Source organism: Isoptericola dokdonensis DS-3 (assembly GCF_001636295.1).
GTDB lineage: Bacteria > Actinomycetota > Actinomycetes > Actinomycetales > Cellulomonadaceae > Isoptericola > Isoptericola dokdonensis.
Map to the genome: position 1 here is coordinate 3,715,778 of NZ_CP014209.1, position 57,671 is coordinate 3,773,448.

48 protein-coding genes (2 of these 48 running past the window's edge) are annotated in these 57,671 nt (G+C 72.6%); 40 read left to right on the forward strand and 8 right to left on the reverse strand.

From position 1 onward, the window contains the following. The 25 genes from argS to I598_RS17020 form a co-directional block, all read left to right on the forward strand. Window positions 1-583 carry the end of an arginine--tRNA ligase gene (argS, locus tag I598_RS16900; protein WP_068204437.1) on the forward strand. Its footprint begins 1,085 nt before the window's first position, so 583 of the gene's 1,668 nt are visible here — the last part of the coding sequence; the start codon falls outside the window, past its left edge; the stop codon is at window positions 581-583. Window positions 584-618: 35 nt separating this feature from the next. Next, the gene (gene lysA / locus I598_RS16905; RefSeq protein ID WP_418268515.1) at window positions 619-2,001 is read left to right on the forward strand and encodes a diaminopimelate decarboxylase; all 1,383 of its coding nucleotides are present in this window, start codon (window positions 619-621) and stop codon (window positions 1,999-2,001) included. A 124-nt stretch (window positions 2,002-2,125) separates the two neighbouring features. Continuing rightward, window positions 2,126-3,496 carry a homoserine dehydrogenase gene (locus I598_RS16910; protein WP_068205403.1) on the forward strand — a complete coding sequence of 457 codons (1,371 nt, stop codon included), beginning with the start codon at window positions 2,126-2,128 and terminating at the stop codon, window positions 3,494-3,496. Window positions 3,497-3,498: 2 nt separating this feature from the next. Beyond that, on the forward strand, window positions 3,499-4,605 hold the full coding sequence (thrC, locus tag I598_RS16915) for a threonine synthase (protein ID WP_068204438.1): 1,107 nt from the start codon (window positions 3,499-3,501) through the stop codon (window positions 4,603-4,605). A gap of 1 nt (window position 4,606) precedes the next feature. Further along, window positions 4,607-5,536: a homoserine kinase gene (thrB, locus tag I598_RS16920; RefSeq protein WP_068204441.1), complete on the forward strand. Its 930-nt coding sequence runs from the start codon at window positions 4,607-4,609 to the stop codon at window positions 5,534-5,536. A gap of 290 nt (window positions 5,537-5,826) precedes the next feature. Then, entirely contained in the window at window positions 5,827-7,710 is a 1,884-nt protein-coding gene (gene rho / locus I598_RS16925) for a transcription termination factor Rho (protein ID WP_232314378.1), read from the forward strand. Between the two features lie 131 nt (window positions 7,711-7,841). Beyond that, entirely contained in the window at window positions 7,842-8,054 is a 213-nt protein-coding gene (gene rpmE / locus I598_RS16930; RefSeq protein WP_068204446.1) for a 50S ribosomal protein L31, read from the forward strand. Between the two features lie 175 nt (window positions 8,055-8,229). Then, the gene (gene prfA / locus I598_RS16935) at window positions 8,230-9,321 is read left to right on the forward strand and encodes a peptide chain release factor 1 (protein ID WP_068204449.1); all 1,092 of its coding nucleotides are present in this window, start codon (window positions 8,230-8,232) and stop codon (window positions 9,319-9,321) included. Then, window positions 9,314-10,228 (forward strand): peptide chain release factor N(5)-glutamine methyltransferase, encoded by a 915-nt coding sequence (prmC, locus tag I598_RS16940; protein WP_068204452.1) that lies wholly within the window; start codon window positions 9,314-9,316, stop codon window positions 10,226-10,228. Before prfA ends, prmC begins: the two co-directional genes overlap by 8 nt. Beyond that, entirely contained in the window at window positions 10,225-10,884 is a 660-nt protein-coding gene (locus I598_RS16945) for an L-threonylcarbamoyladenylate synthase (protein WP_232314209.1), read from the forward strand. Before prmC ends, I598_RS16945 begins: the two co-directional genes overlap by 4 nt. Beyond that, window positions 10,881-12,122, forward strand: coding sequence for a glycosyltransferase family 4 protein (locus I598_RS16950; protein WP_083973454.1), 1,242 nt, complete (start codon window positions 10,881-10,883; stop codon window positions 12,120-12,122). The genes I598_RS16945 and I598_RS16950 overlap by 4 nt, the downstream gene beginning before the upstream one ends. Continuing rightward, window positions 12,076-12,552 carry a hypothetical protein gene (locus I598_RS16955; RefSeq protein WP_068204454.1) on the forward strand — a complete coding sequence of 159 codons (477 nt, stop codon included), beginning with the start codon at window positions 12,076-12,078 and terminating at the stop codon, window positions 12,550-12,552. Before I598_RS16950 ends, I598_RS16955 begins: the two co-directional genes overlap by 47 nt. 281 nt (window positions 12,553-12,833) lie before the next feature. Next, a complete protein-coding gene (atpB, locus tag I598_RS16960) occupies window positions 12,834-13,628 on the forward strand; it encodes a F0F1 ATP synthase subunit A (RefSeq protein WP_068204456.1) in 795 nt (264 codons plus the stop codon). 99 nt (window positions 13,629-13,727) lie between these two features. After that, entirely contained in the window at window positions 13,728-13,964 is a 237-nt protein-coding gene (locus tag I598_RS16965; protein WP_068204457.1) for an ATP synthase F0 subunit C, read from the forward strand. After that, on the forward strand, window positions 13,964-14,545 hold the full coding sequence (locus tag I598_RS16970) for a F0F1 ATP synthase subunit B (RefSeq protein WP_068204459.1): 582 nt from the start codon (window positions 13,964-13,966) through the stop codon (window positions 14,543-14,545). The genes I598_RS16965 and I598_RS16970 overlap by 1 nt, the downstream gene beginning before the upstream one ends. Further along, complete coding sequence (locus I598_RS16975) at window positions 14,545-15,357, forward strand: F0F1 ATP synthase subunit delta (RefSeq protein ID WP_068204462.1); 813 nt, start codon at window positions 14,545-14,547, stop codon at window positions 15,355-15,357. The genes I598_RS16970 and I598_RS16975 overlap by 1 nt, the downstream gene beginning before the upstream one ends. Before the next feature lie 78 nt (window positions 15,358-15,435). Beyond that, window positions 15,436-17,064, forward strand: coding sequence for a F0F1 ATP synthase subunit alpha (gene atpA / locus I598_RS16980; protein WP_068204465.1), 1,629 nt, complete (start codon window positions 15,436-15,438; stop codon window positions 17,062-17,064). A 4-nt stretch (window positions 17,065-17,068) separates the two neighbouring features. After that, window positions 17,069-17,968 carry a F0F1 ATP synthase subunit gamma gene (locus I598_RS16985; protein WP_068204467.1) on the forward strand — a complete coding sequence of 300 codons (900 nt, stop codon included), beginning with the start codon at window positions 17,069-17,071 and terminating at the stop codon, window positions 17,966-17,968. 61 nt (window positions 17,969-18,029) lie between these two features. Next, complete coding sequence (gene atpD, locus I598_RS16990; protein WP_068204470.1) at window positions 18,030-19,511, forward strand: F0F1 ATP synthase subunit beta; 1,482 nt, start codon at window positions 18,030-18,032, stop codon at window positions 19,509-19,511. 92 nt (window positions 19,512-19,603) lie between these two features. Next, window positions 19,604-19,885, forward strand: coding sequence for a F0F1 ATP synthase subunit epsilon (locus I598_RS16995; protein WP_068204473.1), 282 nt, complete (start codon window positions 19,604-19,606; stop codon window positions 19,883-19,885). Window positions 19,886-19,895: 10 nt separating this feature from the next. After that, entirely contained in the window at window positions 19,896-20,315 is a 420-nt protein-coding gene (locus tag I598_RS17000) for a DUF2550 domain-containing protein (RefSeq protein ID WP_068204476.1), read from the forward strand. 44 nt (window positions 20,316-20,359) lie between these two features. Further along, window positions 20,360-21,055, forward strand: coding sequence for an endonuclease NucS (gene nucS, locus I598_RS17005; protein ID WP_068204478.1), 696 nt, complete (start codon window positions 20,360-20,362; stop codon window positions 21,053-21,055). A gap of 64 nt (window positions 21,056-21,119) precedes the next feature. Next, window positions 21,120-22,394, forward strand: a complete 1,275-nt coding sequence (locus I598_RS17010) for an N-acetylglucosamine-6-phosphate deacetylase (protein WP_068204481.1) — start codon at window positions 21,120-21,122, stop codon at window positions 22,392-22,394. A 117-nt stretch (window positions 22,395-22,511) separates the two neighbouring features. Next, entirely contained in the window at window positions 22,512-25,028 is a 2,517-nt protein-coding gene (locus I598_RS17015; RefSeq protein WP_068204484.1) for a glycoside hydrolase family 3 C-terminal domain-containing protein, read from the forward strand. After that, window positions 25,025-25,672, forward strand: a complete 648-nt coding sequence (locus I598_RS17020) for a YesL family protein (protein ID WP_068204489.1) — start codon at window positions 25,025-25,027, stop codon at window positions 25,670-25,672. The genes I598_RS17015 and I598_RS17020 overlap by 4 nt, the downstream gene beginning before the upstream one ends. A 19-nt stretch (window positions 25,673-25,691) precedes the next feature. Here the strand turns inward: I598_RS17020 and I598_RS17025 are convergent, their stop codons facing one another. Next, entirely contained in the window at window positions 25,692-26,684 is a 993-nt protein-coding gene (locus I598_RS17025; RefSeq protein ID WP_068205405.1) for a LacI family DNA-binding transcriptional regulator, read from the reverse strand. Window positions 26,685-26,957: 273 nt separating this feature from the next. Between I598_RS17025 and I598_RS17030 the strand changes: the two genes are divergently transcribed. The 5 genes from I598_RS17030 to I598_RS17050 all read left to right on the forward strand — a co-directional run bounded on the left by I598_RS17030 (window position 26,958) and on the right by I598_RS17050 (window position 35,533). Next, window positions 26,958-27,878 (forward strand): carbohydrate ABC transporter permease, encoded by a 921-nt coding sequence (locus tag I598_RS17030; protein WP_068204492.1) that lies wholly within the window; start codon window positions 26,958-26,960, stop codon window positions 27,876-27,878. Between the two features lie 2 nt (window positions 27,879-27,880). Then, entirely contained in the window at window positions 27,881-28,822 is a 942-nt protein-coding gene (locus tag I598_RS17035; RefSeq protein WP_198155716.1) for a carbohydrate ABC transporter permease, read from the forward strand. A 92-nt stretch (window positions 28,823-28,914) separates the two neighbouring features. After that, on the forward strand, window positions 28,915-30,249 hold the full coding sequence (locus tag I598_RS17040) for an ABC transporter substrate-binding protein (protein WP_068204497.1): 1,335 nt from the start codon (window positions 28,915-28,917) through the stop codon (window positions 30,247-30,249). Between the two features lie 116 nt (window positions 30,250-30,365). Further along, window positions 30,366-32,144 carry a glycoside hydrolase family 35 protein gene (locus I598_RS17045; protein ID WP_068204500.1) on the forward strand — a complete coding sequence of 593 codons (1,779 nt, stop codon included), beginning with the start codon at window positions 30,366-30,368 and terminating at the stop codon, window positions 32,142-32,144. 104 nt (window positions 32,145-32,248) lie between these two features. After that, window positions 32,249-35,533: an RICIN domain-containing protein gene (locus I598_RS17050; RefSeq protein ID WP_198155717.1), complete on the forward strand. Its 3,285-nt coding sequence runs from the start codon at window positions 32,249-32,251 to the stop codon at window positions 35,531-35,533. An 85-nt stretch (window positions 35,534-35,618) separates the two neighbouring features. Here the strand turns inward: I598_RS17050 and I598_RS17055 are convergent, their stop codons facing one another. The 5 genes from I598_RS17055 to I598_RS18315 all read right to left on the reverse strand — a co-directional run bounded on the left by I598_RS17055 (window position 35,619) and on the right by I598_RS18315 (window position 43,539). Beyond that, window positions 35,619-37,376, reverse strand: a complete 1,758-nt coding sequence (locus I598_RS17055; RefSeq protein WP_068204505.1) for a type 2 periplasmic-binding domain-containing protein — start codon at window positions 37,374-37,376, stop codon at window positions 35,619-35,621. Between the two features lie 29 nt (window positions 37,377-37,405). Continuing rightward, the gene (locus I598_RS17060; protein ID WP_083973456.1) at window positions 37,406-38,413 is read right to left on the reverse strand and encodes a carbohydrate ABC transporter permease; all 1,008 of its coding nucleotides are present in this window, start codon (window positions 38,411-38,413) and stop codon (window positions 37,406-37,408) included. Window positions 38,414-38,432: 19 nt separating this feature from the next. Continuing rightward, entirely contained in the window at window positions 38,433-39,470 is a 1,038-nt protein-coding gene (locus I598_RS17065) for an ABC transporter permease (RefSeq protein WP_232314210.1), read from the reverse strand. Between the two features lie 204 nt (window positions 39,471-39,674). After that, complete coding sequence (locus I598_RS17070) at window positions 39,675-40,673, reverse strand: LacI family DNA-binding transcriptional regulator (protein WP_068205407.1); 999 nt, start codon at window positions 40,671-40,673, stop codon at window positions 39,675-39,677. 10 nt (window positions 40,674-40,683) lie between these two features. Next, on the reverse strand, window positions 40,684-43,539 hold the full coding sequence (locus tag I598_RS18315) for a glycosyl hydrolase family 95 catalytic domain-containing protein (protein ID WP_068204513.1): 2,856 nt from the start codon (window positions 43,537-43,539) through the stop codon (window positions 40,684-40,686). A 68-nt stretch (window positions 43,540-43,607) separates the two neighbouring features. Between I598_RS18315 and I598_RS17080 the strand changes: the two genes are divergently transcribed. From I598_RS17080 to nrdF, 8 genes are all read left to right on the forward strand, one after another. Then, complete coding sequence (locus tag I598_RS17080) at window positions 43,608-45,689, forward strand: beta-galactosidase (protein WP_083973651.1); 2,082 nt, start codon at window positions 43,608-43,610, stop codon at window positions 45,687-45,689. 222 nt (window positions 45,690-45,911) lie between these two features. Next, on the forward strand, window positions 45,912-48,185 hold the full coding sequence (yicI, locus tag I598_RS17085; protein ID WP_068204516.1) for an alpha-xylosidase: 2,274 nt from the start codon (window positions 45,912-45,914) through the stop codon (window positions 48,183-48,185). A 198-nt stretch (window positions 48,186-48,383) separates the two neighbouring features. Further along, on the forward strand, window positions 48,384-49,859 hold the full coding sequence (locus tag I598_RS17090; protein WP_068204518.1) for a GH1 family beta-glucosidase: 1,476 nt from the start codon (window positions 48,384-48,386) through the stop codon (window positions 49,857-49,859). A 591-nt stretch (window positions 49,860-50,450) separates the two neighbouring features. Continuing rightward, on the forward strand, window positions 50,451-50,693 hold the full coding sequence (nrdH, locus tag I598_RS17095; protein ID WP_068204522.1) for a glutaredoxin-like protein NrdH: 243 nt from the start codon (window positions 50,451-50,453) through the stop codon (window positions 50,691-50,693). Between the two features lie 75 nt (window positions 50,694-50,768). Continuing rightward, the gene (nrdI, locus tag I598_RS17100) at window positions 50,769-51,200 is read left to right on the forward strand and encodes a class Ib ribonucleoside-diphosphate reductase assembly flavoprotein NrdI (RefSeq protein ID WP_068204525.1); all 432 of its coding nucleotides are present in this window, start codon (window positions 50,769-50,771) and stop codon (window positions 51,198-51,200) included. Between the two features lie 71 nt (window positions 51,201-51,271). After that, a complete protein-coding gene (gene nrdE / locus I598_RS17105) occupies window positions 51,272-53,353 on the forward strand; it encodes a class 1b ribonucleoside-diphosphate reductase subunit alpha (RefSeq protein WP_232314386.1) in 2,082 nt (693 codons plus the stop codon). A gap of 42 nt (window positions 53,354-53,395) precedes the next feature. Then, window positions 53,396-54,136 (forward strand): NUMOD3 domain-containing DNA-binding protein, encoded by a 741-nt coding sequence (locus I598_RS17110; protein WP_232314211.1) that lies wholly within the window; start codon window positions 53,396-53,398, stop codon window positions 54,134-54,136. Between the two features lie 28 nt (window positions 54,137-54,164). Continuing rightward, window positions 54,165-55,145 (forward strand): class 1b ribonucleoside-diphosphate reductase subunit beta, encoded by a 981-nt coding sequence (nrdF, locus tag I598_RS17115; RefSeq protein ID WP_068204536.1) that lies wholly within the window; start codon window positions 54,165-54,167, stop codon window positions 55,143-55,145. Between the two features lie 64 nt (window positions 55,146-55,209). Here nrdF and I598_RS17120 read toward each other — a convergent pair whose 3' ends face one another. Both I598_RS17120 and I598_RS17125 read right to left on the reverse strand, forming a co-directional pair. Next, the gene (locus tag I598_RS17120) at window positions 55,210-55,710 is read right to left on the reverse strand and encodes a phosphoribosyltransferase (protein WP_068204539.1); all 501 of its coding nucleotides are present in this window, start codon (window positions 55,708-55,710) and stop codon (window positions 55,210-55,212) included. Between the two features lie 155 nt (window positions 55,711-55,865). Then, complete coding sequence (locus tag I598_RS17125) at window positions 55,866-56,843, reverse strand: FKBP-type peptidyl-prolyl cis-trans isomerase (protein ID WP_068204540.1); 978 nt, start codon at window positions 56,841-56,843, stop codon at window positions 55,866-55,868. A 124-nt stretch (window positions 56,844-56,967) separates the two neighbouring features. Here I598_RS17125 and I598_RS17130 point away from each other — a divergent pair, with 124 nt between their 5' ends. Together I598_RS17130 and I598_RS17135 are read left to right on the forward strand one after the other, a co-directional pair. Further along, the gene (locus tag I598_RS17130) at window positions 56,968-57,264 is read left to right on the forward strand and encodes a hypothetical protein (RefSeq protein ID WP_068204543.1); all 297 of its coding nucleotides are present in this window, start codon (window positions 56,968-56,970) and stop codon (window positions 57,262-57,264) included. Between the two features lie 72 nt (window positions 57,265-57,336). After that, a protein-coding gene (locus I598_RS17135; RefSeq protein ID WP_068204546.1) for an alpha/beta hydrolase crosses the window boundary here: on the forward strand, window positions 57,337-57,671 show its beginning. It continues 445 nt past the right edge of the window; 335 of the gene's 780 nt are visible here — the first part of the coding sequence; the start codon lies at window positions 57,337-57,339; the stop codon falls past the right edge of the window.

Below are 57,671 nucleotides of genomic sequence, written 5' to 3' on the forward strand. Positions count from 1 at the left end.
CATCGGCCAGCTCGTCAACATCGGCGGCGAGCGCATGGGCAAGCGGCGCGGGAACGCGCTGTACCTCGACGACCTGCTCGAGTGGATCGGCTCGGACGCGCTGCGCTACTCCCTGGCGCGGTTCCCGGCGGACACCCCGCTGTCGCTGTCCGGCGAGGAGCTGCTCAAGCAGAGCAACGACAACCCCGTCTTCTACGTGCAGTACGCCCACTCGCGCACCTGTGCGGTGGACCGCAACGCCGCCGACCGCGCGGTCGCGCGCGCGCTGCCGGACGGCTCGGACGCGTTCGACCCGTCCCTGCTCACGCACGAGACGGAGGCCGCGCTGATCGGTCGCCTCACGGAGTTCCCGCGGATCGTCGCGCAGGCCGCCGAGCTGCGGGAGCCGCACCGCGTGGCGCGCTACCTCGAGTCCCTCGCCGCGGACTACCACAAGTGGTACTCCGAGTGCCGCGTGACCCCGTTCCCCGACGAGGACGTCACCGACACCCACCGCACGCGGCTGTGGCTCAACGACGCCGTGCGCCAGGTCCTGGCCAACGGCCTGGACCTGCTGGGCGTCACCGCCCCGGAGCGGATGTGAGCGCCGGTGCCGAGGGCGTGACGACGGACGCCGCCGTGCTGCCCACCGGCGGCCCGGGCGCGGCCGGCGCGCCGTGGTCGTCGGGCGTGCGTCGGCGGCCCGACGGCGAGGTCGAGGTGGCGGGCGTCGGCGTGACCGCGCTCGCGGCCGAGCACGGCACCCCGGCGTACGTGCTGGACGAGGCGGACTTCCGAGCCCGGGCGCGCGCCTACCGGACGGCGTTCGAGGCGGCCTTCGCGGAGGTCGGCACGGGTGTCGACGTCTACTACGCGGGCAAGGCGCTGCTCACCGTCGCGGTGGCGCGCTGGGCGCGCTCCGAGGGCCTGTGCGTGGACACCGCCTCGGGCGGCGAGCTCGCCGTGGCGCTGCGCGCGGGCGTGCCGGGCGCGGCGATCGGCCTGCACGGGAACAACAAGTCGGACGCCGAGATCACCGCCGCGCTGGACGCGGGGGTCGGCCGGATCATCGTCGACTCGCTGGTCGAGGTGGAGCGGGTCGCGGACCTCGCGGCGGAGCGCGGCGTCGTCGCGCCGGTCATGGTGCGCGTCACCACGGGCGTGCACGCGGGCGGTCACGAGTACATCTCGACGGCGCACGAGGACCAGAAGTTCGGCCTGTCGGTCGCGGCGGGCCCGGACGGCACGTCCCCGGCGACGGCCGCGCTGGAGGCCGTGGTCGCGCGTCCGTCGCTGCGGCTGCTCGGCATCCACTCGCACATCGGCTCGCAGATCCTCGAGCCGTCGGGCTTCGAGGCCGCGGCGCGCGTCGTCCTGCGGCTGCGGGCCGACCTGGCGGCGCGCACCGGCGTGCTCGTCGACGAGGTGGACCTCGGCGGCGGCTACGGCATCGCCTATCTGCCGGGGGAGCAGGCCCTGGAGCCCGCCCCCGTGGCACGCGAGATCGCCGCGTCGGTCGCGTCCGTGTGCGCCGAGCTCGGCACCCCGCTGCCCCGCATCTCCGTCGAGCCGGGCCGGGCGGTCGTCGGGCCCGCCGGCCTCACGCTCTACACGGTGGGCACGGTCAAGCCCGTCACGGTGTCCGACGACGACGGCACGTTCACCCGCCTGTACGTGTCCGTCGACGGCGGCATGAGCGACAACATCCGGCCGGCCTTGTACGGCGCGGACTACCACGCCGAGGTCGTCGGCCGCGCGTCCGCCGCCGAGCCCGTGCTCGCCCGCGTCGTCGGCAAGCACTGCGAGAGCGGCGACATCGTCGTGCACCGCGTCATGCTGCCGGGCGACGTCCGCGCGGGCGACCTGCTCGCCGTGGCCGCGACCGGCGCCTACGGCCGCTCGATGGCGTCGAACTACAACGGACTGACGCGCCCGCCCGTCGTTGCCGCGGTGGACGGGACGTCGCGTGTCCTCGTGCGGCGCGAGACCCTCGACGACCTGCTCGGCCTCGACCTCGGCTGACGCCGGGCCTGCCGCCGTCGGACCGGCGGCGGCGACGGGCCCGTCACCATGCGGGACGGCCGGGCCCGCGGCCCGCCCGCGCGGCTATCCTGACGTCCGTCCCCCGACCCGGAAGGTGAACCTCGTGTCCGCTCCTGCCGCCAGCGCACCCGTCCCGTCGGACGCCGTGCGTCCGCTGCGCGTCGCGCTCCTGGGCTGCGGGGTCGTCGGTACCGAGGTGGCGCGCGTCCTGCTCGACCACCCGGACGACCTCGCCGCCCGCACCGGTGCCCCGCTCGAGCTCGTCGGTGTCGCCGTGCGCGACGTGACGCGCCCCCGTGCCGGCGTGCCCGCCGAGCTCCTCACGGACGACGCGGAGTCCCTCGTGGACCGCGCCGACCTCGTCGTCGAGCTGATGGGCGGCATCGAGCCGGCCCGCAGCCTCATCCTGCGCGCCATCGCGAACGGCGCGGGCGTGGTGACGGCGAACAAGGCGCTCCTGGCCGAGCAGGGGCCGCTGCTGTTCGAGGCCGCCGACGCCGCCGGGGTCGACATCGCCTTCGAGGCCGCCGTCGCCGGCGCGATCCCCATCGTGCGGCCCGTGCGCGAGTCCCTCGCGGGGGACCACGTGACCCGGGTCCTGGGCATCGTCAACGGCACCACCAACTACGTCCTCGACGAGATGGCCACCAAGGGCCTCGACCTGGACGACGTCGTGCGGCAGGCGCAGGAGCTCGGGTACGCCGAGGCGGACCCCACCGCCGACGTCGACGGGTTCGACGCGGCGGCGAAGGCCGCGATCCTCGCGTCGCTCGCGTTCCACACCCGCGTCTCCCTCGACCAGGTGGCCCGGGAGGGCATCCGGTCGGTGACCGCCGACGACGTCGAGTGGGCGCGGCGGACGGGTCACGTCGTCAAGCTGCTCGCCATCGCCGAGCGCACCGCCGAGGGCGTGTCGGTGCGGGTGCACCCGGCGCTGGTCCCGGCGGAGCACCCGCTGGCGGCGGTGCGGGGCGCCTTCAACGCGGTGTTCGTCGAGGCCGCCGCGGCCGGCCCCCTCATGTTCTACGGGCAGGGTGCGGGCGGGCGTCCGACGGCGTCCGCGGTGCTCGGTGACCTGGTCTCGGTGGCCCGTGACCGCCTCACGGGCGGCAAGGGCTCCTACGAGTCGGCGTACGCGTCGCTCCCGGTGCTGCCCGCGGACGCCGCCGTGACGCGCTACCAGGTGCGGCTGCGGGTCGACGACCACACGGGCGTGCTCGCCCAGGTCGCCGGGGTGCTGGCCGACCACGGCGTCTCCATCGACACCGTGCGCCAGACCGTCGCGCACCCGCCCGCCCACGTGGCGGAGGCCGTCCACGGCGCCGGTCCGGAGACGACGGCGGAGCCCGTCGCCGACCTCGTCCTCACCACCCACGCGGCGCGCGAGGCGTCGCTGGCGGCCACCGTCGCCGCGCTGGCCGGGCTCGAGCCCGTCCAGCGGATCACGTCAGTCCTGCGAGTCGAGGGAGTCTGAGCATGCCGGCCCACCAGTGGCGGGGTGTCATCACCGAGTACGCCGACCGTCTTCCCGCGCACCTCACCGAGAAGATCGTGACCCTCGCCGAGGGCGGCACGCCGCTCGTGGCGGCCCCGGTGCTCTCGGAGCGCACGGGCGCGGAGGTCTTCGTCAAGGTCGAGGGCATGAACCCGACCGGCTCGTTCAAGGACCGCGGCATGACGACCGCGATGTCCGCGGCCGCCGCGCGCGGCGCGAAGGTCGTCGTGTGCGCCTCCACGGGCAACACGTCGGCGTCGGCGGCGGCGTACGCGACGCGCGCCGGCATGGTGTGCGCGGTGCTCGTCCCGGACGGCAAGATCGCCATGGGCAAGCTCAGCCAGGCCGTGGCGCACGGCGCCCGGCTCCTGCAGGTCGACGGCAACTTCGACGACTGCCTGGTCGTGGCCCGCAAGCTCGCCGAGGCGTACCCGGTCGAGCTGGTCAACTCCGTGAACCCCGACCGGATCGAGGGTCAGAAGACGGCGGCGTTCGAGGTCGTGGACGCCCTCGGCGACGCCCCCGACATCCACGCGCTGCCGGTCGGCAACGCCGGGAACATCACGGCCTACTGGAAGGGCTACCGGGAGTACGCGGGCATCGCCACCAGCGAGTCCGGCCCGGGGGCCGCGCCGGTCGCCGTCGCGACCCGCACCCCCGCGATGTGGGGCTTCCAGGCCGCGGGTGCCGCGCCGATCGTCAAGGGCCACCCGGTGGACCCCGAGACCATCGCCACCGCGATCCGCATCGGCAACCCGGCGTCGTGGGCGCAGGCCGAGGCCGCGCGCGACGAGTCCGGCGGCGTCATCGAGGCCGTGACGGACGACGAGATCCTCGCCGCGCACCGCGTGCTGTCCGCCGAGGTCGGCGTGTTCGTCGAGCCCGCGTCGGCCGCCGGCGTCGCCGGCCTGCTGTCCCGCGCCGAGCGCGGCCTGGTCCCCGCCGGGGCGCGCGTGGTCGTGACCGTCACCGGCCACGGCCTCAAGGACCCGCAGTGGGCGCTGCGCACGCCGGACGGCGGCGACGTCGTCCCGACGCGCGTGTCGGCGGACGTCGTGTCCGTCGCGGACGCCCTCGGGCTGGAGTGACATGAGGCTCGGCGCCGACCGCGTCCACGTCCGCGTCCCCGCCACCAGCGCCAACCTGGGGCCGGGCTTCGACGCGCTGGGCCTGGCGCTCGGCATCCACGACGAGGTGGAGGTGCGGCTCGTCGCCAGCGACGAGATCACGGTCGAGGTCGTCGGCGAGGGGGCGGGGGAGGTGCCCGGCGGCGCCGACCACCTGGTGGTGCGGGCGCTGCAGCACACGCTCGAGCTGGCGGGGGCGCCGCTGACGGGCCTGCACATGCGGTGCGTGAACCGCATCCCGCACGGTCGCGGGCTGGGGTCGTCGGCCGCGGCGGTCGTGTCGGGGATCGTGGCGGCCCGCGGCCTGCTCGCCGACCCGGGCGCGCTGGACCTCGCCACGATGCTGCGCGTCGCGACGGAGTTCGAGGGGCACCCCGACAACGCCGCGCCGGCGCTGCGCGGCGGCGCGACGGTCGCCTGGATCGGTGCCCAGGGCCCGCGGGCCGTCGACCTGGAGATCGACCCGCGCATCTCGGCGACGGTGCTCGTGCCGGACGTGCGGCTCGCGACCAGCCGGGCGCGCGGCGTCCTGCCGGCGCAGGTCCCGCACGGCGACGCGGCGTTCACCGCGGGTCGGGCCGCCCTGCTCGTGGAGTCGCTCGCGCGGCGCCCCGAGCTCCTGCTGGACGCGACCGAGGACCGCCTGCACCAGGACTACCGGGCGGGCGTCATGGCGGGGACCTCCGAGCTGGTGCGCACGCTGCGGGGCCACGGGCTCGCCGCGACGGTCTCCGGTGCCGGTCCGACGGTGCTGGTCCTGACCACGCCCGCACAGGCGGAGGCGCTGGACGCGGTGCTCGCGGACACCGTGGACGCGGTCGCCGGGTGGCGCGCCGTCCGCCCCGGGATCGACAGGACCGGGGCGACGTCCAGCAGTGATAGCATGGCCTGAGCCTTCGGGACCGACCATGACGGCACACTCCCCGCTCGTGCAGCGCCTTCGCGCGCGGCAGACGGACCGAGGGGTCCGGCCCGCGGCGGCAGCTCCAGCGCCTCCCACGTGCCTGCCGAAGGCTGCCAGCAACCCCGTCAGCCGACGTCGTCGTACCACTGATGTGAGGTTCGCGTCCGGGTCGCACCTGCACCCGGCCGCCATCACTCGGTCCTGACGGGAGCATCCCCAGGACCGCAGACGAGGGGGAAGGGTCCTTCGTGACGAACAGCACCGACAACCTCAGCTCGATGAAGCTCGCCGAGCTGCAGGCCATGGCGTCCGAGATGGGCGTCAAGGGAACCAGCCGCATGCGCAAGGGCGACCTCGCCGACGCGATCCGCTCGCGTCGCGGGGGTTCGTCCTCCGCGCCGGCCGAGGGCTCCGCCCCGCGCCGCCGTGCGACGAGCGAGCCCGCCGTGGCGCCGGTCGCCGCGGCCACCGCCGAGGCACCGACCCTGCGGACCGACGCCGCCACCGAGGCGCCACAGCGCCGGCAGCGGCGCGCCGTCCGGCCGACCGGCGACGCGCCGGCGGCCGCGACCGAGGGGCGCGCCTCCGGCGAGCAGCAGCAGAAGCGGCAGGCCCCGCCGCGCGAGGAGCGCGAGGCGCGGCTCGCCGAGCTGGCCGAGGCGGTGGCCGCACCGCGCGAGCGGGGCCCGCGCCAGGACCAGGGCGCCGGCCGCCACCCGCAGGACGGGGACGAGCGCTCCGGCGACCGCGAGAACGGCCGGCAGTCCGGCAACCAGCAGGGCGGGCAGGGCAACCAGTCCGGCCAGGGCAACCAGGGCGGCAACCAGCAGGGCGGCCAGGGCCTGCGGGACGACGACCGTGGCTCGCGCCGCCGTCGCGGCCGTGACCGTGGTCGGGACCGCAAGCGCAACCGCGGCGGCCGCCCCGGCGCCCCGGACGTCGGCGTGGAGGAGGTCGAGGTCCGTGAGGACGACGTCCTCATCCCCGTCGCCGGCATCCTCGACATCCACGACAACTACGCGTTCGTGCGCACCAGCGGCTACCTGCCGGGCGCCAACGACGTCTACGTGACGATGAACCAGGTCAAGAAGGCCGGCATGCGTCGTGGTGACGCGGTCGTCGGCGCGATCCGCCAGCCGCGCGAGGGCGAGGAGCCGCTCACCGGGGGCTCGCAGAAGAACCCGCGCGGCAAGTTCGCCGCGCTGGTCCGCCTGGACACCGTCAACGGCATGGTGCCCGACGAGGCGCGGCAGCGTCCCGAGTTCAACAAGCTCACGCCGCTGTACCCGCAGGACCGGCTGCGCCTGGAGAACCCCGAGGCGACCCGCCTGACGCCGCGCGTCATCGACATCGTCGCGCCGATCGGCAAGGGCCAGCGCGGCCTCATCGTCGCGCCGCCCAAGGCCGGCAAGACGATCATCATGCAGCAGATCGCCAACGCGATCACGTCGAACAACCCCGAGGTCCACCTCATGGTGGTCCTGGTCGACGAGCGGCCCGAAGAGGTCACGGACATGGAGCGGACGGTCAAGGGCGAGGTCATCGCCTCGACGTTCGACCGCCCCGCGTCGGACCACACGGTCGTCGCCGAGCTCGCGATCGAGCGCGCCAAGCGTCTCGTCGAGCTGGGCCAGGACGTCGTGGTGCTGCTCGACTCGATCACCCGCCTCTCGCGTGCCTACAACCTGGCCGCGCCGGCGTCGGGCCGCATCCTGTCCGGTGGTGTGGACGCGGCGGCGCTCTACCCGCCGAAGCGCTTCTTCGGTGCCGCCCGCAACATCGAGAACGGCGGCTCGCTGACCATCCTCGGCTCCGCGCTCGTCGAGACGGGCTCGAAGATGGACGAGGTGATCTTCGAGGAGTTCAAGGGCACCGGCAACATGGAGCTGCGGCTGTCCCGCAACCTCGCCGACAAGCGGATCTTCCCGGCGGTGGACGTCAACGCGTCCGGCACCCGCCGCGAGGAGATCCTCATGTCGAAGGACGAGCTGGGCATCGTCTACAAGCTCCGCCGCGTCATGGGCGCCCTCGACCAGCAGCAGGCGATCGAGCTGCTGCTCGGCAAGCTGAAGGACACCCGCACGAACGTCGAGTTCCTCCTCCAGGTGCAGAAGACGACGCCGGCCGGTCTGACCACCGACCGCCCCGGCGAGACGATCTGACGCACGTCACAACGGCCGGTCGCGGGAATCGTTCCGCGCGACCGGGCGTTCTGGCACAATGGTTCGTCGGCTTCCGGTTCACGGCTCGCGGTCCTGTGAGGCGACCCGGAGGCATCACCCCAAGGAGCATCATGAAGTCCGGTATCCACCCCGAGTACGTCGTCACCGAGGTGACCTGCACCTGCGGCAACACCTTCGTGACCCGCAGCACCGAGAAGTCGGGCAAGATCAGCGCCGACGTCTGCAGCGCCTGCCACCCGTTCTACACGGGCAAGCAGAAGATCCTCGACACCGGTGGTCGCGTGGCCCGCTTCCAGGCGCGCTACGGCAAGAAGTCCAGCTAGCACCCCCGGCAGCGCCGGTGGTCCGCCCGACAACCTCTCCAGGGGCAGTCGGACGCCGGACCGCCGGCGCTGTCGTGTCTGCACCCGACGGTCGCGCGGTGCGCGGCCAGGACGTCGCCGACGGCGGCACCGGCCGGTCACCTCGACCGGCCGGCGAGCGAGGGAGCGAGAAGACGTGACCGAGGACTTCGCAGTGGCCCGGCCGCTGCTCGCCGAGCATGCCGAGATCGAGCGGGCGCTGGCCGACCCGTCCGTGCACGCCGACGCCGGCCGTGCCCGCACGCTGGGTCGCCGGTACGCGGAGCTGAACCGCGTCGTCGGCGCCTACCGGTCCTGGGAGTCCGCCCGTGACGACGCGGGTGCCGCCGCGGAGCTGGCGGGCGAGGACGCGTCGTTCGCGGCCGAGCTGCCCGCCCTGCAGCAGGAGGCGGCGGCCGCCGCCGAGCACCTGCGCCGGGTGCTCGTGCCGCAGGACCCCGACGACGGGCGCGACGTCATCCTGGAGATCAAGGCCGGCGAGGGCGGCGACGAGTCCGCCCTGTTCGCGGGCGACCTGCTGCGCATGTACCTGCGCTACGCGGAGCGGCGCGGCTGGGCCACGCAGGTCCTGGAGTCCAACGCGACGGAGCTGGGGGGCTACAAGGACGTCCAGGTGGCGGTGAAGACGCGCGGCAGCCTCACCGACCCCGCCGACGGGGTGTGGGCCCGCCTGAAGTACGAGGGCGGCGTGCACCGCGTGCAGCGTGTCCCGGTCACCGAGTCGCAGGGCCGCATCCACACGTCGGCCGCGGGCGTGCTGGTGCTGCCCGAGGTCGACGACCCGGGCGAGGTCGAGATCGACCAGAACGACCTGCGCATCGACGTCTACCGGTCCTCGGGGCCGGGCGGCCAGTCGGTGAACACCACCGACTCCGCGGTGCGCATCACCCACGTGCCCACCGGCCTCGTCGTGTCGATGCAGAACGAGAAGTCGCAGCTCCAGAACAAGGAGCAGGCGATGCGGGTGCTGCGCGCGCGCCTGCTGGCGGCGCAGCAGGAGGCCGCGGCGGCCGCCGCCGCGGACGTGCGCCGGTCCCAGGTGCGCACGGTCGACCGCAGTGAGCGGATCCGGACGTACAACTTCCCGGAGAACCGCATCGCCGACCACCGCACCGGGTACAAGGCGTACAACCTCGACCAGGTGCTCGCCGGGGACCTCGACCCGGTGGTGCAGTCGGCGATCGACGCCGACGAGGCGGCACGGCTCGCCGCCGCGGGCGATGCCTGACGGCGGCGCCCGCCCCGCGGCGCTGCTGCGGGACGCCACCGGCGTGCTGGGCGCGGCGGGCGTCCCGTCGCCCCGCCCGGACGCCGAGCTGCTGCTCGCGCACGTGCTCGGCGTGCCGCGCGCCGACGTGCGCCACCGCGCGATCCTCGACGCCCCGGTCGTCGACGCCGACGACGCGGCGGCGTTCGGGCGGCTCGTCGCCCGGCGCGCGGCGCGTGAGCCGCTCCAGCACCTCACCGGGCTGGCGCCGTTCCGGCACCTCGAGCTCGCCGTCGGGCCCGGGGTGTTCGTCCCGCGTCCCGAGACCGAGCAGGTCGCCCAGGTCGCGATCGACGAGGCGTCGGCCGTCGTGGCGGCGCACGGCGCGGCGCTCGTCGCCGACCTGTGCACCGGCAGCGCGGCGATCGCGCTGGCCGTCGCCACGGAGGTCCCGGGGGCGCGCGTGCACGCCGTCGAGCTGGACGCCGCGGCGCACGGCTGGGCGGCGCGCAACGTCGGCGCGCACGGCGACGTCGTCGCGCTCGTGCGTGGGGACGCCCGCACCGCGCTGGGCGCGCTCGACGGCACCGTCGACGTCGTCGTGTCCAACCCGCCGTACGTCCCGTCGGACGCCGTCCCGCAGGATCCGGAGGTGGCGCGGCACGACCCGGCCGTGGCCCTGTACGGGCTCGGCCCGGACGGTCTCGAGGTGCCGCGAGGGATCGCCGCCGCGGCGGCACGCCTCCTGCGTCCCGGCGGGCTGTTCGTCATGGAGCACGCGGAGGTGCAGGCAGAAGGCGCGCGCCGCACGGCCGCCGCGGCGGGCCTCGTGGACCCCGTGACGCTGCGCGACCTCACCGGTCGGGACCGGATGGTGGTCGCGCGGGCACCGATCATGCGGGTGGACGTGAAAGACTGCGGCGTGTGAGCAGCGTGCACGACGCCACCGACCCGAACACCTGGGGACCCGCTCTCGACGAGGCGGTCAACACGATCTCCCGTGGCGGGCTGGTCGTCCTTCCCACCGACACCGTCTACGGCATCGGCGCCGACGCCTTCGACGCGGACGCCGTCGCCGCGCTCCTGGCCGCCAAGGGCCGGGGCCGGCAGATGCCGCCGCCGGTCCTGGTGCCCGACGTGCGCACCCTGGACGGGCTGGCCACGGAGGTCTCCGACGAGGCGCGCGCCCTGGTGGAGGCGTTCTGGCCGGGAGGCTTCACCATCATCCTGCGCTCCCAGCCGTCCCTGCACTGGGACCTGGGGGAGACCCACGGCACGGTCGCGCTGCGCATGCCCGACCACCCCGCCGCGCTGGCGCTGCTGCGCCGCACCGGCCCGATGGCGGTCTCCAGCGCGAACCGCACCGGCAGCCCGGCGGCCGTCGAGGTGGCGGACGCCGTCGAGCAGCTGGGCGACCCGGTCGCGTGCTACCTCGACGGCGGCACGGCGCCCGGGGGAGTGGCCTCCACCATCGTCGACGCCACGGGTGAGCAGCTGCGCGTCGTCCGCACGGGCGCGATCTCCCTCGAGGCGCTGCGCGAGGTCGCCCCCGTGCTCGGCGCCGACGAGGAGCCCGCCGGGTGAGGGCCTACCTGCTCCTCATGCTCGTCGCCGCCGCGGTGACGTACCTGGCCACCCCCGGCGCCCGGTGGGTGGCCCGCCGCACGAACGCGATCTCCGCCGTCCGGGCCCGGGACGTGCACGTCCTGCCGACGCCCCGCCTGGGCGGCCTCGCGATGCTGCTGGGCCTCGTCGTGGCCGCGCTGCTCGCCTCGCAGATGCCGTTCCTGGGCCCCGTCTTCGACGAGCCGCAGGTGCTGGGCATCGTCGGCGGCGCCGTCATCGTCTGCCTGCTCGGCTGGGCCGACGACGTCTGGGACCTGGACTGGATGACGAAGCTGGCGGGCCAGATCCTGGCGGGTGGCTTCATGGCGCTGAACCAGGTGCAGCTGACGTCGCTGCCGACGCCGGGAGGCCTGACGATCCCGTCGGCGCGCCTGTCGCTGTTCGTCACGGTGCTCGTCGTCGTGGTGGCGATGAACGCGGTGAACTTCGTCGACGGGCTCGACGGCCTCGCCGCGGGGATCGTCGCGATCGGCGGCGTCGCGTTCTTCCTCTACACCTACTCGCTGACGCAGCAGGCCAGCCCGACGGACTTCGCGAGCCTCGCGACCATGATCATGGCGATCCTGGTGGGTGTCTGCCTCGGGTTCCTGCCGCACAACTTCCATCCGTCGCACATCTTCATGGGCGACTCCGGGTCCATGGTGCTCGGCCTGGTCTTCGCGGGCGCGGTGATCTCCGTGACCGGGCAGATCGACGCGACGGTGACCGACGCGGTCAGCGGCGCGCAGCGCCTGCCGCTGTTCATCCCGCTGCTGCTGCCGCTGGCCGTCGTGCTGCTGCCGCTGCTCGACATGACCCTGGCGGTCGTCCGCCGGCTCGCGGCGGGCAAGTCGCCGATGGCCCCGGACCGCATGCACCTGCACCACCGCATGCTCGCGCTCGGCCACTCGCACCGCCGCGCGGTGCTCATCCTCTACGTCTGGACGGCCGTCTTCGCGTTCGGCACCGCCGCGCTGGTCCGCTGGCGCTGGCAGGTCGTCCTGACCTGGCTGGTGGTCGCGATCGTCGTCGCGCTGGTCCTGACGCTGGGGCCACTGCGCACGCGCGGCCGCTTCCTCGACGACGACGTCGCCTCGGGCACGTTCCCGACGGCGACCGTCGACGTCCTGACCCGCCCGACCCCTTCTGACCCTGACAAGGAGCCGGACCATGACCGATCCGCACCCCGTCCCGGCGCAGCCGGACGAACCCGCTGAGCCCACCGGTCGCACCCACGAGGAGGTGCACGCGCACGAGCGCGCCATGCTGCGCCGCGCCATGCGGTCGACCCTGCTGCTCGTGGGAGCCCTGGTGGTCGTCGGCGGGGCGGTGGGCCTCCTGGTGGCCGGTACGGCGGGCCTGTGGGGAGCTCTCGTCGGGGCCGCCCTGGCGGCGTTCTTCTGCGCGACGACCATCTGGTCGATGCAGCGCACGGTCGGGAAGTCGCCGACGGCGATGGCCGGCGTGGTGATGGGGGCCTGGATGGCCAAGATCGTCGTGCTGCTGATCGTCCTCGTCGTGCTGCGCGGGATGGACTTCTACGACCCGTACGTGCTGTTCGTCGTCCTCGCGATCGGCGCGATCGGCTCGGCGCTGCTCGACTACCAGGCGGTCCGGGACAGCCGGATGCCGTACGTCCAGCCCTGATCGGACGTGCCCGGGGCGCACCCGACGTGCGCCGCGGGGCCGGGTCCGGCCCGTCCGGACCTCACAGCACGGCGGCACCCGCTGTGCGAGGAAAGTGCTGTAGTTCACAAGGGGCCAGATTCCGGCCCGCGCGGGCTGGTACGGGCTCGGAGCATCGCTCCGCATCCGGTAGGCTGTCCGCGAATCCATGACGGCCAGGTCCGACGGCGTACCCACACACGTGCGGTGCGCCCGACGGCCCAAGACCACCGGGAGTCCTCCTGTTCACGTCAGCGACCCCCATGCTGCTCGCCGCCTCCGAGGGTGAGGGCGGCTTCCACGCGCCGTCCATCGAGGAGTTCTTCCCGCCGGCGATCCTCTTCGAGGACACGATCTTCCAGATCGACCGCATCTGGATCGTCCGCGTCATCGCCGCGGTCGTCCTCCTGACGGTCTTCATCATCGCCGCGCGCCGGGCGAAGCTCGTCCCGGGCCGGTTCCAGGGCGCGATCGAGATGATGCTCGACTTCGTCCGGGTGCAGGTCGCCGAGCAGATCCTGGGCAAGGAGCAGGCCAAGCGCTTCGTGCCGATGCTCACCGTGATCTTCCTGTCGATCCTCGCGTTCAACCTCACCGGCATCATCCCGTTCCTCAACATGGCCGGGACGGCGCGGATCGGCCTGCCGATCGTCTTCGCCCTGTGGGTGTTCGTCACCTACTGGTACGTGGGCATCAGCAAGCACGGGCTCGGCGGGTACCTCAAGAACAACCTGTTCCCGCCCGGCATCCCGTGGCCGATCTACCTCATCGTCACGCCGATCGAGCTGCTGCAGATCCTGATCGTGCGTCCGGCATCGCTCGCGCTGCGACTCGCGGCGAACATGATCGCCGGGCACATCATGCTGGTGCTCTGCTTCTCCGCGACGCACTTCTTCTTCCTCGAGGCGTCGTGGGCGCTCAAGCCCATCGGTGCCCTCACGCTCGCCGGCGGCTTCGCCTTCACGGCGTTCGAGCTGTTGGTCGCCGCGCTGCAGGCGTACATCTTCGCCCTGCTCGCCGCGGTCTACATCAACCTGTCGCTGGAGGAGGAGCACTGACCTGACGGTCGGTCTCCCTGACGGCACGCCCACACCCACCACAGACGCAAGTCAGCGACGTCGGACCGCCCGGTCCGACGCCCAACGGAAGGAAACCCAGTGGACGTCACCACCCTCGCCGAGGTCACCGGTAACCTCAACGCTGTCGGCTACGGCCTCGCGGCGATCGGCCCGGGCATCGGTCTCGGCATCCTCATCGGCAAGACCATCGAGGGCATGGCCCGCCAGCCCGAGGTCGCCGGCCAGCTCCGCGCCACCATGTTCCTCGGTGTCGCGTTCGTCGAGCTCCTCGCGCTCCTCGGCCTCGTCGCCGGCTTCCTCTTCCCGGCCGCGTGATGCCGGCGGCGCACATCGCCGCCCCGATCACGGTGGCGGCGGAGGAGTCGGAGGTGACGGGTCTCGACCTGTTCATCCCGGCCTGGTACGACATCATCTGGTCGTCGGTCATCGTCGTCGTCATCGCCGTGGTCTTCTACAAGTTCGTGCTGCCCCGCTTCCAGGAGGTCCTGGACGAGCGCACGGCGAAGATCGAGGGCGGCATGGCGAAGGCCGAGCAGGCGCAGGAGGAGGCGGCAGCCGCGCTGGCGGAGTACCACCAGCAGCTCGCCGAGTCCCGCGCCGAGGCCGCCAAGACCCGTGAGGAGGCGCGCGCCGAGGGCGCCGCCATCGTCGCGGAGCTGCGGACCAAGGCCAACGAGGAGGCCTCGCGCATCGTCGAGACCGCCCACCGGCAGATCGAGGCCGAGCGTCAGGCCGCGGCCGTGTCGCTGCGTGCCGAGGTCGGCACGCTGGCGACCGAGCTCGCCTCGAAGATCGTCGGCGAGTCCCTCGAGGACAGCGCACGGCAGTCGCGCGTGGTGGACCGGTTCCTCGACGAGCTCGAGGCCAGCCAGTCGACGAGCGTCAAGGAGGGCTGATGCGAGGCACGAGCGGAGCATCGCTGGCGGCCGCCGAGGAGCGGTTCGAGCCGGTGCTGCGGTCTGCGGGAGCCGAGTCCGCCACGCTGGGCGAACAGCTGTTCGTCGTCGTGGACGCGCTCGACGGGTCCGGCGCGCTGCGCCGCTCGCTCGCGGACCCCTCGCGCGACGGCGCGGACAAGGCGGCGCTCGTCGCCGGCGTCCTGAGCGCCTTCGACGAGCGGGTCGTCGACCTGGTCTCCGGTGTCGCGCGCGCCCGCTGGGCCGCCGACGCCGACCTGGTCGACGCTCTCGAGCGGCTCGGTGTGGACGCCGTGCTCGCCGGGGCCCAGGCCCGCGGTGCGCTGGAGACGGTGGAGGACGAGCTCTTCCGCCTCACCCGCGCCCTCGCCGGGCAGCGCGACGCCCGTCAGGCGCTGTCGGACCGCACCGCCACGGTGGCGCGCCGCACGGCCCTGGTCGACACGCTGCTCGACGGCAGGGTCGACCCGGTCACCCTGGTGCTCGCCCGACGCGCGACCGCCGCACCCCGCGGCCGGCGCTTCGTCGCGACCCTGTCGTACTACGGCGACGTCGCGGCCGAGCGACGCCGGCGCCTGGTCGTCTCGGTGACCAGCGCCTCGGTCCTCACCCAGGCTCAGGAGGCGCGGCTCGGGGAGATCCTCGAGCGCTCCTACGGGCGCCCCGTGCAGCTCAACGTGACGGTCGACCCGGCCGTCGTGGGCGGCCTGCGCATCCAGGTCGGCGCGGACGTCGTCGACTCCACCGTGCTGAACCGCCTGGCCGACGCCCGTCGTCGGCTGGCCGGCTGACCATTCGACGCCCAGCCGGCCACCGGTCGGCACAGATGAACGTGAGGTCGCACCCGCGGCCACGACAGGAGAAGAGCAATGGCTGAGCTGACGATCCGGCCGGAGGAGATCCGCGCCGCTCTGGACAGCTTCGTGAAGTCCTACGAGCCCGAAGGGACGGCGACCGAGGAGGTCGGCCGTGTCTCCTTCGCCGCCGACGGCATCGCGAACGTCGAGGGCCTGCCCGGTGCGATGGCCAACGAGCTGCTGCGCTTCGAGGACGGCACGCTCGGCCTCGCGCAGAACCTGGACGTCCGCGAGATCGGTGTGGTCGTCCTGGGCGAGTTCACCGGCATCGAGGAGGGCCAGGAGGTCCGCCGGACCGGTGAGGTGCTCTCGGTGCCCGTCGGCGAGGGCTACCTCGGTCGCGTCGTCGACCCGCTGGGCAACCCCATCGACGGCCTCGGCGAGATCGCGACCGACGGGCGCCGCGCGCTCGAGCTGCAGGCGCCCGGCGTCATGCAGCGCAAGTCGGTGCACGAGCCGCTGCAGACCGGTATCAAGGCGATCGACTCGATGATCCCCGTCGGCCGCGGTCAGCGTCAGCTGATCATCGGCGACCGCCAGACCGGCAAGACGGCCATCGCGATCGACACGATCATCAACCAGAAGGCCAACTGGGAGTCCGGCGACCCGACCAAGCAGGTGCGCTGCATCTACGTGGCCGTCGGTCAGAAGGGCTCGACGATCGCGTCCGTGCGCGGTGCCCTCGAGGACGCCGGCGCGCTGGAGTACACCACCATCGTGGCGGCTCCCGCGTCCGACCCCGCGGGCTTCAAGTACCTCGCCCCGTACACCGGCTCGGCCATCGGCCAGCACTGGATGTACGACGGCAAGCACGTCCTGATCATCTTCGACGACCTGTCGAAGCAGGCCGAGGCCTACCGTGCGACGTCGCTGCTGCTGCGCCGTCCGCCGGGCCGCGAGGCCTACCCGGGTGACGTCTTCTACCTGCACTCCCGTCTGCTGGAGCGTTGCGCGAAGCTGTCGGACGAGCTGGGCGCGGGCTCGATGACCGGTCTGCCGATCATCGAGACGAAGGCGAACGACGTGTCGGCGTACATCCCGACCAACGTCATCTCCATCACCGACGGTCAGATCTTCCTCCAGTCGGACCTGTTCAACGCGGACCAGCGCCCCGCCGTGGACGTCGGCATCTCGGTGTCCCGCGTCGGCGGTGACGCCCAGGTCAAGGCCATGAAGAAGGTCTCCGGCACGCTGAAGCTCGAGCTGGCGCAGTACCGCTCGCTCGAGGCCTTCGCGATGTTCGCGTCCGACCTCGACGCGGCCTCGCGCGGTCAGCTCGCCCGCGGTGCGGTGCTCATGGAGCTGCTCAAGCAGCCCCAGTACACCCCGTACCCGGTCGAGGAGCAGGTCGCGTCCATCTGGGCCGGCACCAAGGGCAAGATCGACGACGTCCCGGTCGAGGACGTCAAGCGGTTCGAGTCCGAGCTCCTGGACCACCTGCGCCGCAACACCTCGGTGTTCGCGACGATCGCCGAGACCGGCAAGCTCGAGCAGGACACCGAGGACGCCCTGGCCGCCGCGGTCGAGGACTTCCGCAACGGCTTCCTCAAGGCGGACGGCTCGCCGCTCGTCGGCGGTGCCGCCGAGGGCGAGGGCGCTGCGGTCGAGCAGGAGCAGCTCGTCGTGCAGAAGAAGGCCTGATCGTATGGCCGGAGGAACCCAGCGCGTCTACAAGCAGCGGATCAAGTCGACGCAGTCGCTGAAGAAGATGTTCCGCGCGCAGGAGCTGATCGCGGCCTCCCGCATCGGCAAGGCGCGCGGGCGCACGTCGGCGGCCGCCCCCTACGAGCGGGCCATCACGCGCGCCGTCTCGGCGGTGGCGACGCACACGTCGACCAAGCACCCGCTCACCTCCGAGCGCGAGGACACGAACCGCGTCGCGGTCCTGGTCATCGCGTCGGACCGGGGCATGGCCGGGTCGTACTCGGCGGCCATCATCCGTGAGACGGAGCGGCTCGTCGCCCGGCTGACGGCCGAGGGCAAGGAGGTCGCGCTCTACGCGACCGGTCGTCGTGCGGTGACCTTCTACCGCTACCGCGGCCGGGAGCTGGCGGGCCACTGGTCCTACGGTTCCGACAGCCCGAGCTCCGAGGTCGCGGCCGAGGTCGCCGACACCCTCCTCGGGGCGTTCCTCGCCCCGGAGGCGGAGGGCGGCGTCGGCGAGCTGCACGTCGTGTACACGCAGTTCGTCAACATGGTCACCCAGCGTCCTCGGGTCGTGCGGATGCTGCCGCTCGAGGTCGTCGAGGGCGTCGCCGTCCCCGGCGAGCACGACGCGCTGCCGCTGTACGACTTCGAGCCGTCTCCCGAGCAGGTGCTGGACGCTCTGCTGCCGCGCTACGTGCGCAGCCGCATCTTCAGCTTCATGCTCGACGCCGCGGCGTCCGAGCTCGCGTCGCGCCAGCGCGCGATGCACACGGCCACGGACAACGCCGAGGACCTGATCCGTACCTACACGCGCCTGGCGAACCAGGCCCGCCAGGCGGACATCACCCAGGAGATCAGCGAGATCGTCTCGGGTGCTGACGCCCTCGCGGCGTCGTGACCTGCGTCCGACGTCGTCGATCGACGAACTCACACCCGAACCTTTCGAAGCGAGGCAAGCAATGACCGCCACCACCGTGGAAGCCCCGGTCGAGCACCAGAGCGGGCGCGGAACCGGCCGCGTCGCGCGCGTGATCGGCCCCGTCGTCGACATCGAGTTCCCCGAGGACTCGATCCCCGACATCTACAACGCCCTCCAGGTCGACATCGACCTGTCGGGTCAGGGTGAGGGTGAGCACTCCTTCACCCTCACGCTCGAGACCGCGCAGCACCTCGGCGACTCGCTCGTGCGTGCCATCGCCCTGAAGCCCACCGACGGTCTCGTCCGCGGCGCCGTCGTGACGAACACCGGCGCCCCGATCTCGGTGCCCGTCGGCGACGTCACCAAGGGCAAGGTCTTCAACGTCACCGGTGATGTCCTCAACCTCGCCGAGGGCGAGACGCTGGAGATCACCGAGCGCTGGCCGATCCACCGCCGGCCGCCGGCGTTCGACCAGCTCGAGTCGAAGACCCAGATGTTCGAGACGGGCATCAAGTCGATCGACCTCCTCACCCCGTACGTCCAGGGTGGCAAGATCGGTCTCTTCGGTGGTGCGGGCGTCGGCAAGACGGTCCTCATCCAGGAGATGATCCAGCGCGTCGCGCAGGACCACGGCGGTGTGTCCGTGTTCGCCGGTGTCGGTGAGCGCACCCGTGAGGGCAACGACCTCATCCACGAGATGGAGGAGGCCGGCGTCTTCGACAAGACCGCCCTGGTCTTCGGCCAGATGGACGAGCCGCCGGGCACGCGTCTGCGCGTCGCCCTGTCCGCCCTGACGATGGCGGAGTACTTCCGCGACGTGCAGAAGCAGGACGTGCTGCTGTTCATCGACAACATCTTCCGCTTCACGCAGGCGGGTTCCGAGGTCTCCACGCTGCTCGGCCGCATGCCGTCCGCGGTGGGCTACCAGCCGAACCTCGCCGACGAGATGGGCCTCCTCCAGGAGCGCATCACCTCGACGCGCGGTCACTCGATCACCTCGCTGCAGGCGATCTACGTGCCGGCGGACGACTACACCGACCCGGCGCCGGCGACGACGTTCGCCCACCTGGACGCGACGACCGAGCTCTCCCGCGAGATCGCGTCGAAGGGTCTGTACCCGGCGATCGACCCGCTGGCCTCGACGTCGCGCATCCTCGACCCGCGGTACGTGGGCCAGGAGCACTACGAGGTCGCGACGCGGGTCAAGTCGATCCTGCAGCGCAACAAGGAGCTCCAGGACATCATCGCGATCCTCGGTGTCGACGAGCTCTCGGAGGAGGACAAGACGCTGGTCGCGCGGGCGCGCCGCATCCAGCAGTTCCTCTCCCAGAACACCTACATGGCCGAGAAGTTCACGGGCGTCGTCGGTTCGACGGTCCCGCTGAGCGAGACCATCGAGGCGTTCAAGAAGATCGCCGATGGCGAGTTCGACCACATCGCCGAGCAGGCGTTCTACAACATCGGTGGCCTCGAGATGCTCGAGGCGAACTGGGCCCGGATCCAGAAGGAGTACGGGGCCTGAGCCTCGCTCCCGAGCACCCCACGCGTCGTCCTGCCGGCCCGCACCGGCCGGCAGGACGACGCACCATCCTCTGAGCAACCCTGGAGCCCGACATGGCAGAGCTGAACGTCGACCTCGTCGCGGCCGACCGCAAGGTCTGGTCCGGCGCGGCGCGCGAGGTCAGCGCACCGTCCGCCGACGGTCAGATCGGCATCCTCGCCGGCCACACCCCGCTGCTCGCGGTGCTGCGGCCCGGTACCGTCAAGGTCTCCACCGCGCCGGGTCAGGTCGCGGTCGAGGCGCGCGTCACGGGAGGCTTCGTCTCCGTCGACGGCGACGTGGTCACGATCGTCGTGGACGGGATCGACGAGCCCTCCGAGGCCGCTCACGCCTGAGGGGTCCGCGGTGGGGTACGTGCTCGGTCTCCTCGGCGCGATCCTCCTCGCGGTGGTCCTCGTCGGCGCCCTCGGGGCGTCGAGGCTGCGCACGCTGTCCCGTCGTGTGGGTTCGTTCCCGTGCAGCGCCCGCCCGGGAACGCTGCCGCACGCGTCGTGGTCGGTGGGCATCGCCCACTACGCCGTGGGCCGCATCGAGTGGTGGCGTTGCTGGTCGTTGTCCCCGCGACCGACCCGCACCTGGTACCGGGACCGCCTGTCGATCACCGGCCGCACCCCGCTGGACCAGGCCGGCCAGACGGACCAGTACCTGGTCCGCTGCCGGTACGACGGCGTGGACTTCGAGCTCACGATGTCGTCCGGCGCGTACGCGGGGCTCGCCTCGTGGCTGGAGGCCGCACCTCCCGGCCGCCGCGACCTCGTGGTCTGAGTCCCGTTCGACCTCCCCGTCCCTGACGACCCCGAAGGGGGACCGTGCGACTCGTCGTCGCCCGCTGCTCGGCCCGGTACACGGGTCGGCTCACCGCGCACCTCCCGCTCGCGACCCGGCTGCTGGTCGTCAAGGCCGACGGCAGCGTCCTGCTGCACTCGGACGGCGGCTCGTACAAGCCGCTGAACTGGATGAGCCCGCCCTGCACCCTGGCCGTGAGCGTCCCGGACGCCGAGGCTGCCGCGCGGGGCGTCACCGAGGTGTGGACGGTCCAGCACCAGAAGTCGGACGACCGCCTCGAGATCGACCTGCACGAGGTGGAGCACGACTCGGCGCACGACCTGGGCGTGGACCCGGGCCTCGTCAAGGACGGGGTGGAGGCGCACCTGCAGGAGCTGCTCGCGGCGCAGATCGAGCTGCTGGGCTCGGGGCACACCCTGGTCCGCCGGGAGTACATGACGGCGATCGGCCCGGTGGACATCCTCGCGCGGGACGCGCAGGGCTCGGCCGTGGCGGTGGAGATCAAGCGCCGGGGCGAGATCGACGGCGTCGAGCAGCTCACCCGCTACCTCGACCTGCTGAACCGCGACCCCCGGCTCTCCCCGGTGCGGGGCGTGTTCGCCGCGCAGGAGATCAAGCCGCAGGCGCGGGTGCTGGCCGCCGACCGCGGGATCGTGTGCCTGACGCTCGACTACGACGCGATGCGTGGCGTGGACGACGTGGACTCACGCCTCTTCTGACAGCAGGGGCGAGATTAGGTAGGACAGTTTACCAAACGCATCCTCCGTGGTGCAGGATGGGAACATGTCCGTCGATCCCGGCGCCAGCGCCGAACCCAGCGGCTCGCCGGCCGCACCCCAGGTCTTCGCCGTGCGCGGCGACGTCGTCACCCCCGACGACGTGGTCACCGACGCGGCCGTCGTCGTCGCCGACGACCGGATCGTCTGGGTCGGGCCGCTCCAGGACGCCGTCGCGGCCGGGTTGGGCGACGTCGTCGCCGCCACCCCCGAGCCCGTCCCCGGCACGCTCGTGCTGCCGGGGCTCGTCGACCTGCACGACCACGGCGGCGGCGGCACAGGCTTCCCGGACGTCGTGACGCGAGAGGCCGCGATGACGGCCGTGCTGGAGCACCGCCGGCACGGCACCACGACGATGCTCGCGTCGCTCGTCACCGCGGACCCCGACACGCTCGTCGAGCGCACCGCGCTGCTGGCCGGTCTCGCCGACGACGGCGAGATCGCCGGCATCCATGCCGAGGGGCCCTTCCTGTCCCCGGCGCGCCGCGGCGCGCACGACCCGGACCTCCTGCAGCGGGGCGACGTCACGCTCGTGCGCCGGCTCGTCGAGGCCGGCCGCGGCCACCTGCGCACCATGACGGTCGCCCCCGACGTCGAGGGCGTGTCCGGGCCCGGCGGTGTCGCGGCGGCGCTGGTGCAGGCCCGGGTGGTGCCGTCGCTGGGGCACACGGACGCCACGACCGAGGTCGCCGAGCAGTTCGTGCGCGAGGTCGTCGACGCCCTGTCCGCGTCCGCGCCCGGCCTGCGCATGACCGCCACCCACCTGTTCAACGCCATGCGTCCGCTGCACCACCGCGACGGCGGCCCCGTGGCGGCCTGCCTCGCGGCGGCGGCGCGGGGCGAGCTCGTCGTGGAGCTCGTCGGCGACGAGGTCCACCTCGACCCGGCGGTCGTGCGGAGCGTGATCGGCACGGTCGGCGCCGACCAGGTGCTGCTCGTGACCGACGCGATGGCGGCGGCGGGGATGTCCGACGGCGCCTACGAACTGGGGTCGATGTCGGTGACGGTGGAGGACGGCGTCGCGCGGGTCGCGGACCCCGGCCACGCCGAGGGCGGGCCGATCGCGGGCGGCACGGCCCACCTGGTCGACGTGGTCCGGGCGACCGTGGCGGCCGGCGTGCCCCTGGTCGACGCGGTGCGCTGCGCGTCGTGGGTGCCGGCCGGGGTGCTGGGGCTGGCCGACGTCGGCGGGCTCGTGGCCGGGCGGCGGGCGGACGTGGTGGTGACCGACGCGGGCCTGCGGGTGGAGCGCGTGCTGCGCGGCGGTGCGGAGGTCGTCTGACCCCACGCCGGGTGGCCGCCGGTTGCTCCCGGGGGCGCCGGGTCGCTAGCGTGGTCGAAGCGCTTCGACATCGCGGCGCTCTCGTCTTGCCGCACCGGCGCGGCCCGAAGGAGACCCATGGACGTGCACCCCTTCCGTGACCACCGCCTGCCCACGGCGGAGCGCGCCCGCGACCTGCTCGACCGCCTCACCCGCGCCGAGCGGGTGGCGATGCTGCACCAGCGGATGCCCGCCGTCGAACGGCTCGGCCTGGCGCCCTTCCACACCGGGTGCGAGGCCCTGCACGGGGTGGCCTGGCTGGGCACCGCGACGGTGTTCCCGCAGCCCGTGGGCCTCGCCGCCGCCTGGGACCCGGACCTGCTGCGCCGCGTCGGCGACGCGGTCGCGACCGAGGTGCGGGCGAAGCACGCGGCCGAGCCGTCGGTGAGCCTCAACGTCTGGGCGCCGGTGGTGAACACGTTGCGCCACCCCGCGTGGGGCCGCAACGAGGAGGGGTACTCCGAGGACCCGCACCTCACCGGGCACCTGGGTGCCGCGTACTGCCGCGGCCTGCGGGGCGACCACGAGCGGGTCTGGAAGACCGCGCCGACCCTCAAGCACTTCCTCGCCTACAACAACGAGACGGACCGGTCCTCGACGAGCTCCGACCTGCCGCCGCGGGTGCTGCACGAGGAGGAGCTCGCGGCGTTCCGCGAGCCGGTCGCGTCCGGGTCGGTCGCGGCCGTCATGCCCGCCTACAACCAGGTGAACGGCGTCCCGGCGCACCTGCAGGCCGAGCTGCTCGCCGAGCTGCGCACCTGGACCGACGGGTCGGTCGCGGTGGTCTCGGACGCCGCGGCACCGACGTTCCTCGTCACGCTGCAGCGTGCCGCCGCCGACCGGGCGAGCGGCAACGCCGCGATGCTGCGCGCAGGCGTCGACTCGTTCACCGACGACGACGCGGCGTCGCACCTCACGATCGAGCGGGTCACCGAGGCGCTCGAGCGGGGCCTGCTCACGGACGACGACGTCGACACCGCCGTCCTGCGGCTGCTCGAGCTGCGGCTGCGCACCGGCGAGCTCGACGACCCCGCGCAGGACCCGTACGCCGGGATCGGCGCCGACGACCTCGACCTGCCCGCCCACCGGGTGCTCGCCCGGGAGGCGGCCGCCCGGGGGGTCGTCGTGCTGCGCGACGTCGACCGCGTGCTGCCGCTGGCGGCGTCCGGCTCCGTCGCCGTCGTCGGGCCGCTCGCCGACGCGGTGCTGACCGACTGGTACTCGGGCACCCCGCCCTACGTCGTCACGCTCGCCGGCGCGCTGCGCGAGCGGTGGGGCGCGGACCGGGTCGAGGTCGCCTCCGGGGCCGACGTCGTGGCGCTGCGCGCCGGGGACGGCCGCTACGTCGCGGTGTCCGACGCGGGAGCCCGCGTGGTCGCGGACGCCGCCGTCGCCGGGAAGGACACCCGCTTCGAGGTCGCCGACCGCGGCGACGGCGTGCTCACGCTGCGGTCGCAGGCCTCCGGGGGCCTCCTCACCGGCGGGGCGTGGCCGATGCGGGCCGACGCCGACCGGGTGGGCGGCTGGGAGGTCCAGGAGAGCTTCCGACGCCACGTGCACGCCGACGGCACCTGGTCGCTGCTGCACCTCGGTTCGGGTCGGTGGGTCAGGGTGCAGCGGGGGACGGGGGCGGTGTGCGCGGAGGCGCGCACCCTCGACGAGGCCGAGCGGTTCGGCGTGCGCACGCTCGAGTCCGGGGCCGCCCGGGTGGCCGAGGTCGCCGCGCGCTGCGACACCGTGCTGGTGGCGGTGGGCAACGACCCGCACCTCAACGGTCGCGAGACGCAGGACCGCCCGCACCTGTTCCTGCCGGACGTCGACGTGGAGCTGTGGCGCACCGCGGTGGAGGCCAACCCCCGGGCGGTGCTGACGATCGTGTCGAGCTACCCGTACGTGCTGGGCCCCGGCGTCGCGGACGCCGGGACGGTGGTGTGGAGCAGCCACGGCGGCCAGGAGCTCGGGCACGGCCTCGTCGACGTGCTCACCGGGGCGGTGGAGCCGACCGGGCGGCTCGCGCAGACCTGGCCCGCACGGCCCGAGCAGGCGGGCGACCTGTTCGACTACGACACGTACCGCCAACAGGTCACCTATCGGCACCTGCCCGACGACGAGTCGGGGGTGCCGAGGTTCGCGTTCGGTCACGGGCTCACCTACGGCGACGTGACGTACTCCGGCCTCGGGCTGTCGACGTCGGAGGTCACCGCGCCGGCGCCGGCCCGCGACCACCCGCCGCTGCTCCCGGCGGGCCCGGCCGCCCCCGGCGTCGTCACGGTGCGGGTGCGCGTCCGCAACACGGGGTCGCGACCCGCCGAGGAGCTGGTCCAGGTCTACTCGCGGGGCTGCCCCGACGCCACGGTGCCGACACCCGTCCGGCTCCTGCTGGGCTACCGGCGGGTGCGGGTCGAGCCCGGCACGGAGGTCGCCGTGGAGGTCCCCGTCGACGTCGCGCGGCTGGCCGTCTGGCACCAGGACGGCCCGGGCCCGCTCGACGGGACGCTCGTCGTCCGGCCGGGGGAGTACGTCGTCGCGGCCGGGCCGTCCAGCGTGGACCTCCCGGTGCGCGCGACCCTGACGGTGCGGGAGGCCCGGCCGTGAGGGTCGACCCCGACGGCCGCAACGTCCAGGGGATGACGACGTTCGTGCTGTTCGTCGTCCTCAACGTGACCTACCTGCTGACGTGCCTGCCGGTCGTGACGATCGGCGCTGCCACGAGCGCGCTGTTCGAGGTGACGCTCCGGTACGCGGACGACGAACGCGGTGACCTGGTGCGCGGCTACCTGCGGGCGCTGCGCACGAACCTGTGGCGCGGCACGGGGGTCCTGCTCGCCCTCGGCCTGCCGACGGCGATGCTGCTGTTCAGCGCCGTCTTCTGGTTCACCCTCGACGGCCTGCTCACGGCGGTGGCAGGGGCGCTGTCCGTCCTGGTGGCGACCTACCTGTTCGCCGCGATGCTGTACGGGTTCGCGCTCGTCGCCTGGTTCGACGCGTCCTGGCGGCGCTGCCTGCGCAACGCGCTGACCCTGCCGATGGTGGAGCCCGCCCGCACCCTCGGTCTCGTGCTGCTGCCGGTGGGTGGGGCCTGCCTCGTCTACGTCGCGCCCATCACGGGGTTCGTCGCGGCGACGATCGGGGTGTCGTTCGGCGCCTACCTGCTGGCGCTGCTGCTGCACGGGGTGTTCCGCCGGCGCCAGGGGGACCCGTCCGAGCTCGAACCGGTCAGCCCGCACTCGGGGGAGTAGTCCCGCGCACCCGCCCTGCTCAGGCCGCCCCGCGGGGTGCCGGTGCGGTGCTCGCCCGTTCGACGAGCCGGGTCGGCACCAGCGTGGTGCCGTGCGGCGTGGTGTGCTCGGCGAGCTGGCGCAGCACGCCGGTGACGAGCCGGCGGCCGACCTCGGCGAAGTCCTGGTGCACCGTGGTCAGGGGCGGCAGGAACGCGACGGCGTCGGGGACGTCGTCGAAGCCGACGACGCTGACGTCCTGCGGGACGCGGCGCCCGGACTCGGCGAGGGCGCGCAGCAGGCCGAGGGCCATCTGGTCGTTGGCGGCGAAGACGGCGGTCGCGTCGGTGCGGGCGATCTCGAGCCCGACGGCGTAGCCGGAGGCGGCGGACCAGTCGCCACGGCGCACGGCCGGGACGGGGCGGCCGGCGTCGAGCAGGGCCTGGCGCCACGCGTCCTCGCGGCGCTGGCCGGCGTACGACCCGACGGGGCCGGCGAGGTGCACCACGGTCTCGTGGCCGAGCGCGAGCAGGTGCTCGACGGCGACGCGGGACCCGGCGGCCTGGTCGGTGTCGACCACGGGGTAGCGGTCGCCGTCGTCGGAGTCGGCGACGACGACGGGCACGTCGGTGGGCAGCGAGACGCTGGCCGCGTCGAGCAGGTGCACCTCCATGAGGAGGATGACGGCGTCGACGGCGAGCTCGCCGAGGCGTGTGAAGGCGCCGTTGACGCCGTCCTGGGTGGGGGCCTCGACGGGGATGACGGTGATGGCGTACCCCTCGGCGGCGGCCGACGTCGCGATGGCCTCCAGGGTGCGCACGTTGCCGGTGGTGGAGAGCGTGAACAGGATGACGCCGATGGTGCGGAAGCGGCCGGAGCGCAGCGCACGTGCGGCGCTGTTGGGCCGGTAGCCGAGCTCGCGCATGGCGGCGAGCACCTGTGCCCGAGTGGACTCCACGACGCTGGGGTGCCCGTTGGCGACCCGGGAGACGGTCTGGGAGCTGACGCCCGCGAGCTGGGCGACGTCGGCCATGGAGACGCGGTGGACGCGGCCCACGGGGCGGCCGCGCCGCGCCGGCGGTGGCGCGGCGTCCGGGACGGTGTCCGTCGACGCACCCGTGGGGCGGGGTCCCGGGTCGGTCACGTGCTCTCCTCCTGATGGTCCGCGACGGGGCGCCGCGAAACTGTGACTTGACGGCTCGCCGGGGGGCGATGCACGATGAGCCTAGTCCATGTTTACGTAAACATCGATCCGCCACAGCATCGATGTTGACGTCAACATCCTCGTGAGCTCAAGGAAGAAGTCATGACGACGACGTCTCCGCCGACGACGGCGAGCACGAACCCGGTCGTCCACCGCGCCAGCAGACGGCGGTGGACGGGATGGATGTTCGTCGGGCCCTTCATGGCCGTGTTCGCCCTGGTGTTCCTCGCCCCGATCGCGTACTCGCTCTACCTGTCGGCGTTCCGCACCCAGATGGTCGGCGGCACGCAGTTCGTGGGCCTGGACAACTACGCCCGGGCTCTCGGCGACCCCCAGTTCTGGGACGGCGTCGCCCGCGTCGGGCTGTTCCTCGTCGTGCAGGTGCCGATCATGCTCGGCATCGCGCTGCTCGTGGCGCTCGCCCTCGACAGCGGCCGGCTCTACGGCACGAGCTTCTTCCGCATCTCGATCTTCATGCCGTACGCGGTGCCGGCCGTCGTCGCGACCCTCATGTGGGGCTTCATGTACGGCACCCGGTTCGGGCTGGTCGGCAACATCAACGACCTGTTCGGGACCAGCCTGCCGAACCCGCTGTCACCGGACCTCGTGCTCGCGTCGATCGGCAACATCGTCACCTGGGAGTTCGTCGGCTACAACATGCTGATCTTCTACGCGGCGCTGCGCGTCGTGCCGCACTCCCTCTACGAGGCCGCGGAGATCGACGGCGCCGGGCAGTGGCGGGTCATCACCGCGATCAAGCTCCCCGCCATCCGCGGTGCGCTCGTCATCGCGACGATCTTCTCGATCATCGGCAGCTTCCAGCTCTTCAACGAGCCCAGCATCCTGCAGAGCCTCGCGCCGAACGCCATCACGACGTCGTACACCCCGAACCTGTACGCCTACTCGCTGTCCTTCTCCGGCCAGCAGTACAACTACTCCGCGACCGTCGCCATCATCATGGGCCTGATCACCATGGTGATCGCCTACGTGGTGCAGCTGCGCGGCATGCGCAAGGAGGCGTGACCGTGTCCGCACCCACCCCGGCCCTCGCCGCCGCGACCACCGGCCCGAGCCCCCGCCGTCCCGCCCCCCGCCTGCGCACCCCGCGCCGGGGAGGGGGCAGCCGGGCCCGTCGCAGCCCGCTGCTCACGGTGCTCACGGCCCTCGTGGGGATCTACGCGCTCGTGCCGCTCGCCTGGCTCGTCGTCAACGCCACCAAGACCCAGGGGGACCTCTTCTCCTCCTTCGGGCTGTGGTTCGGCGACTCGTTCGCCCTCTGGGACAACATCCAGGCGACGCTCGCCTACGACGACGGCGTGTTCGGGCGCTGGTTCGCCAACACCGTCCTGTACGTCGTCGTCGGTGCCGGCGGCGCGACGTTCCTGGCCGTGCTCGGCGGGTACGCGCTCGCCAAGTTCGACTTCCCCGGCAAGCGCGCCGTGTTCGCCGTCGTCATCGGCGCGGTCGCGGTGCCCGGCACCGCGCTCGCCGTCCCGACGTTCCTCATGTTCAGCCAGATGGGGCTGACGAACACCCCGTGGGCGGTCATCGTCCCGTCGCTGATCTCCCCGTTCGGGCTCTACCTCATGTGGACGTTCGCGGCGGAGGCCATCCCCGGCGAGCTCCTCGAGGCCGCCCGCATCGACGGCGCCGGCGAGTTCCGCACGTTCTTCCGCGTCAGCCTGCCGCTGCTCGCCCCCGGGATCGTCACCGTCCTGCTGTTCACGACGGTCGCCACCTGGAACAACTACTTCCTGCCGCTCATCATGCTGCGGGACTCCACCTGGTACCCGCTCACGCTCGGCCTCAACGCGTGGAACGCGCAGGCCGCCACCGCGGGCGGCGAGGCGATCTTCAACCTCGTCATCACCGGCGCGCTGCTGACCATCCTGCCGCTGGTCGTCGCGTTTCTGTTCCTCCAGCGCTTCTGGCAGTCCGGCCTGGCCGCCGGGAGCGTCAAGGAGTGACCGCCACCGACCCCCGTACCGCCCCCAAGACCTCCGAGCCGCTCGCCCCAGAACAGCTCACCGCCGTACCGAACAACGAAGTGAGGACAGTCATGACCGCTCGACCCCGTCGCCTGATCCGCGGCACCGCCCTCGTGGGCGCCCTCGCCCTGGCGCTCACCGCCTGCAGCTCCGCCGACGACGGCGGCAGCGGCGGCGAGGCCGTCGACACCGCCTCCGTGCTGGAGGAGGGTGGCGAGATCACCGTGTGGGCCTGGGAGCCCACCCTGGAGGGCGTCGTCGAGGACTTCGAGGCCGCCTACCCGAACGTCACCGTCAACCTGGAGAACGTCGGCACCGGCAACGACCAGTACACGGCCCTGCAGAACGCCATCGCCGCCGGCGACGGCGTGCCCGACGTCGCGCAGGTCGAGTACTACGCCGTCCCGCAGTTCGCGATCTCCGAGTCCCTGGCCGACCTGTCCGGCCTGGGCGCGAGCGAGCTCGACGGCACGTTCACCACCGGCCCGTGGGGCTCGGTGCGCAGCGGCGAGGGCATCTACGGCCTGCCCATGGACTCCGGCCCCATGGCCCTCTTCTACAACGAGGAGGTCTTCACCGAGGTCGGCGTCGAGGTCCCCACCACCTGGGACGAGTACCTCGAGGCCGCCCGCGCCATCCACGAGGCCGACCCGGACGCGTACATCGCCAACGACACCGGCGACGCCGGGTTCACCACCAGCATGATCTGGCAGGCCGGCGGCCAGCCCTACGCGGTGGACGGCACCGACGTCACCGTCGACTTCGCGGGCGACGAGGGAACCTCCACGTTCGCCGCGGTCTGGCAGCAGCTCATCGACGAGGAGCTCCTCGCGCCCGTCAGCTCCTGGAGCGACGAGTGGTACCAGGGCCTGGGCGACGGCAGCATCGCCACCCTGACCATCGGTGCCTGGATGCCCGCCAACCTCGAGTCCGGCGTCCCCGCGGGCGCCGGCAAGTGGCGCGTCGCCGAGATGCCCCAGTGGGAGGCGGGCCAGCACGCCACCGCCGAGAACGGCGGCAGCTCCCTCGCCGTGCCCGCGGCCGGCGCGAACCCCGAGCTCGCCTACGCGTTCGTCGAGTACGCGACGGCCGGTGACGGCGTCCAGACCCGGATCGACGGCGGCGCGTTCCCCGCGACGACCGCCGACCTGGAGTCCGACGAGTTCCGCGGCAAGGAGTTCGAGTACTTCGGCGGCCAGCAGGTCAACGAGGTCCTCGCGGACTCCGCGGCGAACGTCGTCGAGGGCTGGCAGTACCTGCCGTTCCAGGTGTACGCGAACTCGATCTTCAACGACACGGTCGGCCAGGCCTACGTGTCCGGCACGACGCTGACGGACGGCCTCGCCGCCTGGCAGGAGCAGTCCGTCGCGTACGGCAACGACCAGGGCTTCACCGTCTCCGAGTGACGACCGGGGCGGGGGCGGCCCACGCCGCCCCCGCCCGCCCCGCCCGACCACCGGGAGCGGTGGCCCCGACAGCGGCCACCGCCCCCGTCGACCCTGCCTGTCCGAGAGGTTCCCCGATGCCCACGTTCGAGATCGGCGAGCAGGACTTCCTGCTCGACGAACGCCCCGTCCAGCTCGTCAGCGGGGCCCTGCACTACTTCCGGGTGCACCCGGACCAGTGGGCGGACCGCATCCGCAAGGCCCGCCTCATGGGGCTCAACACCATCGAGACGTACGTGGCGTGGAACTTCCACGCGCCGGACCCGGGCACGTTCCACCTCGACGGCCGCCACGACCTCGGCCGGTTCCTCGACCTCGTCGCGGCGGAGGGCATGCACGCGATCGTGCGCCCCGGCCCGTACATCTGCGCCGAGTGGGACAACGGCGGCCTGCCCGCCTGGCTGTTCGCCGACGGCGCCGCCGGGGTGCGGCGGCACGACCCGGGCTTCCTGGCGGCCATCGGCACCTACTACGCCCAGATCCTGCCCGTCGTCGCGGAGCGGCAGGTGACCCGCGGCGGCCCGGTCCTCATGGTGCAGGTGGAGAACGAGTACGGCGCCTACCCGGGCGTGCCGGCCGAGGAGCGGGCCCGCTACCTGCGCGAGCTCGTCGACCTCACGCGCGCCCAGGGGATCGACGTGCCCCTGTTCACCAGCGACCAGGCCGACGACGAGCACCTGTCGCGCGGCGGCCTGCCCGAGCTGCACAAGACCGCGAACTTCGGGTCGCGCTCCCTGGAGCGGCTCGCCGTCCTGCGCCGGCACCAGCCCACCGGGCCGCTGATGTGCATGGAGTTCTGGGACGGCTGGTTCGACTCGTGGGGCCTGATCCATCACACGACCGCCCCCGAGACGACGGCGCAGGACCTCGACGACCTGCTCGGCGCCGGTGCGTCGGCGAACCTCTACATGTTCCACGGCGGGACGAACCTCGGCCTCACCAACGGCGCGAACGACAAGGGCACCTACCTGCCCATCACGACGTCCTACGACTACGACGCCCCGCTGTCCGAGCACGGCGCGCCGACGCCGAAGTACCACGCGCTCAAGGCCGTCATCGGCAAGCACGCGCCGGTGCCCGACGAGGACCCGACCGAGCCTGCGCCCGCCCCGGAGCTCGAGGTGACCCTGCCCGACCGGGTGACGCTCGCCGACGCCGAGCACCTCCTCGCCGGGACGACCACCCGCACGAGCGGGCTGCCGCCGACGGCCGACGCGCTGCGGCAGTGGACCGGCTTCGTGCTGTACCGCACGCAGGTCGAGGCCGACGACGCCGTCGTCGTCGTCGACGAGGTCCGCGACCGGGCGCTCGTCGCCCTCGACGGGGAGCCGGTCGGCGTGCTCGACCGCACCAGCCACACCGCCTCCGTGCCCCTGCCGCGGCGCGCCGGCACCCTCACCCTGCTCGTGGAGGACCGGGGGCGGGTCAACTACGGCTCCCGCATCGGCGAGCCCAAGGGACTCGTCGGCCCGGTGCGCACCGCACGCCGCGAGCTCACCGCCTGGGACGCGACGCCGCTGCGGCTCGCCGACGCCCCGACCCGGCTGGCCGCCGCCTTCGCGCCGGCACCGGCCGCGGCGCCGCTCGCCGGGCCGTCGTTCCACCGCGGGGAGTTCACCGCGCACGCGGGCACCGACCACCTGCTGCGCCTCGACGGCTGGACGCGCGGGCTCGTGTGGGTCAACGGGGAGCTGCTCGGCCGGTACTCCGCCCAGACGCCGACCCGCACGCTCTACGTCCCCGGGCCGTACCTGCGCGACGGCGCCAACGAGCTCGTCGTGCTGGAGCTGCACGGCGCCGCCGCCGCCCGCGCCCGCTTCGTCGCCACCCCCGACCTCGGACCGACCGAGGCCTGATCTCCGGTGCCGGCCCGGCGGGCCGGCACCGGCACCACCCGCTGCGCCGCAGCGACCGCTGGTCCACCCACCCCCATCGCACCGAGGCGAGAGGACGCTCACCGATGAGCACGAGAAGGACAGAACGAGCACGCCGCGGCGTGGTCGTCGGCACCGCGGGGGCGCTGCTCGCCACCGCGCTGGTCCCGGCGGCCCAGGCCGCACCCGCACCCACCGACACCGGCGCCGCGCTCGCGGCGGCGGCGCCGTCGCAGGTCACCGTCCGCCCCGACCCGTCGTACGCCGGCGAACCGTTCGAGGGCTGGGGGACCAGCCTCGTGTGGTTCGCGAACGCGACCGGCGACTACCCGGACGAGATCCGCGAGCGGCTCGCGGACATGGTCTTCGGCGACGAGGGCCTCAACCTCAACATCGCCCGGTACAACGTCGGCGGCGGCAACGCGCCCGACGTGCCGGACTACCTGCGCGCCGGGGGCGCCGTCGACGGCTGGTGGTCCGCGCCCGAGGGCACCACCCGCACCGACGTCGACTGGTGGGACCCGGCGAACCCCGACCACTGGGACCCCGACGCCGACGCCACCCAGCGCTGGTGGGTCGACCGCATCAAGGACGAGGTCACCCACTGGGAGACCTTCTCCAACTCCCCGCCCTGGTTCATGACCGTCAGCGGGTACGTCTCGGGCGGGTTCGACGCGAACGCCGACCAGCTCAAGACGGACAGCATCGACGACTTCGCCGACTACCTGGTGGGCGTCACCGAGCGCCTGGAGGATGCGCACGGCATCGACGTCGACACCGTCGACCCGTTCAACGAGCCGAACACCAACTACTGGGGCACCCAGCTCGGCGCCGACGGCAACCCCACCGGGGGCCGCCAGGAGGGTGCCCACATGGGGCCCGGGCTGCAGCAGCAGGTGATCCCGGCGCTCGCGGACGCCCTGGAGGGCTCCTCGACCGACGCCGTGATCTCGGCGATGGACGAGACGAACCCCGGCACGTTCGCCCGCAACTGGAACTCCTACCCCGACGCCGTGCGGGACCAGGTCTCCCAGCTCAACGTCCACACCTACGGCACCGGGCAGCGCACCACCGTCCGTGACATCGCCAAGGGCGAGGACAAGCCGCTGTGGATGAGCGAGGTCGGCGGCAACTGGAGCTCGACCGGGCAGGACTTCGAGACCATGGAGTCCGGGCTCGGCAGCGCGCAGCACATCGTCGACGACCTGCGCGAGCTCGAGCCGAGCGCGTGGGTGTTCTGGCAGCCCGTCGAGGACTACGCCAACATGGCGCCCGGCGGCGAGAGCGCGGACGGCATGAACTGGGGCGAGATCCAGATCCCGTTCGACTGCACGGCCGAGGACACCCTGGAGACGTGCCCGATCTACACGAACACGAAGTACTGGGCGACCCAGAACTTCACGCACCACATCACCCCCGGGGACCGCCTCGTCGGGGTCGACGACGCGAACAGCACCGCCGCGGTGACCGCCGACGGCACCGGCGCCACCGTCGTGCACGTCAACGCCGCGACGACCGACCGCGCCGTGACGCTGGACCTCGCCGGGTTCGCCGACGTGGCCCCGGGCGCCACGGTCACCCCCGTCGTGACCTCCACCGACGGCTACCTCGTCGAGGGCGAGCCGGTGGCCGTGACCGACGGTGAGGACGGCCCGGCCGCGACCCTCGTCGTGCCGGCGGAGTCCGTGACGACGTTCGTCGTCGACGGGGTCTCCGGTGTCGCGGACGACGCCCCGCTCGCGCAGGACGGCCACGTCTACCGGGTCGACGGCGTGCAGTCGGGCCGCTCGCTCGCGCCGGCCGGCAGCGGGGTGCGCATCGAGACCGACGCCGCGGACGCCGACCAGCTCTGGACCCTGACCGACCTCGGCGCCCCCGAGGGCTCGGGCACGCACCGCTCCCGGTACGCGCTGGCGAACGTCGGCACGGGCGCGCTGCTCGCCGTCACCGGCGACACCTCGGCCACGACCGTCCCCGCCCCCGCCGACCCGGCCGACACCCCCGCGGCGGCACGCTGGATCCTGTCCACGACCGGTGACGGCACCTCCACCCTGGTCAACGCGTCGTCGCGCACCCTGCTGGAGGTCGGCGGCCAGGCCACGGCCGACGGCTCGCCGGTCGGCACGTACCTCGCCAACTCCGGCGACAACCAGCGCTGGCGCCTGCTCGACGAGACCGTCCTCGGCACGGAGCCGGTGGACCTGTTCACCACGCCCGGCACCGCGCCGGAGCTGCCCGCCACCGTCACCACGGTGCTGCGCGACGGCCGCGGCGAGCTGCCCGTGACGTGGGACGTCCCCGGGGACGACGCCTGGGCGGCGCCCGGCACGGTCGAGGTGCGCGGCACCGTGACCACGCCCGCGGGCACCACGGTGGACGCCACGGCGACGGTCGTCGTCGACGTCCTCACCGACACACGTCGTGCGAGCGCCACGACCTACGTCGGTGGCCTGCCCGCCCTCCCGGACACCGTCACCGCCGTCACCGCGGGCGGGACCGACGTCGAGCGTCCCGTCACCTGGGAGGCCGTGGCCGACGCCGCGGTCGCTCAGGTGGGCGTCGTCGAGGTGACCGGGACCGCGGACGCGGGCTCCGGGCGCACCCTGCCCGCGACCGTGCGCGTGCTCGTCACCGCGCCGGGGGAGGCGAACGCCGCCCTCGCCGACGGCACCACCACCGCCGCCACCTTCACCGAGCCGGGCTATGCGGCGCAGCGGGTCGTCAACGGCGACCTCACCGACAAGGGCTGGTCCAACTGGCGCTCCGGCACGAAGAACCCCACCGACACCCTCACCGTGTCGCTGCCCGCCGAGCGTGACCTCACCCGCGTCGTCACGCGGTTCTGGCGCGACGGGTCGGCGGAGAGCTGGCCGCGCACCGTCCAGGTCGAGGCCCGCGTCGACGGCGCGTGGCAGGCCGTCGGCGAGCCCGTCGCGGTCTCCGGCGGCTCCGCAGCGCCGGTCGTGGACGTCCCCGCGGACGTCCGCGCCGACGCCGTCCGCGTCGTCATGACGGCCCGCGACAACACCCACCTGGTCGTCTCCGAGATCGAGGTCATGGCCAAGGTCCCCGGCGAGCCGGAGCCCGGCTGGGACGCCGGCGCCACCTACACCGGCGGGGAGGCCGTCTTCCACGACGACGCCTTCTGGACCGCGCAGTGGTGGACCCGGGAGACGCCGGGCAGCAGCGTCTGGGGCTCGTGGCAGGAGACCGTGCGTGCCGCGGACGGCACCGCGCTGTGGACCCCGTCGCGCGTCTTCGACGACGGAGACGTCGTCCGGCACGACGGCGTGACGTACCGCGCGCAGTGGTGGACCCGCAACCAGGAGCCCGGGCAGCAGCACGGCCCCTGGCAGGTGCTCGACGCCTGACCCGTGGACGACGAGGGGGCCCGGACCGTCGCGGTCCGGGCCCCCTCGTCGTCGGAGCGTCCTGCCCGGTCAGGGGCGGGTCAGGTCACCCGAACTCGTTGGCCACGGCGACGCGGGCGTCGTTCTGCGCCTGGGCGTTCGCCATGTCGAAGTCCAGGACGGTCTGGTAGCCGAGGCCGTCCACCGTCTCCTGCATCGAGGTGAGCAGGGCGTCGAACTCGGCGTCGTCCTTGGCGAAGACCATCTTCCAGGAGTGCTCGATGATGCTGGCCTTGACCTGGCTGCGGATCGTCTCGATCTCGCTGGTGTCGGCCGGGGCGGTGAAGCTCGAGCCCGGGGCCACGAGCAGCTGGTCGTTGTCCTGCAGGTACTCCATCGCGGAGGCGGCGTCACCCATGCGCGCGCCCCAGTCCTCGGTCAGCGGGTTCGCGACCTTCTCCTGGTAGCTCGGCCAGAACGTGTAGTTGTAGGGGAACCCGGTGTCGGGATCGACGTCCTTCGGCAGGACCGTCGAGACGTTGAGGGTGGAGACGCCGTCGGTGTACGCGCCGCCGCCCCACTCGGCCGGGACGTCCGCGCCGCCACCGAGGAACACCTGGTTGCCGAACTCGGTGAGCGCCGGCTCGCCGTTCTCGCCGATCTCCCACGTGAGGTCCTGCGGGCCTGCGGCCGCACCGGTCTGCGAGGAGTTCATGTTGACGCCCTCGGGGGAGTACAGCCAGTCGATGAACGCCGCGATGCGGGCGGGGTCCTCGGCGCCGGCGCCGATGGCGAGCACCTGCTTGCCGCCGTACACCTCGGCGCCGTAGGAGAAGATCTGCTGGTCGGCCATCGGCGCGAGCTGGAAGCCCTTGCCGTCCGCCATGTTCTGCTCCGTGTTGTACGCGGACTGGCCGAGCCACGGCCACCAGGACAGCAGCACCTGGCCGTTCTGGTACTTCGAGAACATGGTGTCGTAGTTCTGCGTGGTCGACTCGGGGTCGACGAGGCCGCGCTGGTTGGCGTCGAAGTAGAACCGCAGCGCGCGCACGTACTCGGAGTCGGTGTCGACGATGCTCTGGTAGTCGGAGCCGTCCGCCTTGGCGAGCACGAAGCCCATCTCGTCGTAGCCGTAGAGGGTGGTGGGCTGCTTGCCCATCACCATCATGTTGCCGTCCCAGTCCTTGAACAGGGAGATCGCGTACGCCTTCTGGCCGTTCTCGGCCTCCGGGTTCGCCTCCTGCATGTCCTCCAGGACGGGCAGGAGGTCCTCGAGCGTCCCGATCTCGGGGTAGCCGGCCTCGGCGTACAGGTCCCAGCGCAGGTACGGGCCGAACGTCGGCTCCAGGCCCTCCGACGGTTCGGTCGGCTTGATGCTCGACACCGCCGTCGGGAACCCGAAGACGCCGTCCTTGCCCTCGTTGAGCTTGTCCAGCGCCGCGTCGAACGCCGTGGCGTTCGCCATGGAGTCCACGTACGGGGAGGCGTCGAGCACGAGGCCGCCCTCGATGAGCTCGTCGAGCTTCTCGCCCTTGTCGACGACGATCAGGTCGCCGAGGTCGCCGCCCGCGACGCGCGTGTTGTAGAGCGTGTCGCCGCCGCCCGCCACGTTGGGGGCGATGACGTTGAGCTCCATGTTGAACTTGTCCTTGACGACCTTGCCGAACCAGCCGCTCTGCGTGCCCATGTAGTTGGCCAGCCCGTCGAACACGTCGATCGTGATCGGGTCGGCCTGCGACCAGTCCTGGTCGATGCTGACGGTCTCGGCGACCTCCTCGTCGGTCCCCGGGCCCGTGCACGCCGTCAGGGACAGCGCCCCGACCAGCGGCAGGACCAGTGCGGCCGCAACCTTCCTGGAATTCATGACACCCCTTCGTGTTCGATGAGGCACGGTCAGCCCTTGACCGCGCCGAGCATGATGCCCTTGACGAAATACCGCTGGAACATCGGGTAGATGAAGATGATCGGCAGCACGACGAGGACGGCGACGGTCATCCGGATCGACGTCGGCGTCTGCGAGGTCGCGGCCGACACGATGGAGCCGAGGTTGCCCTGGGCGTTCTGCGCCGCCTGCGCCAGGCTGCTCGCCTGGTTCGTGTACGTGTAGAGCAGGTACTGCAGCGAGTAGAGCTTCTGGTCGGTGACGTAGAGCAGCGTGTCCTGGAACGAGTTCCACTGGGCGACGGCGGTGAAGATGGCCACCGTCGCCAGGATCGGCGTCATGTTCGGCAGGATGATCCGGAAGAAGGTCCGGAACGTGCCCGCGCCGTCGATCTCGGCGGCCTCCTGGAGCGAGCGCGGCATCGCCTCGACGTACGTCTTGACGAGGATGATGTTGAACGGCTGCACGATCGCCGGGATGACGTAGACCCAGAACGAGTTGGTCAGGCCGAGGGTCTGCATCGTGATGTACAGCGGGATGAGGCCGGCGCTGAAGTACATGGTGAAGACGGTCAGGCGGTACCACAGGGAGCGCTTCCACATACGTTCCTGCGTGAACATGAACCCGAGGAACGCGGACGCCAGCACCGTCGCGACGGTGCCGATGACGGTCCGTGCGACGGACACGATCGTCGCGTTCGTCAGCCCGTCGAGCCCGAGGATCTGCTGGTAGTTCGACAGGTGCAGCCCCTGCGGCCACAGCCGGACGTCGCCCAGAGCGCTGACGTCGTTCGCGCTGACCGAGTTGATGATGAGGTAGTAGAACGGGTAGGCGCACAGGATCGCGAACAGCAGGAACCCGCTGTAGTTGAGGATCTCGAACGGGATGTCGCGCGCGGTGCGCTGCTCGCTGGGGGACCGGCGCCGCCGGCGGCGGACCGGTGCGGCCGCCGCCGCGGTACCGGGTGCCGGGGCGTCCGGCGTCGTGGTGGCCGTGTCGGGGGCCTGGTGCGTCGTCATCGTCGTCTCGCCTCCGGTCTCAGATGATCGAGGTGCCACGGGCACGCTTGGCGACGGCGTTGGCGGCGACCAGCAGCGCCACGGAGATCAGGCTCTTGAGCATCCCCAGGGCCGTCGCCATCGACAGGCTGTTGCCCGTGATGCCGATGTTGTAGACGTACAGGTCCAGCACCTGGATGTACTCCTTGTTGAACGCGTTCTGGAACACGTAGAACTGCTCCATCCCGTTGTTGAGCATGTTCGCGATGGACAGCACCAGCAGGACGACGTACGTCGGCATGAGCTGCGGGAACGTGATGTACCGCATGAGCTGGAAGCGGTTGGCCCCGTCGATCCGGGCGGACTCGTAGAGGGCCGGGTCGATCGACGTGATGGCGGCGAGGTACATGATCGCGCCCCAGCCGAGGCCCTTCCACAGGCTCCAGAGCAGCATCGTCAGCCAGACGTGCTGGTCGGTGTCGAGGAACTTCAGCGGGGTCGTGATGAGACCCCAGTCGCCGAGCACGGAGTTCACCAGGCCGGTCGTGGAGAACAGCGAGAACGCGATGAGGTAGACGAGCACCCACGAGATGAAGTTCGGGAGCGTCGTGAGGGTCTGCACCGCGTTGCGGAACCACGGCGCCCGGATCTCGTTGAGCAGCATCGCGAAGAACACCGGCAGCAGCGACGTGGCGAAGCCGAGAAAGCTCATCGCGAGCGTGTTCGCCAGCACCTGCCCGAGCTGCTGGAGCTGCGCGGGCGAGGAGACCAGCATCTCGAACCACTGGAGGCCCACGAACTCGCTGCCGGTCAGGCCGAGCGCCGGCTTGTAGTCGTAGAACGCGGTGGCCCAGCCGGCCAGCGGCAGGTACGAGAACAGGAACACCAGGACGAGGAACGGCGCGATGAGCCAGAACATCGTCTTGGACGACCGGGCGTTCGAGGCCGGCTTGCGCCCCCGGCGTGCGCGGCCCGGGCGGGAGCCGGTGCGGCGCCCGTCGGCGGGCAGCACCGCGGCCGCGGCCTGCGCCGGTGCGGGCGCTCCCGTCGTCGCCGGGGTTCCCTGCGTGAGACTCACCTGTCACTCCCTCGTGATGGCTCAGCGCGACGACGAACACTGTCGAAGCGCTTCGAATAGATATCACCGTCGAGGGTCGCCGCGCAATGGGTCCGGCGCATCCCGCACCGATCCGTGACCTTCCCGCCGCGGCGCCGGGGACGCACGACGGCCGCCGTCCGAGGGTCCGGACGGCGGCCGCCGACAGCAGGGAGAGGGGTCGGGTCAGCGCCCCGCGGCGCCCCCCCGCGCGGTGAGGACCGGCGTCAGCAGCCGCGTCTCGGCGGGCTGCTCGCCGTCGAGACGCGCCGTCACCATGTCGACCGCCACGCCGCCGATCACCTCGCCGGGGATGTCGATGCTCGTCAGCGCGAACGCCTGCGCCGTCGCCACCGCCGTCGGGCACAGCGCCACCACCGGGACGTCGTCCGCCGCGGCGAGGCCGTGCTCCGCCAGCCGGCCCAGCACGTGCGGGAGCGCCTGCTCGTTGTGCACGAAGAACCCCGTCGTCCCCGGTGCGCGCTCCAGCACCGCGTCCACCGCCCGGCGGGCGCCGTCGGGCGTCGTCTCGCAGGCCTCGACCACCCCGACCAGGTCGCGCGCGCCGCACGTCGCCGACCAGCCGCGGATCACGCGGTCCGCGTAGCTCGTGTGCCGCGCCAGGACCGCCGCCGGCGGACCGATCAGCGCGACCTCCCGGTGCCCCGCGTCGGCGAGGTGCCCCGCGGCGAGCCGGCCCGCCGCCTCGAAGTCCAGGTCCACGCAGCTCAGTCCCGCCGGGTCGTGGGGCAGCCCGATGAGCACCGTCGGCTGGCGCAGCGCCCGCAGCACCGGGACGCGCGGGTCGTCCGCCTCGACGTCCATGACGATGATCGCGTCCACCATCGACCCGGCCGCCACCCGCTCCAGGCCGCCGGTGTCGTCCTGGGTGAGCAGCAGCACGTCGTGGTCCGCCTCGCGGGCGCGCGTGACGACGCCCGTGACGAACTGCATCACGACCGACACGTCGACGCCCGCCCGCAGCGGCACCATGAGGCCGATGACGTTGGTCCGGCTCGACGCCAGGGCGCGCGCCCCCGCGTGCGGTCGGTAGCCGAGGTCGGCGATGGCCTCCTCGACCCGCTTGCGCGTCGGGGCGGAGATCGAGCGCTTCCCGGACAGGACGTAGGAGACCGTCGACGCGGAGACACCGGCGGCCTTGGCGACGTCCTCGATGGTGGGCACGGTCGGCTCCTCAGGGCGTGGTGCCGACGGCGGGGCCCGGCGCCGAGCGGCGCCCGTCACCGGGGTCGGCGAGGTGACTGGGGTCGAGGGTCAACATAGACCCGGCGGCGACCCGCAGCGTGCGCGGCGACGCCGTCCGGGCGGGCGAAGTTTCCCCGGGCATCGACGGTCGGTCGACGGAAGGCGCTTGCCCCGCGACGGGCGGTCCTGCGGCCAGCGTGAGGGTGACGTCACGGCCGGGCGGGGCGTGCAGCACGACGCGCACCGCGGCGCCGTCCCGCCAGGCGAGGTCCACGCGCAGCCCGCCGCGGGCCCGCAGGCCGGTGACCTCCCCGTCGGGCCACGCCCCCGGGAGCGCCGGGAGCACGTCCAGGTGCGGGACGTCGGCCGTGCCCCGGTGGGACTGCAGCAGCAGCTCCGCGACGCCCGCCACCAGCCCGCAGTTCCCGTCGAGCTGGAACGGCGGGTGCGCGCTGAACAGGTTCGGGTACAGGCCGCCCCGGTGACCCACCCCCTCCACCGCCGGTCGCAGCGCCAGGGCCACCTGCTCGTGGGCCTGGTCGCCCCGGCCGAGTCGCGCCCACAGTGCGAGGCGCCACGCCAGCGACCACCCCGTCGACTCCCGGCCCCGCAGCTCCAGGGTCCGTGCGGCGGCCGCCGCCAGGTCCGGGGTCGTCGTCGGGTCCAGCGTGCCCAGCGGGAACAGCCCCACCAGGTGCGACAGGTGCCGGTGCTCCGGCTGGGCCTCCGGCAGCTCCGCGCCCCACTCCAGCAGCTCGCCGCGTGCACCCACGCGGTGGTCCGGCAGGGCCGCCGCGACCGCCGTCAGCTCCGCCAGCCACGGCTCGTCGGCCTCGTCGAGACCGAGCAGCCCGGCCGCCTCGCGGCACGCCCCGGCCAGCCAGCGCACCAGGGCCACGTCCATCGTGGCGTCCGTCGTCACCGCCGCCGGCTCGCCGTCGGGCGCCACGAAGGTGTTCTCCGGCGACGTCGACGGACTCAGTCGCGCCCTCGCCCGCGAGGTAGTACCTCCGGTCCCGAGGTCGTACCCCCGGGGCACGACCTCGGGACCGGAGGTACTACCTCGCGGCGGGGCCGGAGCGACCTGCACCCAGTCCAGGGCGAACAGCGCCGCCCCCCGGAGCGCGTCCCAGGACTCCCGCAGCGCGGCGTCCGCGGCCACCCGGTCCGTCGCGAACCGGTGGTGCTCCACCACGTGCTGCACCAGCCACCAGCCCGCCGACGCCCACGCCGACCACTGCGCGGCGCCCTCGCCAGCACCGACCGGCGCCGCGTGCCCCCACGCGTCCGAGTTGTGGTGCGCCGTCCACCCGCGCGCCCCGTACAGGCCGGCCGCGACCCGCGCCCCCGGACCCGCGGCGAGCCCGCGCACGAACGCCAGCAGCGGCTCGTGGCACTCCGGCAGCCCGGTCGTCTCGGCCGCCCAGTAGACCATCTGGAGGTTGATGTTCAGCGTGTAGGCGCTGCTCCAGGGGCCCGGCAGCCACGGGTTCCACAGCCCTTGCAGCGTCGCCGGCAGACCCCCCGGCCGCGACGACGACAGCAGCAGGTAGCGCCCGTGGTGGAACACCAGCGCCGCGAGGCCCGGGTCGGGCCGGTGCTCGGCCGCCGCCACCCGGCGGTCCGTCGTGAGGTCGGCCGCACCGGTGGCGGACGGCAGCACCAGCCGGGTCCGGTCGTACAGCTCCCGGTGCGCCGCGACGTGCACGCCGCGCAGGCGCTCGCGGACGGCGGACGGCTCCGTCGTGGCCCGCCGGTCGAGGGGGTTCCCGGCCGCGTCGCCCGCGGCGAGCTGCTCCGCGAGGCGCTCGGCGACGGGTGCGGCGTCGGCTGCCCCGGGCGGGTCGGTCGTCGCGGCCGCCATGAGCAGGACGTGGGTCGTCGCGGTTCCGGTGCGCAGCGCGCCGTCCGCGACGACGGCCGCGTCGTCCCCCACGGCGCGGACCGCGACCGCGCCCCGGCGTCCGGTCGGCCCGTATTGCACGGTGCTGCCGCCGGGGGCGTGGCCCGGCGAGACGTCGACGGGCAGGTCGACGACGTGCACGAGCTGCCCGGCGCCCGGCCCGGCGAGGTCGTGGGGCTCGGCCGCGGTGCGCAGCAGGCTCTCGAGGCGCACCGTCACGCGCACCGGCCGGTCCGCGCGCACGGTGTGGACGATCGCCCCGCCGGTGGCGTCGGCCCACGTCTCCTGGACGACGGTACCCGTGGCGGGCGTCCACCAGCGGTGCGTCGCGACCGCGGTGCGCAGGTCGAGCTCGCGCACCGCGGCCGGCGGCTGGTCCGGGGACCCCTGCGCGGTCCCGCCGGCGGACGCGCCCGTGCCGGGACCGGCGCCGGGAGCGGGGGAGGGCGTGGCGTCGTCGCCGGGTGTCGTCGGGGGAGCGGCGGCCGTCACGGTGACGTCGGCCTCGGCGAGCGGTAGGTAGGCCTGCGACCAGGGGGCCTGCAGGGCGGCGAGCAGCCGCTCGGCCTCGCGCACGTCACCCGCGTCGACGGCGCGGCGCACCGCGGCGAGGTGCTCGGGTCCGCGGGCCTGCACGCCGGCGAGGGGGTCGGGGGTGGGCAGGCCCGACCAGGCGGTGCCGTCGTTGATCCAGAGGTGCTCCGTGCCGGGTCTGCCCGCGCACATGGCGGCCCGGTGGCCGTTGCCCACGGGAACGGCCTCGAGCCAGGTGGCGGCCGGGGCGTCGTACCAGAGCCGGTGCAGGTCGTCGGGCAGATGCGGGTCGGCCGCGTCGTCCCGTGGTGGCAGGGCTGGGGGTTCGGCGCCGGGCCGAGGGGCGTCCGGCGGGGGTCCGGCGGGGGTGGCGGGACGGGGCTGGTGGCGACGCTGGACACCTGGCATCGGCCCAGGCTAGCGTGCGCTCGAAGCGCTTCGACAGCGGGGTCGGGCGACGACCCGAGGAGGCGACGGTGCCCAGCACGGACCGTACGACGACGGCGGCGACGGCGGCGTCCGGCGGCCCGCCCGCCGGACGCTTCGCTGCGCTGACCCACGACCTCGGCCTCCTCTACGGCGGCGACTACAACCCCGAGCAGTGGGGCCCCGACGTCTGGCGCGAGGACGCCCGGCTCATGCGCGAGGCGGGGGTCAACCTCGTCACCGTCGGCGTGTTCTCGTGGGCCCGCTACGAGCCCCGCCCGGGCGTGCGCGACTTCGCCTGGCTCGACGAGGTCCTCGACGTCCTCCACGCGGCCGGCGTCGCCGTCGACCTCGCCACCCCGACGGCGTCGCCACCCGCCTGGCTCGGGCACCGGCACCCGGACACCCTGCCGGTCGACGTCGACGGCGTGCGCCTCGTGGCGGGTTCGCGCAACCACTTCTCCCCGGCCTCCCAGGTCTACCGGGACCATGCGCTCGCGATCACCCGCGACCTGGTCGCGCGGTACGCCGGGCATCCCGCGGTGCGGATGTGGCACGTCGGCAACGAGCTCGGCCAGGTCTGCTTCGGCGACGAGTCCGCCGCGCGGTTCCGCGACTGGCTGCGCGCCCGGTACGGCACGGTCGAACGCCTCAACGCCGCGTGGGGCACCGCGTTCTGGTCGCAGGCGTACGGGTCGTTCGACGAGATCCTGCCGCCGCGCCGCATGGTCTACCACGTCAACCCGACGCAGGCCCTCGACTTCCGGCGCTACTCCTCGGACCTGCTGCTCGACCTCTACCGCGAGCAGCGCGACGTGATCCGCGCCGCCGATCCGGACGTGCCCGTCACCACGAACTTCATGGGGTTCTTCCCGCTGGTCGACTACTGGTCGTGGGCGGGCGACCTGGACGTCGTGGCGGACGACCAGTACCCCGACCCCGGCGACCCGCACGCCCCGGCGGACTCCGCCCTGGTCCAGGACCTCATGCGATCCCTGGGCGGTGGCGACCCGTGGGTGCTCATGGAGCAGGCGACGGGCGCCGTGAGCTGGCGCGAGCACAACCTGCCCAAGAGCCCGGAGCGGTCGCGGCTGGAGTCGTTGCAGGCGGTGGCCCGCGGGGCCGACGGCGTCTGCTTCTTCCAGTGGCGGGCCTCGCGGGCCGGCGCCGAGCGGTTCCACTCGGCGATGCTCCCGCACGCCGGCACTGACACGCGCGTGCACGCGGGGGTGCGCCGCCTCGGGGCGGACCTGCGGCGGCTGCGTCCGGTGACCGGCGGCCGGGTGGAGGCGCGGGTGGTGCTGCTGTTCGACTGGGAGTCGTGGTGGGCCGCCGAGGAGCAGGCGCGTCCCACGGCCCGGCTGAGCGTGCTCGAGCAGGTCCGGTCCTGGTACCGGCCGCTGTGGGCGGCGGGGGTCGCGGTGGACCTCGCCCCGCCGGGCGCGGACCTCACCGGCTACGACGTCGTCCTCGTGCCGCAGTCGTACGTGCTCACCGAGGAGGCAGCCGCAGGGCTCGAGGCCGCGACGCACCGGGGCGCGAGCCTCGTCGTCGGGCCCTTCTCCGGCGTCGCGGACGCCGACGCGCAGGTCCGCACAGGCCGGTTCCCCGTGCTGCTGCACGACGTGCTCGGCGTGAGCGGCGAGGAGTGGGTGCCGCTGCCCGACGAGGGCGTCCCGCTCGACGTGGACCCGGACCTGGTGGTCGAGGCTTCGGCGGCCCCGCGGGCGACGACGTTCGGCGAGCTGCTGCGTGCCGACGGCGCCGACGTGCTGGCGACGTTCGCCGCGGGGCACCTCGCCGGCGCGCCGGCGGTGACCCGCCACGTGCTGCCCGGGGGCGGGGCGGCCTGGTACGCCGGGGCGGTGCTCCCGGAGCGGGTGCTCGGCGCCGTCCTCGACCAGGCGCTCGACGCCGCCGGGGTGCGGGGCGTGCTGCCCGGGCTCGTGGCGCTGCCGGGCGTGGAGGCGGTGCGGCGCGGCGACCTGCTGTTCGTCCTCAACCACTCGGGCGGCACCGTGCGCGTGCCGGTGCCCGGTCCGGCGGTCGACCTCCTCACGGGCACGAAGGCCGACGACGAGGTCGTCCTGGGGCCGTGCGACGTCGTCGTCCTGGACCTGGGCGACGCATGAGCGGCGCCGTGGACGACGCCGGTCTCGAATCGGTACGACCGGCGTCGTCGCAACGGTCCCGCACCTCTTGACGGAACCTGCTGCCTCGCACATACTCGGCTGTCGAAGCGCTTCGACATCGACGTCGACGACGCCCACCCGCTGACCCTCGGCACCGGCCGCCGCGCGTGCGGGCAGGCGGACCCCGCCGGACGATGGACCTCGACGAGAAGGTGACCCACGATGAAGTTCACCGACGGCTACTGGCTGTCCCGGCCCGGTCTGCACCCGCTCTACGCGGTCGAGGTGGACGACGTCCGCGTCGACGAGGCGGCGGGCACCATGACCGTGTACGCCCCGACCGTGACGATCCGGCACCGCGGCGACACGCTCAACCGGCCGATGCTGACCCTGACGTACTCCTCGCCGGCGCCGGGCGTCGTCACCGTGCGCGTGGAGCACCACGCCGGCGGCGTGCACCGCGGCCCCGACTTCGCCCTGCACCGCGAGCCGGGCTTCCGTCCCGTCGTCAAGGTCGACGAGGTCGCCGGCGTCCTGGAGACCGGCGAGCTCGCCGTCCGCGTGCACCGCCACGGCCCGTGGCGGGTCGACTTCGAGCACGCCGGGGAGGTCGTCACGTCGTCGCTGCCGAAGTCCGTGGCGTCGGTCTCGGCGGACGCCGGCGGGCGCTGGGTGCACGAACAGCTCGCCCTCGCACCGGGCGAGCACGTCTACGGGCTGGGGGAGCGCTTCGGTCCGTTCGTCAAGAACGGCCAGGAGGTCGACGTCTGGAACGCCGACGGCGGCACCTCCAGCGAGCAGGCCTACAAGAACGTGCCGTTCTACGTCACCAGCCGCGGGTACGGCGTCTTCGTCGACCACCCCGAGAAGGTGTCGCTCGAGGTCGCCACCGAGGTGAACTCCCGCGTCCAGCTGTCCGTCCCCGGTGAGACGCTCACGTACCACGTCATCGCGGGGCCCACGCCGAAGGACGTCCTGACCCGCTACACCGCCCTCACCGGGCGGCCGCCGCGCGTGCCGGACTGGTCGTACGGGCTGTGGCTGTCGACGTCGTTCACCACCGACTACGACGAGCAGACCGTCAACGCCTTCATCGACGGCATGGCCGAGCGGGACCTGCCGCTGAGCGTCTTCCACTTCGACTGCTTCTGGATGCGCGAGTACCAGTGGTGCGACTTCACGTGGGACCCGCGCACGTTCCCCGACCCCGAGGGGATGCTCGCGCGCCTGCACGACCGCGGCCTGAAGGTGTGCCTCTGGATCAACCCGTACATCGCGCAGCGCTCGCCGCTGTTCGCCGAGGCCGCCGAGCGCGGCTACCTGCTGCGCACCTCCGACGGCGGCACCTGGCAGTGGGACCTGTGGCAGGCGGGCATGGGGCTGGTCGACTTCACCAACCCCGACGCGACCGACTGGTACCTCGGCCATCTGGAGCGGCTGCTCGACCAGGGCGTCGACTGCTTCAAGACGGACTTTGGCGAGCGGGTGCCCACCGACGACGTCGTCTGGTTCGACGGGTCCGACCCGCAGAGGATGCACAACTACTACGCGCAGGCCTACAACGAGGTCGTGTTCGGCCTGCTGCGCCGTCGCCGCGGCGAGGGGGAGGCGGTGCTGTTCGCGCGGTCGGCGACGACGGGCGGGCAGACGATGCCGGTGCACTGGGGCGGCGACTGCGACTCGCAGTTCTCCTCCATGGCCGAGACGCTGCGTGGCGGGCTGTCGCTCGCGATGTCCGGGTTCGGCTACTGGAGCCACGACATCGGCGGGTTCGAGGGCACCCCCGACGCCGAGGTGTTCAAGCGGTGGCTCGCGTTCGGCCTGCTGTCCAGCCACTCGCGGCTGCACGGGTCGAGCTCGTACCGGGTGCCGTGGGCGTTCGACGACGAGGCGGTGGACGTCGCACGCCGGTTCACGCACCTCAAGATGCGGCTCATGCCGTACCTGGGTGCCGCCGCCGAGGAGGTCGTCGGCGCGGGGGTGCCGCTGATGCGACCGATGCCGCTGGAGTTCCCCGGCGACCGCTCGACGTTCGGCATCGACACGCAGTACATGCTGGGCGGCGCGCTGCTGGTCGCGCCGGTGTTCTCGGCCGCCGGGGACGTCGAGGTGTACGTCCCGGAGGGCACGTGGACGTCGTTGCTCACGGGGCAGCAGGTGACCGGGCCGCGCTGGGTCCGGGAGCGGCACGCCGCGGACTCCCTGCCGCTCTACGTGCGCCCGGGCACCGTGCTCCCGGTCGGGGCGCGGACCGACCGGCCGGACTACGCGTGGGCCGACGGCGTCGAGCTGCGCCTCTTCGAGCTCCCCGACGGGTACGACGCCGTGACGGCCGTCCCGACCCGCGGGGGCGGGGAGCACGTGCGGTTCCACGTCCGGCGCGTGGGCGACGAGGTCCAGGTGTCGTCCGACGACGCGCCGGGGGACTGGTCCGTCCGCACCGGTGACGTGGTCGTCGCGGCGTCCGGTGCGGCATCGGTGACCCTCGCGCTGTGAGCCGCGCCGCGCCCGTCGTCGTCCTGCGCGCGGGACGACGACGGGCCCGGCGGACCACCGGTGCGACGCGAGCCGCGCCGTCCGGCACGGATGGTGGATCCGGCGTCCGCCGCACGCTAGTATCGAATCGATTCGTGGGAACGCTCCCACTCACCGGGCGCGACGCCGTCGCGCCGACCACCAGGAGGTAGACCACCGATGAGCACCACCCCGGGCCACGCCACCGGCGCCGCGGCCCCGACCTCGTCCCCGTTCCCCGCCGACTTCCTCTGGGGCACGGCCACCGCCGCGTACCAGATCGAGGGTGCCGCCGCCGAGGGCGGTCGTGGCCCCTCCATCTGGGACACCCTCAGCCGCGTCCCGGGCGCCGTCGTGAACGGTGACACCGGCGACGTCGCCTGCGACCACTACCACCGCTGGGCCGAGGACGTCGACCACCTCGCCCGCCTCGGCGTCGGCGGCTACCGCCTGTCGATCTCCTGGTCGCGCGTCCAGCCCGGCGGCAGCGGGCCCCTCAACCCCGAGGGGGTCGAGTTCTACCGGAACCTCCTCGACGCCCTGCGCGAGCGTGGCATCACCCCGTACGTCACGCTCTACCACTGGGACCTCCCGCAGGAGCTCGAGGACGCCGGCGGCTGGGCCAACCGGGACACCGCGTACGCGTTCGCGCAGTACGCCCGGGCCATGGCCACCGAGCTCGGCGACCGCGTCGAGATGTGGACCACCCTCAACGAGCCCTGGTGCTCCGCCTACCTCGGCTACGCGTCGGGCGTGCACGCCCCCGGGCGCACCGAGCCCGCCGCGGCGCTCGCCGCCGTGCACCACCTCAACCTCGCCCACGGCCTCGCCGTCCGGGCGATCCGCGAGGTGCTGCCCGCCGCGAAGTGCTCCGTGACGCTGAACCTGCACGTGCTGCGCCCCGCGTCCGGCTCCGCCGCCGACGCCGACGCCCTGCGGCAGATCGACGGGCTCGCCAACCGCGTGTTCCTCGGGCCGCTCCTGGACGGGGAGTACCCGGCCGACGTCCTCGCCGACACCGCGAGCGTCTCCGACTGGTCGTTCGTGCAGGACGGCGACCTCGAGATCACCCGGCAGCCGCTCGACGTGCTCGGGGTCAACTACTACTCGACCACCCGCGTGCGCCGGTTCACCGGCGAGGGCGAGCCGGTGCGGGCCGACGGCCACAAGACCACCACGGTCTCGCCCTGGGTGGCCGCCGACGACGTCGAGTTCCTCCCGCTGCCCGGCCCACACACGGCCATGGGGTGGAACGTGGAGCCGGCCGGCCTCACCGAGCTGCTGCTCGACCTGCACCGCACCTACCCCGACCTGCCGCTCGCCGTCACGGAGAACGGTGCCTCCTTCGAGGACACCGTCGTCGAGGACCCGGCGCTCGGCATCGCCCGCGTGCACGACCTCGCCCGCGTCGCGTACCTGCGCGACCACGTGGCCGCCGTCGCCGACGCGATCGCCGCCGGTGCCGACGTCCGCGGCTACTTCGCATGGTCGCTCATGGACAACTTCGAGTGGGCGTACGGCTACTCCAAGCGGTTCGGCATGCTCCACGTCGACTACCCCACGGGTGAGCGCACGTGGAAGAACTCCGCCTACTGGTACGCGCGGCTCGTGCGCACCGGCCGGATCCCCGGGGTCTTCGAGGCGCAGCCCGCCTGACCCTCGGACCTCCTGCCGACCGGCAGGCCCACGACGCGCCCGGTGTGCCCGACACGCCGGGCGCGTCGTCGTCCGGGGAACGTCCGGCGGTCGCTCCGGACGTCCGGGCCGAGCTCGTCGTCGGGTCCGCCGGGAGGGTCGTCCGCGGTGTGCACACCTGTGGACGGAGCGGCGTCCACAGGTGTGGACGCCGGGGCCCGGACGGCGTCGTCGCAGGCCTCGGCGAGGGTCGTCCCGGTGGACGACGGCGGTGGACGACAGGGGTGTCAGAGGCGGCTGGGAGCATGGTCCACAGGGTCTCCCCGGGGCCCGCAGAGGCCTCCGGGGGCAGGGTGACACGGTGGAAATCACACCGTTGGCAACACAACATGTCGTAGGCGAGCGGGCGGCGAACACTAGGTGTAGTGTTTGGAGCACGTCGGGGGCCCAGCCCTCGCGGAGGATCACATCGGCGTAGTTGCACCGGTGTCGTCCCTGGTCGGGGCCCTGTCGCAGGGCTCGCCGGACCACGGCCGACCGCCCGGGAACCGCCCACGAACCACAGACATTTCACGGGCCGCCAGGTGGGCGGCGGACGAGGGGGAGACCGACATGAGCGTCACCGTCTACAGCAAGCCGGCGTGCGTGCAGTGCGATGCGACCTACCGGGCCCTGGACCGCAAGGGCGTCGAGTACACCGTCGTCGACATCACGCAGGACGCCGAGGCGCTCGAGATGGTCCGCGGTCTCGGTTACCTCCAGGCGCCCGTCGTCGTCGCCGGCGAGGACCACTGGTCGGGCTTCCGCCCCGACCGGATCTCCTCGGTGGCCGCACAGCAGGCCGTCACGGCCTGACGAGCTCCGGCCCGGTCGCGGGCGCAACCTCGCGACCGGGCCGGCACCACGTACGTCCGAACGGGGGAGAGCGACATGTCATCGCTCGTGTACTTCTCCAGCGTCTCGGAGAACACGCACCGGTTCGTCCAGAAGCTCGGCTTCCCCGAGCAGGGCGTGCCGGTGCACCGCATCCCGCTGCGACCGAGCGACGGGTTCCTCACCGTGGACGAACCGTACGTGCTCATGGTCCCCACCTACGGGGGCGGCAACGAGGGCGGAGCCGTGCCGCGTCAGGTCCGCAGGTTCCTGGGCGACGCGCACAACCGGTCGTTGATCCGCGGCGTCATCGCGGCGGGCAACACCAACTTCGGCGCTGCGTACTGCATCGCCGGCGACATCATCGCGGCGAAGTGCCAGGTGCCATACCTGTATGCCTTCGAGCTGCTCGGCACGACGGAGGACGCCCAGCGCGTCCGAGACGGATGGGGACGATTTTGGCAACGACAGTCACTGATCTCGGCGTGAGCACCGCGCCCGACACGGACGCGCAGGTCGTCCTCCCGCAGGCCGACCTCGACTACCACGCGCTCAACGCGATGCTCAACCTCTACGGACCGGACGGCAAGATCCAGTTCGACAAGGACCGCGAGGCGGCCTCCGCGTACTTCCGGCAGCACGTCCTGCCGAACACGATCGAGTTCGACACGCTCGACGCCAAGCTCGACCACCTTGTCGAGAACAAGTACTACGACCCGGCCGTGCTGGACAAGTACTCCCGGGCCTTCGTCAAGGAGCTGTTCCAGCGCACCTACGCCGCCGGGTTCCGCTTCGAGTCGTTCCTCGGCGCGTTCAAGTACTACACGTCGTACACGCTGAAGACGTTCGACGGGAAGAAGTACCTGGAGCGCTTCGAGGACCGCGTCTCCATGGTCGCGCTCGGCCTGGCCGACGGCGACGAGCAGATGGCCCGCGACATCGTCGACGAGGTCATCGCCGGCCGATTCCAGCCCGCCACCCCCACGTTCCTCAACGTCGGCAAGGCGCAGCGCGGCGAGCCCGTGTCCTGCTTCCTGCTGCGCATCGAGGACAACATGGAGTCCATCGCGCGCGGCATCAACTCCGCGCTGCAGCTCTCCAAGCGTGGCGGCGGCGTCGCCCTGCTGCTCAGCAACGTGCGCGAGCACGGCGCGCCCATCAAGCACATCGAGAACCAGTCGTCCGGCGTCATCCCCGTGATGAAGCTTCTCGAGGACTCCTTCTCGTATGCCAACCAGCTCGGGGCGCGCCAGGGCGCCGGCGCGGTGTACCTGCACGCGCACCACCCCGACATCATGCGGTTCCTCGACACCAAGCGGGAGAACGCGGACGAGAAGATCCGCATCAAGACCCTCTCGCTCGGCGTGGTCATCCCGGACATCACGTTCGAGCTGGCCAAGCAGAACGCCGACATGCACCTGTTCAGCCCGTACGACGTCGAGCGCATCTACGGCAAGCCGTTCGCGGACATCTCCGTCACGGAGAAGTACGACGAGCTCGTCGCCGACGACCGGATCCGCAAGACCACGATCAAGGCGCGCGACTTCTTCCAGACGATCGCCGAGCTCCAGTTCGAGTCCGGCTACCCGTACGTCATGTTCGAGGACACGGTGAACCGCGCCAACCCCATCGAGGGTCGCATCACCCACTCGAACCTGTGCTCCGAGATCCTCCAGGTCTCCACGCCGTCGACGTTCCACGAGGACCTGTCCTACGACCACGTCGGCCGGGACATCTCCTGCAACCTCGGCTCGCTGAACATCGCCAGGACGATGGACTCCCCGGACTTCGGCCGGACCATCGACACCGCGATCCGCGCGCTCACCGCCGTGTCCGACCAGACCAGCATCGAGTCCGTGCCGTCGATCAAGCGGGCCAACGAGCTCGGGCACGCCATCGGCCTCGGTCAGATGAACCTGCACGGCTACCTCGCGCGCGAGCGGATCCACTACGGCTCCGACGAGGGCGTCGACTTCACCAACATCTACTTCTACACCGTCGCCTACCACGCGATCGCGGCCTCCAACCGCCTCGCCAAGGAGCGCGGCCGCGCCTTCGGCAGCTTCGCCACCTCCACGTACGCGACCGGCGAGTACTTCGACAAGTACACCGACCGCGTCTGGGAGCCGGCCACCGAGCGCGTCGCCGCCCTCTTCGCGGACGCCGGCGTGCACATCCCCACGCAGGACGACTGGCGCGAGCTCAAGGCGTCCGTCATGGAGCACGGCATCTACAACCAGAACCTCCAGGCCGTGCCGCCCACCGGCTCCATCAGCTACATCAACCACTCCACGTCGTCGATCCACCCCGTCGCCGCGAAGATCGAGATCCGCAAGGAGGGCAAGCTCGGGCGCGCGTACTACCCGGCGCCCTTCATGACGAACGACAACCTGGAGTACTACCAGGACGCGTACGAGATCGGCTACGAGAAGATCATCGACACCTACGCGGCGGCCACCCAGCACGTCGACCAGGGCCTGTCGCTCACGCTGTTCTTCCCGGACACCGTCACCACCCGCGACGTCAACAAGGCGCAGATCTACGCCTGGCGCAAGGGCATCAAGACGCTCTACTACATCCGGCTCCGTCAGCTCGCGCTGGAGGGCACGTCCGTGGAGGGTTGTGTCAGCTGCATGCTGTAGGGATTGGTCATGGCGACGCAGCTTCCAGGCAGGCAGAGGCCCGTGGGAATCATCTACGGCATCCGACTCAAGGACTCGAACGAGTACCGGTACATCGGACTGACGACCTGGAGTTCGTCGCGTCGCTTGCGGCGACACCTCAGCAATGCACGAGCCGGCCGGAAGACCCCGTACTACGACTGGCTGCGCAAGCATCAGGAGGACGTGGTGGTCGACCAGCTCTACACCGAGCGCGAGAGCCTGACGAGGCTCGGGGAAGCTGAGATCCTCTGGATCGCCGCACTGCGTGCCGAGGGCCATCGGCTGCTCAACCTCTCCGCCGGTGGGCTCGGGCCCACCGGCGTGGTGTGGACCGACGAGATGCGCGAAGCCGCAAGGCAGCGGTCGACCGGACGGAAGGGAGTGAGCAGGCCCGGGCCGCTCGGGCCCTTCTACGGGATGCAGCACACGCCGGAGCAGAGGGCGAAGTGGTCGCGGGACCGCAAGGGAACGTTCGTCGGTCCCGCGAACCCGAACTACGGGAAGTTCGGCGAGGACCACCCGAGCTTCGGGCACACCATGTCGCCCGAGTCGCGTGCGGTGCTCTCAGAGATGCGCCGCGGCGAGCGGAATCCGAACTTCGGGAAGAAGGCGAGCCCGGAGACGCGCGCGAAGATGTCCGCCGCGCAGAAGGGCGTGCCCAAGCCGTCGAGCGCCCGGAGCGCTCACACTCGGTACCACACGAACCAAGGCCGTACGAGCCCTACCTGCAAGTTCTGTATCTCGGACGCGCAGAGCAACTGACGCGTCGACCTGAAGGAGACGACCTGGCATGGCACCCACAGGGAAGCTGAAGCTCATCGATCGCGTCAGTGCGATCAACTGGAACCGCGTGCAGGACGAGAAGGACCTCGAGGTCTGGGACCGGCTCGTCGGCAACTTCTGGCTGCCCGAGAAGGTGCCGGTGTCGAACGACATCCAGTCGTGGAACACCCTGTCGGACGCCGAGAAGCTCATGACGACCCGGGTGTTCACGGGGCTGACGCTGCTCGACACCATCCAGGGGACCGTCGGCGCCGTCTCGCTCATCCCGGACGCCCTCACCCCGCACGAGGAGGCGGTGTACACCAACATCGCGTTCATGGAGTCGGTGCACGCCAAGAGCTACTCCTCGATCTTCTCCACCCTGATCTCCACCAAGGAGATCGACGCCGCGTTCGCGTGGTCCGAGGAGAACCCGTACCTGCAGCGCAAGGCCGAGATCGTCCTCGAGTACTACCGCGGCGACGACCCCCTCAAGCGCAAGGTCGCCTCGACGATGCTCGAGTCGTTCCTCTTCTACTCCGGATTCTTCGCGCCCATGTACTGGTCGAGCCGCGCCAAACTCACCAACACGGCCGACCTCATCCGCCTCATCATCCGCGACGAGGCCGTGCACGGGTACTACATCGGCTACAAGTTCCAGAAGAGCCTCGCGAAGCTCACGCCGGCCGAGCAGGACGAGATGAAGGCCTACACCTTCGACCTGCTCTTCGAGCTCTACGAGAACGAGGTCGAGTACACCGACTCCCTGTACGGAGAGCTCGGCCTCACCGAGGACGTCAAGAAGTTCCTGCGCTACAACGCCAACAAGGCCCTCATGAACCTGGGCTACGAGGCGCTGTTCCCCAAGGACGAGACCGACGTCAACCCGGCCATCCTCGCCGCGCTCAGCCCCAACGCCGACGAGAACCACGACTTCTTCTCCGGCTCGGGCTCGTCCTACGTCATCGGCAAGGCCGTCGAGACCGAGGACGACGACTGGGACTTCTGAGTCGCCCGGTACGAACGGGCCCGCACGCTCTCGGCGTGCGGGCCCGTTCTGCGTCGGTGCCTCGTCAGGCGACGACGTCGGTGTTCGCGCCCTCGACGGGCGGCTCGGCGGACCACGGGAAGGTGATCCACCTGTCGGTCTCGCGCCACGAGTACGCGGGGCGGATGACGGAACGTGGCTTGGTGTAGAGCACGGCGGCGCGGGCGTCGGCGCCGTGGCCGTCGAGCATCCGCATGACGAGCTCGAGGGTGCGGCCGGAGTCCGCGACGTCGTCGACGACGAGGACGCGCGACCCGGTGAGGTCGGACGTGTCCATGAGCGGCGGCAGGACGCGCGGGTCGTCGAGGGTGCGGCCGATGTCGGTGTAGAACTCGATGTTCATCGTCCCGACGCCCTTGGTGCCGAGCGCGTAGGCGATCGCCCCGCCGGGGACGAGGCCGCCGCGCGCGATCGCGACGACGACGTCGGGCCGGAACCCGTCCGCGACCACCTGCTCGGCGAGGCGGCGCGAGGCCTCCCCGAAGTCGGCCCAGGTGAGGATCTCGCGTGCGGCGTCGTTCGTCATGCGAAGAAACTACCTGCCGCCGAGACGGGCGTCGCCACGACGACGGACGGCCCCGCACCTCCGAGGAGGTGCGGGGCCGTCCGTGCTGACTCGCGGGAACCTGCGCTGACTCGCGCCGGCGTGCGCTGACTCGCGTCAGGTGGCGAGGGACCGGGTCAGTCGGCGTCGAGGATGTCCACGACGAAGACGAGGTCCTGGCCGGCGAGCTCGTTGTCCGCGCTCTCCTCGGCGCCGTACGCCTGCTCGGCGGGGATGACGAGCAGCACCTGGCTGCCGACGGTCTGGCCGGCGAGGCCCTCGGTCCAGCCCTCGATGACGCCCTGCAGCGAGAAGGACGACGGCTCCCCGCGCTCCCAGGAGGAGTCGAAGACCGTGCCGTCGAGCGTCCAGCCGGTGTAGTGGGCGGTCACGGTCTGCTCGGCGGTGACCTCCGCGCCGTCACCCTTGATGAGGGTCTGCGCGACGAGCTTGTCCGGGGCCTCGTAGCCCTCGGGGAACTCGACGGACGGGGCGCCGTCGTCGGCGAGGGTGACGGTGGGCAGGCCCTCGGCGGGCTCGACCGCCTCGCCCTCGGCGCGGGTCGGGATCTCGCGGGCGTCCACGATCTCGATGAGGTTGACCACGGTCGACGGGTTGTTCTCGGCGTCGTAGGTGGGGTTGGCGATGAGGAGGCGCGCCCCGACCTGCTGGCCGGTGAGCGGCTCGGTGAGGAGGTCGAAGCTCGGGTCGCCGAGGACGAAGCTCTGGGGAGCGTCGGTCTCCCAGGTGGAGCCGAGCTTCTGCCCCGCGGCGTCGTAGGCGACGTACTGCATGGTGACCTTCATGCCGTCGGCGAGCTCGGTGCCGTCACCGGCGTCGACGTTGCGGGTCGTCGGCACGGACACGGTGAGGTCGGAGAAGACGAGCTCCGGCTCGGCGCCGGCGTCGCCGTCGACCTCGACGGCCTCGAGCGCCGCGACGTCCTCCGCGGTCGGCTCCGGGGCGGTCGTCGCGTCGGCCGACGCCGACGACTCGGCCGACGCCGAGGCCGACGGCGACGCGTCGTCGCTCGACCCGTCGCTCTCCCCGCAGGCGGTCAGCGTGAGGGTGGCGGCGAGCGTCGCGGCGAGGGCGACGGAGGTTCGGAGCTTCACAGGAGGCCCTTCGATGTCGGCGGCAGTACGGTCGGCGATACGCAAACCCCGGACACTGTAGCGGTCCGACCTGAGCGCGGGCAGTGAGCCGCCGGCGCACGGCGGACGCGGGACAATAGGACGCATGCCGAACCGCCGACCCTCTCGCAAGCGTCCCTGGAACGCCGAGCACCCCGAGCTGGATGTCGAGCGGGCGCGCGGGGGAGTGCGGCACGTCGACGGGCGCGACGGGCAGTGGACGGTGCGCCGCGTCACCGGGGACAAGTCCTACATCTGCCCCGCCTGCCACCAGCAGATCCCGCCGGGCACGCCGCACGTCGTCGCGTGGCAGCGGGACGTCGTCGGCGGCGAGGCCGCCGGTCTGGAGGCCCGTCGGCACTGGCACTCCTCCTGCTTCGACCGGCGCGAACGGCTGCGCTGACCTCGCGCGGCACCACGGACGTCAGGCCGCGCCCACCGGGCGAGGGCGCCGGTGCGAACTAGGCTGGAGACGATGAACGACGACGCCGCCACCGGCCACCAGATCCGCTCCCTGACCGTCCTGCCCGGGCGGAGGGAGGACGTCGAGCTGCACACCGCCGACGGCCTCACCCTCGTCGGCGAGCTCGCCCTGCCCGCCGACCGGGACCCCGTCGCGACGCTGCTGACGTTCCACCCGCTGCCCACGCACGGCGGCTACATGGACTCCCACGTGTACCGCAAGGCGGCGTGGCGGCTGCCGGAGCTCGCCGACCTCGCGGTGCTGCGGTTCAACACGCGGGGCACGTCGTCGCCGCGGGGCACGTCCGAGGGGGAGTTCGACGGCGGCGAGGCCGAGCGTTTCGACGT

Bases quoted from the DNA above. Each gene is read 5' to 3' on its own strand.
- I598_RS17010 (WP_068204481.1), top strand. From the start codon at position 21,120: ATGTCCGTCGATCCCGGCGCCAGCGCCGAACCCAGCGGCTCGCCGGCC.
- nrdI (WP_068204525.1), top strand. From the start codon at position 50,769: ATGTCATCGCTCGTGTACTTCTCCAGCGTCTCGGAGAACACGCACCGG.
- nrdF (WP_068204536.1), top strand. From the start codon at position 54,165: ATGGCACCCACAGGGAAGCTGAAGCTCATCGATCGCGTCAGTGCGATC.
- I598_RS17055 (WP_068204505.1), bottom strand. From the start codon at position 37,376: ATGAATTCCAGGAAGGTTGCGGCCGCACTGGTCCTGCCGCTGGTCGGG.
- I598_RS17050 (WP_198155717.1), top strand. From the start codon at position 32,249: ATGAGCACGAGAAGGACAGAACGAGCACGCCGCGGCGTGGTCGTCGGC.
- I598_RS17030 (WP_068204492.1), top strand. From the start codon at position 26,958: ATGACGACGACGTCTCCGCCGACGACGGCGAGCACGAACCCGGTCGTC.
- atpA (WP_068204465.1), top strand. From the start codon at position 15,436: ATGGCTGAGCTGACGATCCGGCCGGAGGAGATCCGCGCCGCTCTGGAC.
- thrC (WP_068204438.1), top strand. From the start codon at position 3,499: ATGCCGGCCCACCAGTGGCGGGGTGTCATCACCGAGTACGCCGACCGT.
- atpD (WP_068204470.1), top strand. From the start codon at position 18,030: ATGACCGCCACCACCGTGGAAGCCCCGGTCGAGCACCAGAGCGGGCGC.
- I598_RS18315 (WP_068204513.1), bottom strand. From the start codon at position 43,539: ATGCCAGGTGTCCAGCGTCGCCACCAGCCCCGTCCCGCCACCCCCGCC.
- I598_RS16955 (WP_068204454.1), top strand. From the start codon at position 12,076: ATGACCGATCCGCACCCCGTCCCGGCGCAGCCGGACGAACCCGCTGAG.
- yicI (WP_068204516.1), top strand. From the start codon at position 45,912: ATGAAGTTCACCGACGGCTACTGGCTGTCCCGGCCCGGTCTGCACCCG.
- I598_RS17015 (WP_068204484.1), top strand. From the start codon at position 22,512: ATGGACGTGCACCCCTTCCGTGACCACCGCCTGCCCACGGCGGAGCGC.
- atpB (WP_068204456.1), top strand. From the start codon at position 12,834: ATGCTGCTCGCCGCCTCCGAGGGTGAGGGCGGCTTCCACGCGCCGTCC.
- I598_RS17025 (WP_068205405.1), bottom strand. From the start codon at position 26,684: ATGGCCGACGTCGCCCAGCTCGCGGGCGTCAGCTCCCAGACCGTCTCC.
- thrB (WP_068204441.1), top strand. From the start codon at position 4,607: ATGAGGCTCGGCGCCGACCGCGTCCACGTCCGCGTCCCCGCCACCAGC.
- prmC (WP_068204452.1), top strand. From the start codon at position 9,314: ATGCCTGACGGCGGCGCCCGCCCCGCGGCGCTGCTGCGGGACGCCACC.
- I598_RS17060 (WP_083973456.1), bottom strand. From the start codon at position 38,413: ATGACGACGCACCAGGCCCCCGACACGGCCACCACGACGCCGGACGCC.
- I598_RS16970 (WP_068204459.1), top strand. From the start codon at position 13,964: ATGCCGGCGGCGCACATCGCCGCCCCGATCACGGTGGCGGCGGAGGAG.
- rho (WP_232314378.1), top strand. From the start codon at position 5,827: ATGAAGCTCGCCGAGCTGCAGGCCATGGCGTCCGAGATGGGCGTCAAG.
- I598_RS16975 (WP_068204462.1), top strand. From the start codon at position 14,545: ATGCGAGGCACGAGCGGAGCATCGCTGGCGGCCGCCGAGGAGCGGTTC.
- I598_RS16985 (WP_068204467.1), top strand. From the start codon at position 17,069: ATGGCCGGAGGAACCCAGCGCGTCTACAAGCAGCGGATCAAGTCGACG.
- I598_RS16995 (WP_068204473.1), top strand. From the start codon at position 19,604: ATGGCAGAGCTGAACGTCGACCTCGTCGCGGCCGACCGCAAGGTCTGG.
- I598_RS17045 (WP_068204500.1), top strand. From the start codon at position 30,366: ATGCCCACGTTCGAGATCGGCGAGCAGGACTTCCTGCTCGACGAACGC.
- nrdH (WP_068204522.1), top strand. From the start codon at position 50,451: ATGAGCGTCACCGTCTACAGCAAGCCGGCGTGCGTGCAGTGCGATGCG.
- I598_RS17130 (WP_068204543.1), top strand. From the start codon at position 56,968: ATGCCGAACCGCCGACCCTCTCGCAAGCGTCCCTGGAACGCCGAGCAC.
- I598_RS17090 (WP_068204518.1), top strand. From the start codon at position 48,384: ATGAGCACCACCCCGGGCCACGCCACCGGCGCCGCGGCCCCGACCTCG.
- rpmE (WP_068204446.1), top strand. From the start codon at position 7,842: ATGAAGTCCGGTATCCACCCCGAGTACGTCGTCACCGAGGTGACCTGC.
- nrdE (WP_232314386.1), top strand. From the start codon at position 51,272: ATGCTCAACCTCTACGGACCGGACGGCAAGATCCAGTTCGACAAGGAC.
- I598_RS17040 (WP_068204497.1), top strand. From the start codon at position 28,915: ATGACCGCTCGACCCCGTCGCCTGATCCGCGGCACCGCCCTCGTGGGC.
- I598_RS17120 (WP_068204539.1), bottom strand. From the start codon at position 55,710: ATGACGAACGACGCCGCACGCGAGATCCTCACCTGGGCCGACTTCGGG.